Source organism: Thermogemmatispora onikobensis, from assembly GCF_001748285.1.
GTDB lineage: Bacteria > Chloroflexota > Ktedonobacteria > Ktedonobacterales > Ktedonobacteraceae > Thermogemmatispora > Thermogemmatispora onikobensis.
Genome location: NZ_BDGT01000039.1, coordinates 1 through 52,164, shown reverse-complemented (window position 1 = coordinate 52,164; position 52,164 = coordinate 1). Strand labels below are relative to the sequence as shown.

General features: G+C 62.6%; 37 protein-coding genes, 1 CRISPR repeat array and 1 riboswitch. Of the genes, 23 read left to right on the top strand and 14 right to left on the bottom strand.

Features of this window, described 5'->3' with window-relative positions; translation table 11 throughout:
• Nucleotides 1–217 (top strand): hypothetical protein (locus tag BGC09_RS23140; RefSeq protein ID WP_218104075.1); only part of this gene is annotated, 217 nt, incomplete at its 5' end.
• A gap of 101 nt (nucleotides 218–318) precedes the next feature.
• On the opposite strand, the gene BGC09_RS16315 is transcribed toward BGC09_RS23140, so the two are convergent.
• The 3 genes from BGC09_RS16315 to BGC09_RS16305 form a co-directional block, all read right to left on the bottom strand.
• On the bottom strand, nucleotides 319–3,711 hold the full coding sequence (locus BGC09_RS16315; protein WP_069805283.1) for a DUF499 family protein: 3,393 nt from the start codon (nucleotides 3,709–3,711) through the stop codon (nucleotides 319–321).
• 165 nt (nucleotides 3,712–3,876) lie between these two features.
• Nucleotides 3,877–7,011, bottom strand: a complete 3,135-nt coding sequence (locus tag BGC09_RS16310) for a DUF1156 domain-containing protein (RefSeq protein WP_069805281.1) — start codon at nucleotides 7,009–7,011, stop codon at nucleotides 3,877–3,879.
• Between the two features lie 57 nt (nucleotides 7,012–7,068).
• Nucleotides 7,069–10,677 (bottom strand): helicase-related protein, encoded by a 3,609-nt coding sequence (locus BGC09_RS16305; protein ID WP_069805279.1) that lies wholly within the window; start codon nucleotides 10,675–10,677, stop codon nucleotides 7,069–7,071.
• Nucleotides 10,678–11,147: 470 nt separating this feature from the next.
• Here BGC09_RS16305 and BGC09_RS16300 point away from each other — a divergent pair, with 470 nt between their 5' ends.
• From BGC09_RS16300 to BGC09_RS16265, 8 genes are all read left to right on the top strand, one after another.
• A complete protein-coding gene (locus BGC09_RS16300) occupies nucleotides 11,148–12,077 on the top strand; it encodes a GtrA family protein (protein ID WP_069805277.1) in 930 nt (309 codons plus the stop codon).
• Nucleotides 12,078–12,109: 32 nt separating this feature from the next.
• The gene (locus tag BGC09_RS16295) at nucleotides 12,110–14,509 is read left to right on the top strand and encodes a glycosyltransferase family 39 protein (protein WP_218104074.1); all 2,400 of its coding nucleotides are present in this window, start codon (nucleotides 12,110–12,112) and stop codon (nucleotides 14,507–14,509) included.
• Nucleotides 14,510–15,038: 529 nt separating this feature from the next.
• Nucleotides 15,039–16,499, top strand: a complete 1,461-nt coding sequence (locus tag BGC09_RS16290; protein WP_069805275.1) for a pectate lyase family protein — start codon at nucleotides 15,039–15,041, stop codon at nucleotides 16,497–16,499.
• 964 nt (nucleotides 16,500–17,463) lie between these two features.
• A complete protein-coding gene (locus BGC09_RS22955) occupies nucleotides 17,464–17,868 on the top strand; it encodes a hypothetical protein (protein ID WP_176728952.1) in 405 nt (134 codons plus the stop codon).
• On the top strand, nucleotides 17,816–18,901 hold the full coding sequence (locus BGC09_RS16280) for an FAD:protein FMN transferase (RefSeq protein ID WP_069805271.1): 1,086 nt from the start codon (nucleotides 17,816–17,818) through the stop codon (nucleotides 18,899–18,901). The genes BGC09_RS22955 and BGC09_RS16280 overlap by 53 nt, the downstream gene beginning before the upstream one ends.
• Nucleotides 18,902–19,028: 127 nt before the next feature.
• The gene (locus BGC09_RS16275) at nucleotides 19,029–19,790 is read left to right on the top strand and encodes a ferric reductase-like transmembrane domain-containing protein (protein WP_069805270.1); all 762 of its coding nucleotides are present in this window, start codon (nucleotides 19,029–19,031) and stop codon (nucleotides 19,788–19,790) included.
• A gap of 263 nt (nucleotides 19,791–20,053) precedes the next feature.
• Nucleotides 20,054–20,944, top strand: coding sequence for a hypothetical protein (locus BGC09_RS16270; RefSeq protein WP_141727823.1), 891 nt, complete (start codon nucleotides 20,054–20,056; stop codon nucleotides 20,942–20,944).
• Nucleotides 20,945–21,071: 127 nt separating this feature from the next.
• On the top strand, nucleotides 21,072–21,665 hold the full coding sequence (locus BGC09_RS16265; RefSeq protein ID WP_069805266.1) for a hypothetical protein: 594 nt from the start codon (nucleotides 21,072–21,074) through the stop codon (nucleotides 21,663–21,665).
• 21 nt (nucleotides 21,666–21,686) lie between these two features.
• Here BGC09_RS16265 and BGC09_RS16260 read toward each other — a convergent pair whose 3' ends face one another.
• Together BGC09_RS16260 and BGC09_RS16255 are read right to left on the bottom strand one after the other, a co-directional pair.
• Nucleotides 21,687–22,928, bottom strand: a complete 1,242-nt coding sequence (locus BGC09_RS16260; RefSeq protein ID WP_069805264.1) for a potassium/proton antiporter — start codon at nucleotides 22,926–22,928, stop codon at nucleotides 21,687–21,689.
• Between the two features lie 179 nt (nucleotides 22,929–23,107).
• A complete protein-coding gene (locus BGC09_RS16255) occupies nucleotides 23,108–23,995 on the bottom strand; it encodes a class I SAM-dependent methyltransferase (RefSeq protein WP_084659005.1) in 888 nt (295 codons plus the stop codon).
• A gap of 375 nt (nucleotides 23,996–24,370) precedes the next feature.
• Here BGC09_RS16255 and BGC09_RS16250 point away from each other — a divergent pair, with 375 nt between their 5' ends.
• Together BGC09_RS16250 and BGC09_RS16245 are read left to right on the top strand one after the other, a co-directional pair.
• On the top strand, nucleotides 24,371–25,327 hold the full coding sequence (locus BGC09_RS16250) for a hypothetical protein (protein ID WP_141727822.1): 957 nt from the start codon (nucleotides 24,371–24,373) through the stop codon (nucleotides 25,325–25,327).
• A gap of 169 nt (nucleotides 25,328–25,496) precedes the next feature.
• Nucleotides 25,497–25,799 carry a heavy-metal-associated domain-containing protein gene (locus BGC09_RS16245; protein ID WP_176728951.1) on the top strand — a complete coding sequence of 101 codons (303 nt, stop codon included), beginning with the start codon at nucleotides 25,497–25,499 and terminating at the stop codon, nucleotides 25,797–25,799.
• A 140-nt stretch (nucleotides 25,800–25,939) separates the two neighbouring features.
• Here the strand turns inward: BGC09_RS16245 and BGC09_RS16240 are convergent, their stop codons facing one another.
• Nucleotides 25,940–26,518 carry a hypothetical protein gene (locus BGC09_RS16240; protein WP_069805256.1) on the bottom strand — a complete coding sequence of 193 codons (579 nt, stop codon included), beginning with the start codon at nucleotides 26,516–26,518 and terminating at the stop codon, nucleotides 25,940–25,942.
• A 1,064-nt stretch (nucleotides 26,519–27,582) separates the two neighbouring features.
• Here BGC09_RS16240 and BGC09_RS22610 point away from each other — a divergent pair.
• The 10 genes from BGC09_RS22610 (at nucleotide 27,583) to BGC09_RS16190 (ending at nucleotide 39,234) form a co-directional block, all read left to right on the top strand.
• On the top strand, nucleotides 27,583–27,798 hold the full coding sequence (locus tag BGC09_RS22610; RefSeq protein ID WP_141727821.1) for a hypothetical protein: 216 nt from the start codon (nucleotides 27,583–27,585) through the stop codon (nucleotides 27,796–27,798).
• An 82-nt stretch (nucleotides 27,799–27,880) separates the two neighbouring features.
• A complete protein-coding gene (locus BGC09_RS16230; RefSeq protein ID WP_069805253.1) occupies nucleotides 27,881–28,180 on the top strand; it encodes a hypothetical protein in 300 nt (99 codons plus the stop codon).
• A 54-nt stretch (nucleotides 28,181–28,234) separates the two neighbouring features.
• The gene (locus tag BGC09_RS16225) at nucleotides 28,235–29,182 is read left to right on the top strand and encodes a hypothetical protein (RefSeq protein WP_069805251.1); all 948 of its coding nucleotides are present in this window, start codon (nucleotides 28,235–28,237) and stop codon (nucleotides 29,180–29,182) included.
• Nucleotides 29,183–29,567: 385 nt separating this feature from the next.
• On the top strand, nucleotides 29,568–30,374 hold the full coding sequence (locus BGC09_RS16220) for a hypothetical protein (RefSeq protein ID WP_069805249.1): 807 nt from the start codon (nucleotides 29,568–29,570) through the stop codon (nucleotides 30,372–30,374).
• 752 nt (nucleotides 30,375–31,126) lie between these two features.
• On the top strand, nucleotides 31,127–32,446 hold the full coding sequence (locus BGC09_RS16215) for an outer membrane protein assembly factor BamB family protein (RefSeq protein ID WP_069805247.1): 1,320 nt from the start codon (nucleotides 31,127–31,129) through the stop codon (nucleotides 32,444–32,446).
• Nucleotides 32,447–32,606: 160 nt separating this feature from the next.
• Nucleotides 32,607–33,935 carry an outer membrane protein assembly factor BamB family protein gene (locus BGC09_RS16210; protein ID WP_069805245.1) on the top strand — a complete coding sequence of 443 codons (1,329 nt, stop codon included), beginning with the start codon at nucleotides 32,607–32,609 and terminating at the stop codon, nucleotides 33,933–33,935.
• A 177-nt stretch (nucleotides 33,936–34,112) separates the two neighbouring features.
• Nucleotides 34,113–35,435, top strand: a complete 1,323-nt coding sequence (locus BGC09_RS16205) for an outer membrane protein assembly factor BamB family protein (protein WP_069805243.1) — start codon at nucleotides 34,113–34,115, stop codon at nucleotides 35,433–35,435.
• Nucleotides 35,436–35,741: 306 nt separating this feature from the next.
• A complete protein-coding gene (locus BGC09_RS16200; protein WP_069805241.1) occupies nucleotides 35,742–37,985 on the top strand; it encodes a tetratricopeptide repeat protein in 2,244 nt (747 codons plus the stop codon).
• An 80-nt stretch (nucleotides 37,986–38,065) separates the two neighbouring features.
• A complete protein-coding gene (locus BGC09_RS16195) occupies nucleotides 38,066–38,725 on the top strand; it encodes a hypothetical protein (protein ID WP_069805239.1) in 660 nt (219 codons plus the stop codon).
• Between the two features lie 86 nt (nucleotides 38,726–38,811).
• Nucleotides 38,812–39,234: a hypothetical protein gene (locus BGC09_RS16190; protein WP_069805237.1), complete on the top strand. Its 423-nt coding sequence runs from the start codon at nucleotides 38,812–38,814 to the stop codon at nucleotides 39,232–39,234.
• 193 nt (nucleotides 39,235–39,427) lie between these two features.
• Here BGC09_RS16190 and BGC09_RS16185 read toward each other — a convergent pair whose 3' ends face one another.
• The 8 genes from BGC09_RS16185 to BGC09_RS16155 form a co-directional block, all read right to left on the bottom strand.
• On the bottom strand, nucleotides 39,428–40,894 hold the full coding sequence (locus BGC09_RS16185; protein ID WP_069805235.1) for a HEAT repeat domain-containing protein: 1,467 nt from the start codon (nucleotides 40,892–40,894) through the stop codon (nucleotides 39,428–39,430).
• Between the two features lie 173 nt (nucleotides 40,895–41,067).
• Nucleotides 41,068–41,619: an RNA polymerase sigma factor gene (locus tag BGC09_RS16180; protein WP_069805233.1), complete on the bottom strand. Its 552-nt coding sequence runs from the start codon at nucleotides 41,617–41,619 to the stop codon at nucleotides 41,068–41,070.
• Entirely contained in the window at nucleotides 41,577–41,894 is a 318-nt protein-coding gene (locus BGC09_RS22605) for a hypothetical protein (RefSeq protein WP_141727820.1), read from the bottom strand. Before BGC09_RS22605 ends, BGC09_RS16180 begins: the two co-directional genes overlap by 43 nt.
• A gap of 244 nt (nucleotides 41,895–42,138) precedes the next feature.
• The gene (locus BGC09_RS16175) at nucleotides 42,139–43,014 is read right to left on the bottom strand and encodes a hypothetical protein (protein ID WP_069805231.1); all 876 of its coding nucleotides are present in this window, start codon (nucleotides 43,012–43,014) and stop codon (nucleotides 42,139–42,141) included.
• 174 nt (nucleotides 43,015–43,188) lie between these two features.
• Nucleotides 43,189–43,380 (bottom strand): hypothetical protein, encoded by a 192-nt coding sequence (locus BGC09_RS16170; RefSeq protein ID WP_069805229.1) that lies wholly within the window; start codon nucleotides 43,378–43,380, stop codon nucleotides 43,189–43,191.
• 511 nt (nucleotides 43,381–43,891) lie between these two features.
• Nucleotides 43,892–45,790 carry a cellulose binding domain-containing protein gene (locus BGC09_RS16165; protein ID WP_069805227.1) on the bottom strand — a complete coding sequence of 633 codons (1,899 nt, stop codon included), beginning with the start codon at nucleotides 45,788–45,790 and terminating at the stop codon, nucleotides 43,892–43,894.
• 544 nt (nucleotides 45,791–46,334) lie between these two features.
• Nucleotides 46,335–47,036, bottom strand: coding sequence for a 7-carboxy-7-deazaguanine synthase QueE (locus tag BGC09_RS16160; RefSeq protein ID WP_069805225.1), 702 nt, complete (start codon nucleotides 47,034–47,036; stop codon nucleotides 46,335–46,337).
• A 305-nt stretch (nucleotides 47,037–47,341) separates the two neighbouring features.
• Nucleotides 47,342–48,910 carry a purine-cytosine permease family protein gene (locus tag BGC09_RS16155; RefSeq protein ID WP_069805223.1) on the bottom strand — a complete coding sequence of 523 codons (1,569 nt, stop codon included), beginning with the start codon at nucleotides 48,908–48,910 and terminating at the stop codon, nucleotides 47,342–47,344.
• Nucleotides 48,911–49,211: 301 nt separating this feature from the next.
• Nucleotides 49,212–49,369: riboswitch (TPP riboswitch) on the bottom strand.
• Nucleotides 49,370–49,619: 250 nt separating this feature from the next.
• Between BGC09_RS16155 and melA the strand changes: the two genes are divergently transcribed.
• Nucleotides 49,620–50,927 (top strand): alpha-galactosidase, encoded by a 1,308-nt coding sequence (gene melA / locus BGC09_RS16150; protein ID WP_218104073.1) that lies wholly within the window; start codon nucleotides 49,620–49,622, stop codon nucleotides 50,925–50,927.
• A 170-nt stretch (nucleotides 50,928–51,097) separates the two neighbouring features.
• The gene (locus tag BGC09_RS16145) at nucleotides 51,098–51,562 is read left to right on the top strand and encodes an iron chaperone (protein ID WP_069805221.1); all 465 of its coding nucleotides are present in this window, start codon (nucleotides 51,098–51,100) and stop codon (nucleotides 51,560–51,562) included.
• Nucleotides 51,563–51,719: 157 nt separating this feature from the next.
• Nucleotides 51,720–52,130: direct repeats of the CRISPR family, unit length 37 nt; unit sequence CTTTCAGTATCCACAAGCGGATCGAGACCCCTGCCAC.
• Nucleotides 52,131–52,164: the final 34 nt, after the last annotated feature.

The window sequence follows — 52,164 nt, the reverse complement described above, 5'->3', positions numbered from 1 at the left end:
AGAGGATACTGAAAGGGGCATTATTGAGGTCAGGAGTAGGATAGGTTACCCCCGTGGCAGGGGACTCGATCCGCTAGAGGATACTGAAAGGGGCATTATTGAGGTCAGGAGTAGGATAGGTTACCCCCGTGGCAGGGGACTCGATCCGCTTGTGGATACTGAAAGGTGGATACTGAAAGAAGGAGAGGAGGAGGGGAGGAAAAGCGTCCAGCAATAAAACATGAGCGCCGGGCATGCCACCCGGCGCTCACTCTGCTTCTCTGCTCTCCTTACTCAGCAGATGGCAACGAGCAAAAGGAAAAGATCCATCCTCCATACTCAGGCAGAAGAAGAGCGCAACCTCAAGCCAGGTGCCACCTCGCCCAACACAGCATTCAAACGCTGCAAGGCCTCCCCCGTCACACGGCTGGCCGGCTCAACTTCGATCCCAACCTGAAGACGCAGAGTAAGATTGTAGTCCCCACAGATCTTAAACAGCTCGCCAACTACCTCAGCCAAATTCTGAAGCTCGCCGCTCTCAAGCGTCGCCTCCGCGCGCAGCGGCAACACATAAGCCGTGGGCTGCTCACGCGCGGCGCTCACACCTGCCGCCCCCATGAGCGTGCTCTGCAGGCCAGCCACCACTACCGGCTCCTGGCGCGTCACCACAATCTTGACCGCCCGCGCCCCCGCATAGTCACACGGCCAGGGACCTGAGTCGACGCTGCGCTCCAGCAGACGCTGCTGAAAAGCATCCTCAATGACCGCCCGCACCGTCAGCCAGGGCAAGGGCACACCCAGACGCCTGGCCAACGCATCAGCGATCTCCCGCGCCGTCGTCTGCTCACCACGCCAGGCCTCCGGCAGCCGCTCAGGCAGAATCTCACTGGCCGCCAACGGCTCCGGCGGGCGCCTCAGACGTGCCCCCTCGCTCAACAGCACATCCTCAGCCACCTCCTCCCCCAAAAAGCTGCTCTGCCCGCTCAATAACCAGAGCTGTCGCCCCCGCACCGCCTCGCGCACCGCCTGCCTGATCACCCGCGGCTCAGCCTGCGGAATGGCCAACAGCTCACTGTAACCATCGCGCGGCTCATGGACGACTTGACCGCCGCCAAAGTAGATAGAGAGCCGACTGAGAGACAGCTCCTCACCCTCCCACAGCTCTGGCAACACCCCAGGCTGCAACAGCTCAGGCGCCAGCTCTGTCAGACTGGCCGCCTCGGGCAAGACCACCTCTAGCGCCGGATCGCGCAGCACCTCCTCATCGGGACGCTGCCGCCAGAAGGTGCGATAGCTGCGATCGGGCCGCGGCTGACGAAAAACAAAGCGTCCCTGCAGACAGCCATTGATCAGGGTCTGCCTGATGGCCTGGCGGTCGACAATACGCGGCAGGTGCACGAACTGGGCGAAGGCCTCCAGCACATCCTTGTAACGCCGCGCGCTCTCGCCCGGACGCCATAGCTCATAGGGGCCGCCCGGCAGCAGAGCCTCTGCCTCGATCGGCTGCTCCGAGATGCGCACACGCTCATCAGCCTTGAGCGAGGCGTACAGATTGCTCTCGGTGAGCTTGATCTGAAATGCCTCCGCCTCGTTGTTGACCGAGAGCGCCACCACAATGCAGTAGCTCTCGCGCACCAGCTCCTTGAGGCGCGTCTCGCTCTCTTTCTTCTCGCGTTCCAGCAGCGCCTGGCGATTGCTGTCGACCTCCTGCTCTTCGCGCTTGAGTCGCTCCTCAACGTCGAGCCAGCCCAGATAGCTGCGCAGGGCCTCGCGGGCACCATCCAGCCCGCGCGTGTAGGGAGCTACCACGATGACGGCGTTGCGATAGACGCGCGGCGCTTCGGGACCGCTCTTCTCGTTCAGGATGCGCAGGGCCAGCTCCGAGGGATGCCCGGGACGGCAGGCCCCTTCTGGCCCCAGGATGACCAGATGTAGATCACCGTCGTCATCTACATCGCGCGGCTCCCGGGCAAGCTTGTGCACGCGCGGCGGATGCCGCTCGCCACTGGTCGAGAAGAGATAGCGACACTCCTCGATTTCACGGCGCAGATGGTGCTCGACAGCCTCGGGACTGATGTTCTGACAGGCATCGTGGTGCATCTGACGCAGGTTGGGTCGCGCCCCCAGACGCCAGACCTTGGGCAGCTCCTGGCCCTCCTCGTCCAGTTTCTCTCTCTCATGCCAGGTGCTCTCGTCGAGAAACCAGGAGACCTCGGTCCACTGCTTCAGGGCCTGCGTCAGAGCAATGCGATCGGGACTCATCTGGCCGATGAGGCGCAGCAGCTCATGCAGGTTGGCATCTTTGCCCACGGGCTGCGAGTGCAGGAAGGTGGCAAAAACCGCCTGCTCGACCTCGCGAAAGTGCCGCAATGAGGGAAAGGAGCGCTGGATCTGGCGCGCCTTCTCTAGCTCGCTCTCCAGGATCGCACTCCAGGCCTGGCGTCGGCCCTCGTACGATTCGTTTTCGGCGGTGGTGGCCAGCTCGTGGGCGACTTCCGAGAGGCCGCTGCCGTTGGGCGGGCCAATGAAGGCATTGGCGGAGACCAGCGGGCAGGGGTCCCAGCGGGCGGCGTCGCGCAAGGCCAGGGCAAAGTTGCGCAGCGTGCCGCGCGTACCCTGGAAGGTCTGCAGGTCGGTCCATTTGCCGTAGAAGAGGTCGATGAGATCGGGATGAAAGGGATAGCTGTTGACAATGCGCTCCTCAAGTTCGTGACGATGCCTGGCAACCTCTTCGACAAGGGAGGCGATGCCGTTGACGGCAAAGATGGCCTGGGGACGGAAAAGGTCGCGGTTGCGGATGGAGTCGGGAGTGAAGAAGCGCCGGCGCAGCACCTCGGCAAGGTCCTCTTTTTCGACCGGCTGGAAAACCGGCTCGCGCTGGCGTCCGAGGATTTCTTGTAGCTCGTTGCTCAGCTCGCGCCCTAGCTCGTCGCGCTTGCGCGGGTCGCTGGCCAGCAGCGAGACGACGACGGCGCAGGTGGGCACCTTGTTGGCGGCCTGCGTCAAATATTGGAAAAAGTCGCTCATGCGCCAGCGCCAGACAGGATCAAGGCCGACCTTCTCTCGGACATAGATGAGGACCTCGTCCATGAGAACCAGGGTGGCATCTCCCTGGCGGGCCGGCAGCGAAAGGAGGTTGGCAAGCAGCTCCTCCGCCGGCGGCGTCTCGCGCTCCGCGTCCTGGTCCTCGCCGTGGATCAGGCGCAGCCCTTCGCTGCCGGCGAGCTGGTAGGCGAGGATGCTCCAGGGATGGCGCAATCGACGTCGCTCGCCACCAGGTCCCGGGATCTCCAGGCCCTTCTCTGGGTCAAGCTTGTCGAAGGCCAGCACGGCGATGCGCGCCCGCGGCAGGGCGCTCAGACCGATGGCTGCCAGAAATTCTTCGACGGCGGGCAGCTTGGGAAGCCTCTCGGGCCGACGAGCCAGGTGATAGAGGGTGATGAGGGTGTGGGTCTTGCCGCCGCCGTAGTATAGCTCGAGCTGGTAGACAGCACGATCGCTGCGCCCGGCCAGGCGCTGCATGACTTCCCGCGCCAGACGGCGCATGTTGGCCGTGGGATAGGTGAAGGAGAAGAATTCGTCCGGCTCGCGGTAGAGCGAGTTGCCTCGCTGCATGACGACGTCATAGAGGTCGGCGGCAAAGCTGGCCAGGCTGAGGTCGCCACTCAGCAGTTCGTCGCGCAGGCGCACGATCCCATGCCAGGGATGCCACCGGTGTGTACTGGTGCTCATAGATTCCTCTCTCCCTCTTCTTTGCCTGTCTTGCTCGTACATCTCCTCCAATCAGGGTACTTTCTCCTGGGGCTGACTGAGGCCAGCCTGCCCGCTCCGGCCTGGCCCACTGCGGCGATCGGAGCAGGAGCAGGTCGGGCGGCAGGTCAGGAAAGTGCGGCTGCCCTATTCTGGCCTGCTGCGGGATGGAACAGAGGGCCTTGCCTGGACCTGGCTGAATGGCAGGCTCTGGTTCGGCAAGCCTTTGCGCTGGTCGAGATAGTTGCTGATGCTCTCCAGCAGGGAGCGCTCATCGCTGCTCTCGGCGGCCAGCTCGATGAGGGCCTGCAGCAGGGCACGGAAGAGCGGCTTGTGGTCGAGCATCTGGTGGTCGAGGTAGTCGTTGACGGGGCGGACGTCGCCGGCCTTCCACAGGTGCATGAGATGATGGACCTGGTCGATGAGCGGGGGTGGCTCGTCGTCTTTGCCGTTGACGCTCTGGCCGAGGTGCGGCTGACGACGCTGCTGCCAACTTTTGAGGCGCAGGTTGCTGCCGCTGCTCTCACCTGATCTCCCGTTGACCTCCTCGGCGCCCTCGTCCTCCTCCTCGTCGTCCTCGTCGGGGGTGCTGCCGTTGCTGGCGCTGGCTGGGGTGCCGCGGCTGAGCAGGTCGTAGCGCTGCACGAGGTCGCGATCGCTGAGGCCGCAGGACATGGCGTAGAGGATGCAGACGCCGCTGGGTACCGGCTCGAAGCCGAAGCTATAGCGGTGCAACAGGTAGTAGGCGGTGAGGTCGTCCAGCTCGCTGATGCTGTCCCCGCTCTGGCTGAGGACGCGCCCAACCATGAAGTCGACGACGATGCGCCGGACGTGGCGCAGGAATTCGCTGATGTTCATGAGCTGGCCCGGCTGGTCGGCTTTTTTGACAACCGGGTAGCGGCTGTAGATTTCGAGGGCCGCGCCGGTGGCCGACCAGATGAAGTCGGGGCCGCGAATGCCGACGTCCCAGAAGTGGCGCAGGCGCTCAGTGATGTTCTGGCGCATCTCGGCAAGGACGGTCTTGTCCCAGCCGGGGCGCGTGCTCTCGGGCCGCCGCCGGCAGACCAGCCAGATGGAGGAGGCCAGAGCGGCGGAGGAGAGGGCGCGTGTGCGGTTGCTCATCTCGGTCTGAATGGGCCAGCTGGCCTCGACGACGAAACCGGCGCGGATGAGGGCCGCGACCAGGGTCTCCCAGGCGTCAGGCTGCTTGTGGGCGAAGACGATGACCAGGCGCCCATCGGGGCGTAGGGCGCGGTAGCAGGCCTGGAAGGCGCGGTACATGCCATCTTCGTAGGCGGCCCGCGAGTGCTGACGGTCGCCGCCGAAGCGGCTGGCGTCGTCGATCAGCTCGCCGTCGTTGCGCTCATGATCCCACTTAGGGGCTAGCGGCGCGGCAAAGACGGCGTCGATCTCGGGGCTGAGGCCGTGCAGGCTGCGCCGCAGCCAGACGTAGAAGAAGTCCATCAGGTCGGAGTAGGGGATGGCGTCGTAGTAGGGAGGATCTGTTAAAATCAGGTCAACTGGCTCGACTGAGACGGTGAGAGCTGACTGGCACAAGACACGTGGCTGCGGGGAGCCTGTTGCTGCGCGCAAGAGATGCTCTAAGACGTCACTGACCCATGTAAGGCAGGCCCGATAGTTACCTGTAGAATTGGAGATCGGATTAAGCTCTGCGTAGTCCCAACTGATTGGCAGAGAGAAGCGCACAAAGACGTGGCTCATCTTCTCCCCGCTCACATGCCACGTACAGAGTGCCGCCCCATAATCAGCCAGCTTATCAATCGCCAGCGCCAGATAGGCGCTGATGGCCTCCACCCAGTGCGGTGGGTAGCCCAGGGCGCGTAGCTCCTCGCGTGCGGCGCGCGTCTCGCGTACGAAGGTCCCCAGGGCCAGCAACTGGCGCGGAGTAAAGAGCTGATGCCAGCGCGAGAAGCCGTAGCCATCCACCGAAAAAGCACGGCTGGCCCCCGGGCCACCGCGGGGCAAAGGCTCCTCTGGCAGACCGAAAGGGATCGCCGCAAACAGGGCCGGCAGCGCGTCAGCCGCCTCCTCGGCGGCGCGGCGCTCCTCCTCCGTCGGCAAGCGATACTCCTTCCCCTGCTTGCCCTCGACGATCACCGCCGTCAGCACTGTTCCCAGGCGGCCCGCCATCCCCTCGAAGCGGATATCCTCCATCTTGATCACCGTCCCGCAGCAGGGGCAGGTCACCCCTGTGCGCGACATCGTCCCCCCGCCCACGCGGCGCTCAAAAGCCCGGCGCTCCTGGGCCGTCCCCGTCGGCAGCGGCACATCCTCCCAGATCTCGAAGACCACGCCTGTCCGCTCAGCGTTTGGCTCCATCTTGAGCGCCACCCGTTTCTTCCCCGTCCTGGCCAGCCAGCGCGTCTTGAGCAGCGGCACCGTCGCCCGGCAATTCTTGCAGCGCATCGTTCGCGCCCACAGGTAAGCCACCGTCGGCCTGTCATCGACCGTCGGATAGTAGCCTGCCAGCACCGCCCGCGCACGCTGCAGCACCCACTCGCCCCAGGCACGCACATGCCAGGCCGCCTCGGCCTCCAGACTCACAGCGACCTGCAGACCAGTTAACTCATGCTGTCGTGGCGACTCCTCCGCTTCTGCTCCCTCGCCTGCTCCATTCACTCCCAGCTGCCTTAGCGCCGCCTCCAGCCTCGTTCCCTTCAGGCCCTGAGCCTTCAGATAAGCCTCCATAAAAGGGCGCCAGCCCAGCACAAAATCCGGCAGCCGGCGCCGCTCCCCGGCCAGGTGCCAGGGATATTCCAGCGTGCACTTCAACAGAAACCAGGCCACCGGATTCAGATCGATGGCCGTCACCTCGCAGCCCAGGCGCATGGCCTCCAGCGGAATAGCCCCACCGCCAGCGAACGGATCAAGCACCCGCGGCGCCCGCCCGCCGAGAGCCGCCCGAATCTCCTGGCGAAACGGCTCCAGCGCCTCATCCGTCTCCCGTCCCCAGTGCAGGACCCCCCCCTCAGTCTCCTCCTGATGCTCCAGACGACGCGCCCCCTGCCGCTGGCGCTGGCGCGTCGGATCTTTCACTCGTCCGGCAATGCGCTGCAACAACTGGCGCCGCTGCTGCTCCGACTCCGGGGCCGGCAGCAAAGCCGTCAGCAGGGCCGCGCGACAGGCCGCCAGGGGACGGCGCGCCGGCCAGATATGCAACGTTGACAGATGCCCGTGGCGCACATTCTTCTCATGCACCGCATCAAGAGACGTCTGCTTCAAAGGGAAATCGACCTCAATCAGGCGACGCTCCTCATGCATAACCATATTCCTTAACAGCGATATACTGGGGAAAGAAATACCATAGGAGCAAGCAGCTCACTCCTCGGCGGCGCGCTGAATATCCGTCGGCGAAAAGAGCACCCCGCCCTTTGGATAGGCGGTCAGCTTCGCGTGCGGATTCTGAACGCGCCGCAGCACCGGAGCCAGCTTCTCACATTCGAAAACGCAATATAACCAATATTTTGCACCCAGATTCTGCGCGCGCCGATACTCATTTTCCGTCATCTCAATCGGGCCAGTCCCGACACGCCCCTTCACCTCGATCGCCCGCTCCTCGCCCGAAGGGCGCCGCGAGAGCAAATCGAAGCCCGGCCAGGACTCCAGCCCGGCGGCCCGCGCCTTCTCCGGCGTCGACACATCCCACACCAGCGCCCCACGCTCCTCCTCATACGCGCGTGCCACCCGCATCGCCATCTCCTCCACCGCTGCCGCATAGCGCTGCTCATCCTCGGGATCAGTCGAAGGCAGGACCAGCGCCTGCGCCAGCAGACTCACCTCGCTCAGCGCCAACAGCTCCGGCTCACGGCTCAGCGTTGCCAGAGCTGCCGCCCGCCTCTGCTGCAGCGACTGCTGTAGAGCCTTCACGCGCGTCAGCTCCCCCTTCGCCCGCCCATCACCGGCCTGAACCTTCTCATACAAGCGCCGGCGCCGCTCGGCCAGCTCCCCCTCCTGATAGGTAAAAGCCCGCTCCAAAAACGCACGCCGCTCCCTCACTGTTCCCAGCAGCGCTTCCCGCCGCTCGGCCAGCAAGCGGCCACCGATCGTCTCGCGCACAAAGGTCAGCGCCCGCGCCGTCAACTCCGACCAGCGCGGTCCCAGCTGCTGCAGCACCTGTCGCGCCCGCGCTTGCTGCTCGCCTCCACCGGCGCGCAAGAGCAGCAGCTGCTCCGCCGGGCACTGCCTGAGCGTCCCATCCTCCTCCTGACAAAGTCCGACCAGCGTCACCTGCACCAGCTCGGGGTGCTGCAACGCCCGCAGTCCCGGCTCAGCCTCGCGCCGCACCGCCAGGCGCAACAGCGAGAAGACATACGGACGGCGCGCCATCGGATCAACAAAGACCGCCCCGCGCCCGGCCTCCTCACCATAGCGCCCCCAGAGCAGATCACGCAGCCGATCAAAGAGCGGCTCGCCTGGATAGAGAAAGATCGCCTCCTCATTAGCGCGCGGCGGAGTCACCGTCAGACGCGCCCGGCAGCGCGGCGGATAGCGCTCCAGAGCTGGCTCCAACCAGGTCAGCGCCCCCGGAGTCTGCTCATGCAGGGCGAACGTCCCATCGCCATGCTCCTCGATCCTCAACCCGAGGAGGGGCGCCGCCCGCTCCACGAAGGCCCGCACATAGCCCGGCAGCACCCGACGATAGCCCTCGCGCTCCAGCTCCTGACGCAGACGTGGCAGCTCTCGCCTGACCGCATCGGCCCCCGGCTCCGCACTCAGCCCATAGTGGCGACGCTCCTCCTCCTGCGCGGCGCGCACCCGCTGGGCCGTCAGCGACTCCTCCAGACGCCGCCCGATCTCCTCCGTCTCCTCCGCCGGCCCCAGCACCACACGCTCCATATACTCGCGCAGCGACACACCCTCAAGCAGGCGCCCAATCACATCGAAGACCTTATCGCTGCCCAGCTCCTGACGGATCGCCTCCAACTTCTCCAGCAGGCGCTCCATCACATAGCCCTCGCGCGTATTGCCAGCCACCAGATTGATAATGTAAACCGAATCGTGGCGCTGGCCATAGCGATGGATGCGCCCCATGCGCTGCTCCAGACGGGCCGGATTCCAGGGCAGATCGTAGTTCACCAGCAGCCAGGCCACCTGCAGATTGACCCCCTCGCCGGCGGCATCCGTCGCCAGCAAATAGCGCGCCCCGCCCTCGGCCAGCGGCCTGCGGAAAAACGCCACCGCCTGCTCGCGCTCCGTATAGGTCATCCCACCGTGGATCAGCGCCAGCTGGCCCGTAAAGCCCAGCGCCTCCAGACGCCCCTGCAAAAACACCAGCGTATCGCGATGCTCCGTAAAAATAATCAACTTCTCGCCAGCGAAACGCGGATCGCGCAACACCTCGCGCAGCTTCTCAAACTTCGCCTCCGCCCCCTGCTCATAGACCCGACGAGCCTGCTGCAGCAGGCCGGCCACCTGAGCGCGCTCCGCCTCCAACTCCTGCAGCGACGCAGCCAGCACCAGTTGCAGGATCTCCTGCTCCACCCGCTCGTGCTCCTCCTCACCCGCCACACTCTCCTCCTCATCGGCGGTCTTCGTCTCCAGCGGATCGCTCAGGCGAGAGGAAGCCGCCTGAACCTGAAGCTGATGCAGGCGCGAGAGCGGCAGCTCGCCCTGGCGCACCTGGGCGATCAACTCATCGAGGCGCCTCAGCCGTCGCTCCAGCGAGCGCAGCAGAGCATAGGTCGAACTGGCCAGACGACGCTGAAAAACGCTCATCGCCAGACGGGCCGCCTCACGATTCAAAAGGAGCGCGCGGTTATAGGTCGTGCGAATATAGGCGGTCGTGGCCTCATATAACTCCTGCTCGGCGGGACTCAGCTTGTAGCGCAGCGTCGTCGCGATGCGCGGCGGATAAAGCGGGCGCCCATCGAGCGTCACCAGCTCCTCCTTCACGCGGCGCAGGAAATAGCGCCGGCGTGCCTGGGCCGGAAACTGCTCGAAAGCCTGGCGCGTCGAAAGCAGCTCTGGCTCCAACAAGCGCCACAGACAATAATAGGGGTCAGCCTTCCCCATATGGGGCGTCGCCGTCAACAACAACACATGATGGCAGCTCCACGACAGCGACCAGCGCGCGTCATCCGTGGGAATGCCAGCCAGGGCCTCAGCCAGGCGATAGCGCTCCGTCGCGCGCAGGCGCCCATCGCTATCGTAGCTCGCACTCAGCTTATGGGCCTCATCGAAGACCACCAGATCGTATGGCTCGACCTCCGGCTCCTGCAGCCGCCGAAAGAGGCGCTCGCCCGCCAGCGTATCGACGCTCACAATCAGCAGATCGCTCGCCGGCCCCACAAAAGGATTGCCCTCGCGCGCCTCGCTGCCCAACACGATGCGGAACGGCAGATTAAACAGCGAGCGCAGCTCGTGCTGCCAGTTGCCAACCAGGCCCGCCGGCGGCACGATCAAGACACGCCCAATCAGGCGGCGACTGAGCATCTCGCGGATATACAGGCCAGTCATAATCGTTTTCCCCGCCCCGGCGTCGTCCGCCAGCAGAAAGCGCAGGCGCGGCTGCAGCAGCATATGCTCATAGACGGCCATGCGCTGATGGGGCAAAGGATCAATGAGCGAGACCTCAGCAGCAAAGGTCGGATTCAGCAGAAAAGCGTACGAGAGGCGCTCACCCTCCACCACCGCCCGCACCACCTCGGGATCAGCGCCGAAATCGGGCGGCCCTGCTCGCCAGGAAACACCCTGCTCCCAAGCGGCTAGGACTTTTGGGGAAGAGATGGGAGCTGCCAACCCGGTCAGCGACTCAACGCCCTCGGCTGGCGGTTTGGGGTGGCTACCCTCTTGGGGATGTTGCACAAGATCAATATGAGAAGCTGGCCACTGGGCCTGCTCCTCCTCGTGAGGCCGGTGTCGACGGGGCGGCTGCTCGGATGGAGGAAAGGCTACCGGGTCTGAAGGATCACTACCCGAACCACTCAAAGGAAATTGCTCCTTAGCGGACCTGACGCACATCGCAACCGTGATGCCTGTCGCCAATTGTACTATATCGGCATCGCTAGATCAAGTCGACAAAACAGGGCATCTTGGGCGGAGCAGGGCCCGGCGCGCAAGCAGCAGACAGCGGGAGCGAGGGGCTTCCGCCACCGTTCATTGGAAAATTCTCATCTTTCTCCAATCTTTTTTCAAAGAAAGACCCCTATGCTAAAGGCAACGGGCAGGCCCTGAGAACGGGCATCGGTAGAGTAGAGAGGCGACCGGGCGGGAGCAGGCCCATCTAGAGTCATCCATCGTTGGAGCAACTCGCCGAAGGGTTCTGGCAATAGATGATGCAGGAACAGCAACGGAGCGAACATGCGAAGACCGCATCAGACATAGAGCATTCAACAGAAAACAGCAGAGTAAAGCACACGAAGTAGAGAACAACCGAATGAGAAAGAGGAGAGACAGCATTGATTCTGCTAGAACGGCCAGCCGGTGAACCAGCCAGCGGCTCTGCTCGGGGAAAACGCAGTCTGGCGCGACGCACAGAAAGCGCTAGCGACGCACCTGAGCCACAACCCGTTATGACACGGCAAGCGCACCTGAGCCAGGGCCAGTTGCAGTCGCGGCATGCCCAGCAATCGCAGCGCATCCTGCGGCCTACGAAGCTCTATCGGCTCAGCCTGCCGGAGCCGGGGCTGGCCATCTCCCTGGCCCTCGTACCGACCGGCCAGGACGAGGCCCTCATTGCCAGCCTGGTCGAGCAGGGGCAGCCGGGTCTGAATGGACCGAACACCGGGCAGACTGACCCAGATCAGAGCAAGCAGGTTGTGGCAGCTGAGTCCGATGGAAAGCAGCGGCGAGCGAGTTGGAACCCTGGCCAGCTCCTGCGCTTCGCAGTCACTGGAGGACTCAACACCCTGGTTGATATCCTGGTTCTCAACGCCCTGGTCTGGCTCTTAGCCATCAGAAGCACGCCACTGCTGCTGGCCTGCAACATCGTCGCCTACTGCGCTGGAGCCATCAACAGCTTTATTCTCAACAAATACTGGACTTTTGGCCAGCGTGAGCCAATCGCGAGCGGCGAACTCTGGCGCTTTGCCCTCATCACCATCAGCGGCAGCCTCTGGAGCAGTGGCATTCTCTGGCTGGCCGGCCTGGCCCTGCAGCACGTCCTGGTCAACCCGGCCCTCTGGACCAACGCCGCCAAAGTCGTAGCCATCGGTGGCACCGCCCTCATCTCCTATCTTGGCCTGCGGCTCTGGGTCTTTGTCCAGCGTCGGCCTGCACAAAGAGCGGCGGGACAGCATCTTGCATCCGAGCAACAGCCTTCCCCCCAAAGGGGGCCATCGCCTGCCGAAGGGAGCATCCTGACATCAGAAACACCGCACGTCCATTAAACTCTGTCGAGGAGGAAAGGACCCGAAACGCTATGATGGAAACACCGACCCCGGCTCCGACTCCGGCCCTGCCAGAGATCGAGCAGCCGCTGGCCGCTGACACAACGCCACCATCGACCACAACGTGGGACTGGCCACCGCTCTGGCGGCGCCTCGCCTTAGCGGCCATCGCCCTGCTTTCGGTTTTTCTCAACTTCTACCAGCTCGGAGCCAACGGCTTTGGCAACCTCTACTACGCCGCGGGCGTGCGCAGCATGCTCGATAACTGGCACAACTTTTTCTTCGTCTCCTTTGATCCTGGTGGTTTCGTCACCATCGACAAACCGCCCCTGGGCTTCTGGCTGCAGGTTGCCAGCGCCAAAATCTTCGGCTTCACGGCCTTCAGCGTTCTGCTGCCCCAGGCCCTGGCGGGTGTCCTCTCCGTTCTGCTGCTCTACTATCTTGTGCAGCGACATTTTGGCACCACCGCCGGCCTGCTAGCAGCCCTGGCTCTGGCCATCAGCCCCATCAGTGTCGTCACCAACCGGAACAACACCATCGATAGCACACTGGTCTTTGTCATGCTGCTCGGCGCCTGGGCCGTCATGCGGGCTGCCGAGACAGGGAAACTGCGCTGGCTGCTGCTCTGCGCTCTCTTTGTCGGCTTAGGCTTCAACATCAAGATGCTCGAAGCCTACCTCGTTGTGCCAGCCTACGGCCTGCTCTACCTGCTGGCTGCCCCACGGCGCATGTGGGTGCGCATCGGTCATCTGGCCCTGGCCGCCGTGCTCATGCTGGCCGTTTCCTTATCCTGGGCCCTGGCCGTCGACCTGACCCCGGCCTCAGCCCGTCCGTACGTCGGCTCCAGCCAGGACAACTCTGAGATCAGCCTGGCCCTGGGCTACAACGGTATTCAGCGTCTCCTTGGGCAATTTGGCTTTGGGCCGGGCGCGCGCAGCAATATGAGACCTCCAAGCTTTGAGCGGAACGGTGGCAATAGCTCCAGTAGTAGTAGTGGTGGCTCATCGAATCGCAGCGGTACTAATGGCAATGCCGCTACACCGCCTGCGAACGGCTACTTCCAGCCAGGCGGGCAACCACCTGCGGGCACTGAAGAGGGGCCCTCACAGAGCAGCACCCCCTCGTCTCAAGGGGCGACGCCGGGCAATGGTCCAAACAACGGAACAGGCAACACGAATAGCGGTAACGGGAGCAGCAACGGCCCAACCACCACTCCTGCAGGCAACCCCGGCCCTGATAATCAGTACGTAATTAACAATGTGGGGCAGCCGCCAGAGGGCCAGGGAGGCGGCATGTTTGGCACCGGCACGCCCGGCCCTTTCCGCCTCTTCGACGAGCCGCTGGGAGGCCAGATTGTCTGGCTGCTGCCGCTAGCCCTGCTCGCTATCGTGGCTATTGCCTGGCAGCGACGCCCACGCTTCCGAGGGGACCCCGAGCAACAAGGGCTGATCCTCTGGGGCGTCTGGCTGCTGACGACTGCAGTCTTCTTCTCGATGGCGGGCTTCTTCCATCAGTACTACCTGACCACTATGGCCCCGGCGGTCTCTGCCCTCTTCGGCATTGGTGTGGTGGTCATGTGGCACGACTATCGTCGTCGTGGCTGGCGCGGCTGGCTGCTGCCGCTGGCCTTGCTCCTGACAGCTCTAGAGCAGCTCCACATCATCACCAGTAATCCGGCCTGGGGCACCTGGCTGATCCCCCTGATCGCCGTCCCCTGCGCTCTGGCTGCCCTCATCCTCTTCATGGCGCGCTTCGTGCCCTTCCTGCGCGAGCGCGTGCAAGTGCTGGTGCCGGCCCTGGTCGTGGCGCTCGTCGCCTTGCAGCTCACGCCAGCGGTCTGGTCCTTCATCCCTGTCCTGCGCGGCGAAGCCGCCAGCCTTCCAACGGCTGGCCCGGGCAACCAGTTTGGCGGCCTGGGAACCGGCGGCTTCAGGGCCTTCAATGGAGCGGGCAACAGCAGCGCTGGCGATCGCCCCTCCTCTGGAAACTTTGAGCGGGGTGCCGCTGGGCAGAACGGCCAGCGTCCCAATGGGGCCGGCGGTGAAGGTCTCAGCGCCAATACGGCCCTCATTAACTACCTCCAGGCTCATCGCAACGGCGCCAAGTACCTGGTTGCCGTCATGAGTTCCAACGAGGCTGAATCGATCATTCTGGCCACCAACCAGCCGGTAATGGCGATGGGTGGCTTCTCTGGCTCCGATCCAATTCTGACGCCGGCCAAGCTGGCTCAGCTGGTGGAGAGCGGCCAGGTGCGCTTCTTCCTGATCAATGGCGCTGGCGGGGGTGGCCCTGGTGGTGGTCAGAGTGCGCTGATTAGCTGGATCACCCAGCACTGCAAGCAGGTGCCGACCAGCGCCTGGCAATCCGCCAGCACAGGCGGCAATGGTGGCTTCGGCGGCGGCACCCAGCTCTACGAATACACCGGCAGCTAAACGAAGCAGACACCCAGCGAGACGGGGCCACCGGCCCCTCCTGCGTGCGGGCGCCCGCGTCCCGTCTCGCGCTCCCTTTGACCTGTCCTGTCCTACCTTGTTCCTACCAGCGGGCGGGTCGGCTCCCCTGCTCATCCAGAGCAGCAGCCGACCCGCTCTGCGTGCTGCCCTTCGCTCCCCTCTTGCCCCACCCGACGCAATTACTATCGATGGTACTTTCTGGTATGCTCTGATAATAGATGAGTTATGGCCAATGAAGCAAGCTGAGAACCGGTTTCACGCGATAAACGTCTCTGTCCAGCCCGCCCGCTGTAGCAGGAGAAGCGGCCAGAATATTGACGCCAGCCCAATGATCTGGTATTGTGAAACTGCACATTTGATATGATCTATGCTGTAGCACAAGGGCGAGAGCCTCATTGCTGTAAGTAACCGCGGTGCTCGTTTCTTTCGATTGATCGCCCTGATAGCGTCCTGTGCTGCAGCCGCAAGAGGAGGACCCTCAGTCGAAGCATCAAGGAGGAATGTGCGCATGAAGCGAATCGGAAGCAGGAAGCTATTATGGGTCATTGTCCTGACGCTGCTCGTCCTCGTCGGAGGCGGGCTAGCCCTCATACCCGTGTTCTTGGGGACACACACGGCGGCGGCGGCCCCCGTTGATCAGCTTGTTGGCTATGGAGCCGGCACCACTGGTGGCGCCGGCGGTAGCGTGACCACCGTCAGCACGCTTTCTGCTCTGCAAAACGCTGTCAAAGGTTCCTCGCCCAAGATCGTCTACGTTAGCGGCACGATCACGGGCGACACCGATGTCGATGTTGGCTCCAACACCAGCATCATCGGTGTGGGTTCCACGGCCTCGCTGGTCGGCATCAGCCTCTCGCTCAAGGATGTGAGCAACGTGATCATTCGCAACTTGAGCATCTCCTTTGTGCGCGCCGATGGCAACACCAGCGGGGATGCCATCCATATCGAGCACTCGCAGCATGTCTGGGTCGATCACAACAACCTCTTCTCGGACATGGACCACGGCAAAGACTACTACGATGGTCTGGTCGACATCACTCACGCCTCCGACTACATCACAGTCTCCTGGAACCGCCTGCACGACCACTACAAGGTCTCGCTGGTGGGCCACTCTGACTCGAATGCCTCGGAGGACACTGGTCATCTCCATGTGACCTACCATCACAACTGGTTCTATAGTGTTAATTCGCGCCTGCCCAGCCTGCGCTTTGGCACTGGCCACATCTACAACAACTACTACCAGAACGTAGATGGCAGCGCCATCCATTCGCGCATGGGCGCCCAGGTGCTGGTTGAGAACAACGTCTTTCGTAACGTCGATGTTGCCCTGACGACGACCGGCGATAGCCCCCAGGATGGCTTCGCCAATGCTCGCGGCAACGACTACGGCGGGGCGACGGTCGACATTACCCAGGTCGGAACCTTTACAACGGCTCCCTACAATTACACCCTTGATCCGGTCAGCGACCTCATCAATGAGGTGACGACCTACTCCGGGGTGGGTATCGTGAGCGGTAACGGTTCCAGCGGCGGTGCGACGCCGACCCCGACGCCAACCGCCAGCGCGACGCGCACGCCAACACCGACGCCAACGGCAGCAGCGACGCGCACACCGACGCCGACCCCGACGGCATCCGCTGGCACGAGCTGCCGCGTGAGCTATACGGTGACGGCTCAGTGGCCGGGTGGCTTCACCGCCAGTCTGACGATCACCAACACGGGAACGACAGCCTGGAACGGTTGGCGGCTGACCTTCACTTTCCCGTCCGGGCAGGCGGTAACCCAGGGCTGGAATGGGACTTTCAGCCAGTCGGGCAGCACGGTGACGGTGACCAACGCTTCCTATAACGGCAGCGTGGCAGCCGGTGCAAGTGTCAGCCCGGCCCCCGGTTTCAATGGCACCTGGACTACAGCCAATGCGAATCCGACGTCCTTCAGCGTTAACGGCGTGAGCTGCAGCCTGGCCTGACTACCTTCCTGCCAGTCTGTGGCCCATCCTGGAGTTAACGCTCCTTCCTCTGGGCGGCCTGGTCCCGGTCCAGGTTGCCACAGGGGCCACTGCAGCATGGCGTCCGTCCGGCGTAGGCAGGGCGGTGCCGTTGCCGCCTGGCAGGGCCTTCAGTTGCGAGCAACCACATCGGTAGAGCTGCCCCCGAACCGGTGTGGCCTCTCTTTCCTGCTTTTCTTCTGGCTTACGGCGCTGGGCCTGATCCCAGCCGCCTGGCGTTCTCTGGCGCTTGCGCGCGTCAGAGACTTCTCCTGTCTGGACGGCTCTCTCCTGGCAGCGAGCGAGAGAGTTCTCATGTTCTTCCAATGCAATTCTCATCGTGGCGTGGCATAGCTAAGGATGAATCAGTGAGAGCGAGGAGAGGCTGAGCAGAGCAATGGGCCTCTCTCAGAAAAAGTCGCTGAGCCGAGGGCCTGAGTAAGAAGCTTCTCATCTTTCTCCAATGAAAGCCTAAGAAACGCCTGATAAGCTAGAGGTTGTCAAGTCTGATGCTCTACTTTCGCGAGGGGCTCTACACACGAGAGGTGAAACCATGCACGATGAGAGAAGAGAACGAAATACCGCCGCGGGCACTGGCAGCGCCGGCGACTCCTATGGCGGCTATGGAGCTTCTGGCTCCTACCGATCCAATGCAACCTATGGCGGAGCCTATCCCTCTTCGAGCGATGCTCGTGGAGAGAATCCTTATAGATCCTCCGCTCCCTACGCCTATCCTCCCTACGGCTCTTACGGCCCAGGCAACACCCCGGGAACCGGGTGGGAGACCGTGCCCATACCTGCGACCACTCATTCCTGGCATCAACCGTTCTCGCCCCGGAGCGGGCCGGGCTCCGAAAAGCTCCCGTCGCCAGCGACCTGGCCGCCGGGAGCAGCCGCCACGCCGGCAGGTGCGTCATCGCGCCAGAAGCAGAAGAAAGGGGTTAGCATGCCCAAAGAGCAGGCGAGGCGCCTGGCCCAGCGACTGAAGCGCTGGGCTGTGGCCCTGGCCGTAGCGGGCTTCGGCACCTTTAGCGCTCTGGTGGCATTCCACCAGGCCAGTGCCACTGCCTCCTCATCGTCGTCGTCTGGCTCGCAATCTCAGATCAGCACGCCAGCCAGCGGCAATAGCTCGTCGTCGTCATCATCATCGTCATCGTCGACCAATGCCAGCAGCAGCGGCAGCGGGGCCAGCTCATCCTCATCGAGCTCGTCTTCTTCGCCATCTTCCAGCTCCTCGGCGGGCAGCAGCTCATCTCAAGATGGCAACGGCTTCTTCAATCAGCAAGGAGGGGATAACTTTGGCAGCCAGCCAACTTTCGGACAGGGCCACAGCGGCAGCGGCGTCTCCTGAGTCTGCTGAGGCGCCGTATGTGACGCCGCCGGGGATGGTACGTGGCAGCTTCCAGGCGATGGGCACCACTGTCAGCTACCTGCTTCCCGTAGAAGGAAGCGAGCAGGGTGTCGAGCTGATTGCTGACCTTTTTGCCCGCTGGGAAGCGATTTTGAGCCGCTTCCGCCCCCAGGGCGAACTGACGCATCTCAATCGCCATGCTGGCCAGTGGGTAGCGGTGAGCGAACTGCTCTATGTGGTACTCACGCGAGCTCTGGAAGCTGCAGCCGCCAGCGACGGCCTCTATGATCCGACGCTGCTGCCACAGCTCCTGCACCTGGGCTACGATCGCAGCTTTGAGCTTCTGGAGCAGGCGAGGGAGACGGCTCCTGCTGAGCAAGCGGAGAGGAGCAGCAGCCGCAGTCTGGGCGGCGAAGCAGGAGAGAGCTGGTCTGGTGGGGCCTGGCGCCACATTGAGGTCGACCCGGTGACGCGGCGGGTGCGCCTGCCGACTGGGGTGCAGCTGGACTTTGGCGGCATTGCAAAAGGGATGGCCGTCGATACAGCTCTAGGAGCGTTGCGTCGACGGGGTCTGGTACCGGCCCTGGTCAACGCCGGCGGCGACCTGGCCGTTGCTGGTCTGCCTCCCGACGGCGAACACTGGGCCATTGCCATTCCGGGACGACGTGGCGGCTGGACCATTCCCCTGCGCCGTGGAGCTGTGGCCACCTCGGGAATTGCCCGCCGTCGCTGGTGGCGGGACGGTATCCTGCGCCATCACCTGCTGGACCCGCGCACGGGCCTGCCCGTCGCCAACGGACTCTGGTCGGTGACTGTTGCTGCCGATCGCTGTGAGCAGGCCGAGGTGGCCGCCAAAGTGGCGTTCATTCTCGGCCCCGAAGAAGGCCCGGCCTTCCTGCGCCGCCACGGTCTGGCTGGCCTCTTCGTTCACGAAGATGGAGGCTGGCAGAGCGTCGCCTCCTGGCCGACTCATCTTATGGCCGCCTGGCAAGAGGGAGCCGGGCAGCGAGCAGCGGAACAAAGGAAGCCATAGCCAGCCCGGGATATGGGCAGGGCAGCGCATCGATGAAGAGAGCCGTTGCTCATCGGCAGATCTGATGGATGGAGAAGAAGAAAAAAGGCGAGTAGTCGCCGCTCTATGTAAAAGGAAGAGAAGGTCTATGGCAACAATCTGGCAGAGTGTGACCTGGAATGTGGCGCGGGCGGGCGGTCTGACGGCCTACCTCCTGCTGACGCTGGCGGTCTGCGCCGGGCTGGCGCTCTCGGCGCAGCTACAATCGCCGGCGCGCTGGCCGCGATTGCTGAACAATGAGCTGCACAATTTTCTGACCTTGCTGGCGACCATCTTTGTCGGCCTCCATATTCTGGCCGTCTGGGTTGACCCCTTTACGCATTTCGGCTGGAACGAGATCCTGATCCCTCTGGCCAGCCACTATCGGCCCATCTGGATGGCGTTGGGCATCTGCGCCCTCTACCTGGGGATCGCCATCGGCATCAGCACCCTGCTGCGTCCCCATATCGGCTATCGCTGGTGGCGCCGACTGCACCTGCTCACCTTGCTGCTCTTCGGCCTGGCCACCCTGCACGGGCTGGGCAGCGGCAGTGACACCCAAAGCTGGTGGGCGCTGGCCCTCTATGGTGGCAGCCTGTGGGCGGTGGGCTGGCTGCTCTGGCGGCGGGTGCAGGTCGCGCGGCGCACAAAGCAAGAGCGAGTCCAGCTTCAAGCACGGCTACAGGCCCAGCAGGCTCAGACGCGACCGGGACCAGCTCAGGCAATGGCCCCACGCCAGTTTCAGCGGCCAGGAGTATGGGGAACTACCGGTACCGGCGCTGTAAGGCCGCCAACCCAGGGCGGAGCCGCTGCTCCTCCTGCGGAGCTGTGGCGGGCGCCCCAGCCATCGCAGCCCTTGCGTCGCTACTAAATCTACATCGACAGGCATGTGTTGTGCGAGGGCCAGGGCCAGGTCGCCCTCCATTTTGCTCCTGCCCTCCCCGACCGGCTTGCACAGGCAGCATCAGCAGAGACGCTGCCTGCCTGGCCTGGCCCGCGTTCCCATTCCTTATACGTTGACAGAACCGTCGCCCCTTGTTACACTCGCTGGTAGAGGGGAGGGCCAGACCCCTGATCTGGCCCGGCAGAGCAACGAGGAAGCGCGTCAGCGGAGAAAAAGAAGGGCCAGGGCCAGTGATGCAGCCTGATCCAGCGCGAGTGACCAGAAATGACAGTGGCCTGCGCCTGCTGGCCGGCCTCATGCTGATTGTCGTTCCTGTCAGCTGTGGCCTGGTTGTCCTTTCTTCAGCCTACCTCAGCCCGCTAGTTCCCAAACTGGCTCTCGCCAATGCGCAGCAGGTCACTTTCTTCCTCCTCCTCGCCCTCTGCATTCAGCTAGTCGGAGCCAGTGCCTCGCTCGGCTCCTACGTCGTAGCCCTGCTCATCACGGTGGCCTTCTATCTGGCGGCTCTGCAGGCCATCCTCGTCTCCCAGAGCTGGCCCCTTTTTGTCTGCCCGCTGGCCTTCGTCCTGCTCAGCCGCTGGTCCGCAGCGGCGGCCCCGCAGGCTGCCAGAGTCGTGGGGGACAGCTTCAGAGCCGTCTGTCTGGTGGCCGTACTCGTCATGACCATGCTGGCCGACCTGCTGGAGCGCTGGTGGCAGCCTCCACTGGTGAGCCTCCTGCTCGGCATCCCGACCATCCTGCTGGTCTGGCGTCTCCCGCGGCTGGAAGACGACAGGCGCCTGGCCATTACGCGCGTCATCGTGCAGACCACGACCCTCCTGGTGGTCCTCTCGTTGCTGGTGGGCCTGGGGCAGCTCCTTGGCCTGCCACCTGGCCTGGTAGCCCTCTTCTGCTGCTATCTAAGTACCGTTGGAGGTACTCCTATCCTCAGCACCCGTGATCGTCTTGGCCTCTGGCTCACCCTGGTCCTGCTCCTCCTCTGCTGCTCCTACTACCTTGCCAGCGCCACCGTTCCCGACTCGCTCAGCTGGACCCTGACCCTCGGCAGCCTGGCTTGCCTGCTGGGGGCCATACTCGCCCTCTGGCTGCTGCCGCGACAGCGCAGGCCGGCGCGACCATAATCCTCTCTGATTGTGCTGCGCGCCAGCCGACGTTAACGGGAACCTTCGACCTCCGACCAGCGTCCTGCTTGTAGGGCCTCGTTGACAGCGAGCAATCATGCACCGACAGAGAGGGGGAAGAAGGCACATGCCTCTCAATAGAGGAAGCACTCTCGGGCCACGCTGGCGGCATACCCGCCTCCTGCTACTGGTCGGCCTGCTTATTCTCCTCAACGCTTGCGCTGGGAGGAGTAGTGCAGCGGGCGGTGGGCAAGGCACAGGGCGGCTGGCCATTTCATGGGCCGAATTCTACCGTGACCTGGGTAGCCTGAAGCGGGCCTCTGCCCTGGCGGTCGAAGGAACCATCGTCGCCATTGACTCCCAGACCGTCGAAGATGGCGTTCCCTTCACCGACTTCCGTTTGCGTGTCAGCCGCCTCCTCTACAATCCGCGATACCTGCTGCAAGGAGATGGCCAAGGGAGCGAACTGATCATCCATCAGACCGGCGGTCTTCTCAACGGGGAGCAAATTTCTGTCCAGGATGATCCGCTCTTCCAGATCGGTGAAGGGGCTATCCTCTTTCTGCGCCCGTTTCGTCCCGGGCACTACCTGGTTGTCGGTGGCCCCAGCGGTCGTTTTCGCCTCCACGACGGGCTGGTCACTCCCATCACCGACGAAGGCATCAGGCTCAACTGGCCCCTGACCGAAGAAGAGTTCAAAGCGGCCCTTGACCGGGCCTGAAGCGGGCAGGCCGGACACGACCTAGTCCGGGACTGACGGAGAAGCCTCGGACGCGGGAGCGCCTGGAGCTGAAGCCAGAGCCGGTCGGGCCACACCCAACCAGCGTGCCACCAGTGGCACCGTTGTGCCCTGCAACAGTACTGAGGCCAGCACCACGAAAAAGACCAGGTCGAAGAGCAGTTCCGCCCGAGGCAGCCCTGCCAGCAAAGGAAAGGTTGCCAGCACGATCGGCACCGCCCCGCGCAGGCCCACCCAGGCCACAAAGAGCTTCTCTCGCAGCGGCATACGCCGCAGGGGCAGCAGCGCCAGCAAGACCGCCAGCGGACGAGCCACAAGGACGCTCACCAGCGTAATCAGCATACCGGCGAGGGCCACCGCAGGCAAACGCGACGGGAAGACCAGCAGACCCAGAATCAGAAACATGGCAATCTGCATCAGCCAGGCCAGACTATCGTGGAAGCGTCCGATGCGCTCAATGCCTTCCACCCGGCTATTGCCCAGCAGCAGCCCGACCAGATAAACGGCCAGGAAGCCGCTGCCGCCCAACAGCGCCGTAACCGCGTAAGTAAAGAGCGCCAGCGCGATCGTCAGCACCCGATAGAGGCCCTCGACATCGAGATGCAGCCGGACGATCAGCCAAACGGCCAGTCGTCCGATCACCAGTCCCAGCGCCAGGCCGATCCCCATCTGCTGCACAAAGAGCAACAGGACACTGAGAGGCGAGGTCTCCGGCTCGCTCAGGAGACGGATCAGGCCGAGCGTCAAAAAGACCGCCATTGGATCGTTTGTGCCCGACTCCAGCTCTAGGAGCGGGAGCAATTGGCCACTGAGGCGCAGATTGCGCGCCGCCAGCACGCTGAAGACTGCCGCCGCGTCGGTCGCCGAGATCAAGGCGCCTAACAAGAGGCCCTCCAGGGGCGATGCGTGGAGCAGCCAGACGGCGAACAGGGCCACCACAAGAGCGCTCAGCAGCACGCCGAGCGTCGAGAGCAACAGAGCGCCGCCGAGGGCGGGGCGCACCGCCGACCAGCGCGTCTCCAATCCCCCGGCGAAGAGAATCAGCACTAAGGCCACGATGCCCACCGCCTGCGCCAGCTGAGCATCGTCGAAATAGATCCCGCCCGGACCATCCGAGCCGGCGAGCATTCCCAGGCCCAGAAAGAGCAACAGCGCCGGAATTCCCAGCTTCCCGGCAATCTTCCAGGCCAGCACACTCAACAGTAACAGCAGCGATGCAATCAGCAGCGCGCTCTCAAAATGCATCAGCTCCTCCCTCCTGGCACCGCACTTGCCGTCTTGCCAGGGCAGCGATCGTCTCGGCAAGGCGGCCTCTCTGCCTGCTTCTCTCTTTTACGATAGCAGCAGCAGCAACCCTGGCGCAAGACAACAGAGCTGAGCTAGAGCGCTGTCAGTGGGTGAGTGAGTGGGCGACCCGACCGTTCTTACTGGGGGCGCTGGCCGTAGATCACATAGAAATTGCAGTAGGTACGGTACTCTTCGCACTCGTGCAGCCAGGCAGTGGCGAGCTGCTGGTACTCCTCGATGCTGGCGCCTGTTGTGGCTGCCACCAGGGGGGCGATCGTCTGGTTGCCAGCGGCGAAGTCCGTGCGTGCCATATTGCCCAGGCGACCGCCCCAGTCACCGATAGGAATCGAGATGACCTGAGCCGTTACGTGGAGCAGTCCAGCCTCGTGCAGCATTGGCTCCAGGCGGGGGGCCATCTTCAGATCAATACCACGGCTCTGGCAGGCTGCCACGATGAGCTGCAGCATGCGCGTCGTGGCCGGGCCGCTGCGCTGGAAGAGCGGATCAACCTCGACCAGCTCCAGCCAGCCACCGGGACGTGTCACGCGCACCAGGTCCTGGATCACCAGCGGCCAGCGATCCGCTGGCAGGGCGAAGACGAGGAGGCGCTGATGGACAAAATCGAAGCTGCCAGCGGAGAAAGGAAGGCCATCGAGCAGGTTGCCCTGGCGGAAGGTACAGTTCGGCGGGAATGAAGGTGAGGCGGTCGGCAGGTTGAGGTCGAGGCCGATCAGATGGGCTTCGGGAAAGAACTGAGCCATCTCTGCCAGCCAGCGCCCGGTGCCGCAGCCAACATCGAGGATGCGCTTCGGCTCTACGATGGGCGCCAGATAATTGCTGCGCAGGGCGTAGCGCAGCATGTAGTGCTGGAAATCCAGGCGGTTGACCTCACGGTCATCCTTGGGTAGCATGTAAGGGATAGGGACGTTCTCTTCAGTGAGGCTGGTGGGTCGGTTGGCGTAATCGTAGACCTTGGTGGTGGATGGGCGAGATTGCGCAGATTTGCGTCGGAACCACCTCAGCATGTCCTACCTCTGTTTCCTCTTCACAAATGAGTCAGGGTTTCTCAGACGAGCAGGTGATTGGGATGGCTGTCTCACATGAGCCATTCGCGTATCACTCTCCTACGGGTAGAATTATATGGACATATAAGTCAGCTGTCAAAAGAGGCTGGCCAGCGATAGGAGCGCAACATAGGAGGGGCCAGGCAACCAGAAAGAAGAAGACCAGTGAGTCATGTTGACAGTATATGTGCAAGCCTGCTACACTGCACAGACAGAAAGCGAGTCGGAAGCCCAGGAACGCTAAGGCCGGACCGGATGCCGAGCGAGTATAGCGCAGCTGCTGCTCTTCGGCGTGAACCCTTTGTCTGGCGCTCTGTTCAGAAGAAAGGTTTGCCCATGCTCGGTAGACCCCGAGGGCCGTTGCAGTCAGCCCTCGCTCGTACTCGTAATCTGTCGCGGCCACTTATGATCACGCTCTTTCTGACGATGACGATCGTCGTCGTCTTTGCGATCCTGCTGCCTGAGAGCGCTGAGCGTCAGGCTTTCGGCATAGCTATCTTCCTCCTGATAGCTCTGGTGATCAGCCTGAACCTGGAGCGGCCCGGGCTTTCAATCGCGCCGGGCGGCTATCTGGTCTCCATGCTCATCTATCTGGCCTTCACCGGCGTAGCGTTTCTGACAATGCTGGCCGGGTACAGTCTTCTTCTCCTCGTTACTCCCTGGCTCGTGGTGCTGCTCTCGTTCCTCTTCGCTCGGGGGAGGCAGTTGCGTTTCTGGTGGCGTCTGCTGTCAGGAGGCGGATGCGTGCTCTTCCTGATGCTGCTGGCGCTGGCGGAGCTGCGCGGCCTCTGGTGGCAGCCGCTGCTGCTTGCCCTGGTCTGCTGCCTGCCGGTGTTGATCGGCGTGAACTGGCACTACCGCAGTAACTGGCGCCAGGGCGTGGCCATCTCCTGCGTGCTGATCGTGCTGACTGGGCTGCTCTCCTGTGGTCTGATGGCGATCGGCCTGGCCCAAAGTAGCCGGCTGGAGCGTGGAATGATGACGGCCTTTGTGGGTATCTTGAGCACATCCCAGGCCAGTCTTGTCCATACGCTCAGAGGGCGCCTACTCGTCTGGTCCTGCGTCCTCCTCCTCTTGCTGGGCGTTTCCTACCCCTGGGTGGCGCATACCCCTCTCAACAATGGGCTGGCTCTGGCGAGCGCCGCTCTGCTCGTTGGGGCCTTGCTAGGTAGCTGGCGACTGGAGATCTCGCGGCTGCCCTTTGCTGTCCCCATCCCGATCCCCATTGATGCAGATGACGAGCTGCCGGACGGACCCTTTGAGGAAGAGAGCGACGAGTCGGACGATAGTTGAGCTGAGCTGGCCGCGATCTCCTCGGGAAAAGACCTGAGAGAAAAATACGGGAGAGGCCTCATGACAGCCAGAAAGGCCCTCCTGTATAGTCAAGGCGGTGGCCAGACAGGACCAGTCAGGCCCTCGTGTGGCTACCAGTAGTTCTCTTCGTGGTGGGATGGTGACAGAAATGAAGCGTGAGAAGATGGTGGACGCGCCCGGCCAGAAGCTGGCGACGGTGGTGCTGCACATTCCCAGTCTGCGCTGTGGAGGCTGCCTCAAGCGCGTCGCGGATGCCCTCGGGACTCTCCCCGGCCTGGAGATCGTCGCCACTGCCTTGCCGACCAGGACGGTGACCCTGCGCTACGCGCGTGAGGAGCTGGGGCTGGAGCGGATCGCTGAGGCGGTGCGGGCCTGTGGCCATGTACCGGGCGAGCTGAGGGAGGCTGACGGCGCCGCAGGAGAGCAGCGCGCGACCGGGCTGAGTGGCTAGGTGCTGAAGAGGAAGAGGCGACAGTCCAGACAATCCCGACGGCCCAGACGGTCCACGCCGGCTGTCGCCTCTTTCGCTTGCATGTGGGAGGCTGCCCGGCCCAATCCGGCCTGGGCTGGGCTGGGCTGGGCTGGGCTGGCTCAGCGCAGTGGCGACTGCCAGATGAAGGAGCTGCGCGGGGCCAGGGGACCATTGTAAGACCAGGCTGGCGGTGGGTATGCCGGTCCAGGCTCGGCGGCGCGCAGCCGGCGGGCCGTTGTGGGATCGAATTCTACGCGCAGCAGCGGTGTGGTTCCTTCCTGCCGGTAGACCAGCGGCACGGCGTAGACAGCCCGTCGGGTTGGCTGGGAGGCTGCTCCTTCCGCCTCAGCGGGGAGGGCCTCCAGATATTGCTCGACCTCCTCTAGCAGCTTGAGTACGGTGGCCGGGTTGGCGGAGGTCTCGCACAAAATCACCTCCTGCCAGGAGGTCGGCTCGGCCTCGCGCTGGGGCAGCGCCAGACAGAGCAGGAGCAGCTCATGGCCGTGGAAGGAGATTTTCTCAAAGTGGCCCTCGACCAGCTGGTAGAGACTCAGGCGCCAGCCTGGCCAACGGCTGGCTCCGGGACACTCGCAGGGGTTGCAGTCGCAAGGATTGCAGGAACAGCTACAAGCGCGGGCGCCGGCCAGGTTGCCCTTGAGCAGATACGAGGCAGATAGGCGGGTTTGCACGGTCTGCATATGGCTCTCGAACTCCTCTCCAGAGAAAGGCAACAGACAAGACAAGGGCTACGGCGATCGATGATTGTCTGACTGTTCAGAAAGAGCGAGCGCCGGCGAAGAGAGGAGACTCACCTCGTCGCTGTCAGCTGGAGCTGAGGGCCAGGGTGGGGTGCGTATGCCCTCATCAAGCTGACGCCGGATCGCTCTGCGCATGGGTGGACTCTTCGCCCTTCTCACCTCCTTACGCATCACCAAAACAACCAAGCGATAATAAGTTCCTCTATAAAGAGTATACGCTATAGATGCGCAGGAAATCCACCCGTATCTTTCCTAAGCTCCTACCTGGCGAGCACCCTAGGGAGAAGAGCGGAAGGGAGTTTGAGCGTTACGTCGTCCCGGCTTACATTGCCTGCTTTCCTCTTCTATCCCTCTCAATTAACAGGAAAGTCGATTACACTTGACAGGCAGAGCTATTCCTGTTATACTCTCAGCCAGCAGGAGCCTTTCAAGGGAGAGCGATCATAACAGGAGGCATGGACGCAGCGCTGCACCTGTAGTAGCTTTCTCCATGCGAACTGCGTTGAGGCTGTCGGTGCCAGGCTGGACGACGTTGTTTGCAAAGGTCTTTTTATTTTCCCTGCACTTGTATAGGAATCATTCCTGAAGCCTGACCCCTCGCCCCGGTCACTCCCCCCTCTCGGATGCTCCTTCTTTCCGCGTCTCCTGCTGTGGAGAGAAGCCAACAGGAAGGAGTAATTACGGACGGCCTGTCTGCCTCTTTCAAGGAGAGAACGGTCCTGGTTGCCAGCCCGGCCCAGGTGCAGGCAGATCCTTTTCCACGCGCTGCTTTTCCCCCCCTCCTTCCCGGGACGTCGGCTTGTTTCGGCCTGCCCATGTGCTTGAGTCTGGAGCAAGGGACCAGGGGGAGACCGCCAATCCAGAGGAAGCGCCTGCTGCCTGGCAGGCGCGACAGAACGGCTACGACGGTCTCAATCGGCTGCTGTGGTGTAACAGCAGCAACACCCCCCACCGGCGCCTGGGTTGCCGACACCTACGACAGCACCGCCAATGAGAACGTAGGCGTGGGCCGCGTGACTGGCGAGCGCTTCAGCGGTCCGGCCAATCTCAGCGGCTCCTACTGCTATACCTATGATGCACGTGGGCGGCAGATTGCCGAGACCATCACTGTCACTGGCGCCAGCGAGACGGTGCAGACCAGCTACAACGGTGCCGGCTGCTCACCAGCCAGACCTACTTGTTGGACTCATACCTGGGCTTGGGGGGTCCAGTTGGCATAGAACCCGGTTCCCAGCAAGCAAGATTGGGAAGCGACTCCGGCTCGGGAGGGCTGGAGGATAGGAAAGGAGGAAACTGGTTGCGATGAACACTGAGGCTGAACGCCCCCCTGCTGAGGGGCGATTTCTGCACTATAGGGGCTGGCTGAGCCTATGCAGCGGCTTACTGGTGATGGCTGAGGCGGTGGCTGGTCTCTACCACGTCTTGTGGGGAGTGTTGGTGGGGTGGGCGCTGCAAGTGCTGCTGCTGCGGCATTGCGAGCGACTCAGCCAGGTGGAAGCGCACGAGGAGGCGGTGCAGGAGGTGTGGCGGAAGCAGCTGGATCAGCTGTTCTGGATCATGTGTACAGGGATCATCGTAGCAGTCATGTTCGCTACGAAGTAGCGGCTGCTGGCCTGGGCCAGTATAAGGAAGTCCTTGAGAGGGGGAACATCCATCATGCGGGTCTTGTCAGTGCGCGGCACTGTGTTGCTGTGGGCAGCAAGCATAGCGCTCATGGGGGTGGTCGTCTGGCAGCAGCTGTTGGCGCTCTGCTTTCTGGCGGAAGGGGTGGTGGCCCTGGGGGCATGGGGACTGGTGAGCGTGCTCTTGTGGTGGCTCCAGGAGGAGGAGCTGAGTGGGGAAGGGCTGGTGGGGCAGAGTGAGGGGGGGACAGAGGCAGAGACAGAGCGGCTCTCGGTGGTGGTCGGTCCATGCTTTGTGTGGTTACTGGGAGCGTTGCTGTGGGGCAGCTGGCTGAGGCTGATTCCTGCCGGGCCACAGCAGCCCCGTTGGCTATGGGTGGGAGAGCAGGCGCTGGCGGGAGCGTTTATGACAGGGGCGCTGGTGCTGGAGCTGCGCATGAGCTGGCTGGTGGGGCCGGAGCTGATCCGCCTGAGCCGGTGGGTGCTGCCGCGCTGGTGGCGCGGGTGGCGAGCCACAAGAAGGGGAGCCAGGGGTGTTGCCTCGCTGGTGCTCTGGCTGCTGGCGGTCGTCGTGGGGGTGGGCGGCTCGCTGTGGCTGGAGCAGGGGCTGCTCTGGCGGCTGAGCCTGAGTGTGCTGCTGGTGGGGCTGGGAGCACTGGGGTTCCGTTTGCTGGTCTGGCTTACACGTTTCGGCCTGGCACGTCGGACGCGTTTCTGGGAAGCCATGTCGCGAGTGTGGATCTGGGTGCTGGTGCTAGGAATGGGAGTACTCTTCATGCTGGCGCTGGGGATGACGGTGGGGCAGATCTGGTTCGGACTCTGGCCTGCCGGCGTGGGGCTGGCGCTGCCTGGGGGTGGCTGGTGGGTGGTGATGGAGGTGCTGCTGCTGCGGCTGGCCTTCTGGTGTCTTCTAGGCGCAAGTGGCAGATCTGGGAGCTGGTCCGGTGCAGGCGGCAGGAAGGAGAGCCCAGCTCGATGGTGAGAGAGAATAGCGCTGGGTTAAAGCATGAGGAAGCGGGCAAAGGCTATTTTCATCTGTGTGCTGCATTATCTTGTCGCCGTAGGGATGGCTGCCGTGCCGTCTGAGTGAGAGGAGAGCAGGGCGACCGAGAGAGGGATGGGCGCAGCTGGCGGGGGGAGCCAGTCCGGCGCGGGTTCTCGGTTAGGACTGACCGGGAGCGGTTGGCCGCCGGCAACAGAGCCGTGTTCTTCATCAGCCCCTTGTTGGTGGAGCTAGAGCGGCGCCCCCTGCTCCGCTGGTCGATTAGACGATGGGGCGTGAGGGGTGTGGAGAGAGCTGCTAGCTAAAGGGTCCTTGCCAGACAGTTGATGAGTACCTGTGTTTGCAAAGGAAGGAATGGTAAGAGATGCGTAAAACTATGGGCATCGCTGTGAAGGATCAGCAGTTGCTAGAGCGTCTGGAGCTGGGCAGGCCGCTGGCTGCCTTTCGGACGAGGCGGTGGTTGCGCGTGAGCTGGTGGGGACTGCTAGGAGAGGGGATTGGAGTGGTCGTCCTGGTCCTGTGGCGGAAGGGGCCAGGGGACCTCGCCTTCCTGTCAGCGCTCCTGCTCGGGTTCGGGGTGGGTTCCGCCGGGGAGCTGCTGGGCTTGCGGCGGAGGCTGGTGGTCGGTGAGGAGGGATGGGTAGAGCTGCAGGAGCTGGTGCGGAGAACCTGGGTGGTTCGCTGGGAGCAGGTGCGGGAAATCAGGCGGGAGCCGTGGGGCTGGCGAGTGGTCAAGAAAGGGAGGGGAGAGCCGGAGTGGCTGCTGCCGAGGCTCTATGAGGGGAAGGAGGAGCTAGAGCAGCTGCTGGAGGAGCGAGCGGCAGCCGTGGGGAGAACGCTGAAGGGGTGGGAGAAGGCGAGGGCAGAGAGGAGATGGAGGCAGGGGGTGCAGGCGGTGGGATGTGGGGCGGTGGTGGTCTGGGGAGGACTGGTCGTTGGGCTGGTGGCAGTCAGCCCGGAGGTGCGCCATGAGCTGCTCAGAGGGGTGCAGGAGGAGGGTCTGCGGGGGCTGGCGGGGAACCTGGTGGAATTGGGGGGGGCAGCGCTGTGGCTGATGCTGCCCATAGCGGCATTGGTATACACCATAGGCCTGCTGGTCTGGAGGGTAAGCCAGGGGCTGAGGGAGCTTGCTGAAGAAGAGGCAGCAGAGCAAGAGCAGAGAGGGGAATGAGAGCGGGCATCGATCGGGTGAGGGGGAGGGACGAAGGGTCTGAGGAAGGGCAGTTCCTGACGGCGGACACGGTACAGGGGAACGAGCAGGGGCAGGACCCGTCTGCGTCCGTGGGAGGCACATGCGGAGACGCGGACCGAGGCGACGGGACATGATGAGACGACGCTGGGAGGCATAGGAAGAGAGAGCTGGCAGAGCTGGCAATCCAGTAGATGAGCTATTTCGAGAAGAGTTGGAGGTGCCTCCTGCCCAGTTGCGCAAAGATTAGCAGAAGGGAGGGAGGCGTGAGATGGACGATGGTCTCCAGCAGAGGGCAGAAGGCAACAGATCGCTGGCGAGTTTTCTCGCTGGTAGTATTGACTATCGTAAATATATCTGCTATAGAGTAAATGGCAGAAGGAATAGAATGTTACAGATGAAAGCTGCTAATGAGGAATGTGTAGCTCCTGATGAGTCTGGTGGGCCTGCAGCGGAGGCTGCCGACTGCCTCATTGGGGGCGACCCTCTGTGCTACGGCCTGGCTGCAGACTCAGTATCAGCCCTGGTGAGCACTCGCTGGGGGGAGAGAAACTGGCTCTCTGCGGAAGCAAAGTGCTAACGCTCTCCTCTACAGCGAAGGAGCCATTCAGCCCGATGGCCGGCTGGCCACCTATCATAATGAGCAGGCTCAGAGCTTGGCAAAGCAGTCCTATCAAGAGGTCGGATGCGCTCTTCCCGGCTTTTAGGTTCGCCGGTTGTAAGGAGGGAAGGAAGTGTTTCGTCAGCTGCTCAACGGAACAAAGTGGGCAAGTCTGCGGGTGCTCAGCCTGGTCTTCCTCATAGGAACCATCTCCGCCTGTCAGCCATCGTTCCCCCAGTCGAGTGCTGTACCTCTGAGTACTGTTCCCTGTGGGGCTACAGGGGACCGAGTACTATTCAGAGGGCAGGCTCGCGCTGATGGTCAAGGGCAAGCATTGCTCTACGTAGGTGATCACGATCGCCTCTACGCGATTGATGGGCAGCGGGGGAGAGTGCTGTGGTGCCGGCGGCTGGTGTCTACGGATAGCGAGGAAGAGAGTATCACCCCCGACTTTGCGGCACTGAGGCGTAGTGGTCACAGCCTCTATAGCGGAACAGACGAGGGAAGACTGGTGGCCCTCGATGCAGACAGCGGACAGGTGCGGTGGGTGGCAGAGAATTATGACTTCTTCGGTGATGAGGATTGGGAGGCGCCAACGGTAGATGAGCAGAGACAGCTCATCTATGGAGTAGATAGTAGCATTGGCTTCTATGCCGTCGGGAGCACGGACGGGAAGATGCGCTGGCAGCAGAATCTCAGCCAGGGGCTGCCAGCGAAGTCGCAGGTACTGCCAAGGCTGCTACCGAAGGTCAGTGGAAATGTGGCAGTGGCAGCAGTATCGGTCTACACGAGAGCAGGCTCCAATACCGAGAACCTCCTCTTACTGGGGGTGGAGGCGCAAACAGGGAAGCGCTTGTGGGAGCACCTCTGGCCGTTGGGAAAAAATTTACGCCTGCAAGAGCCATTGAAGGCGGAGCAAGGAGTGATCGGCCTGCTGATCAACGGGAAGGGACTCCTGGGGATACGCGTGACCGATGGCAAGCTGCTCTGGGAGATACAGCTGCAGGGAACGTCTTACTCCAGGCTGGTTGGTGCAGCGGAAGGGGTCTTCTACCTGCAGATTGAGGCGGGAAAGAATCCGCAGCTCTGGGCGGTGAAGGCAGCGAGCGGGCGGGTACTCTGGAAGGTGACCGCTGAGGAAGGAGGGGACCTCTGGACGGTGGTGGACAGACAGACGCTCTATCTGACAGGCGAGGATGGAGGGCTGGAAGCGCTAGAGATAGGCAGCGGGCATAAGCTCTGGAGGCAGCAAATCGCCGCTAACGTCGGCCATGACTGGATGCCAATGAGTCAGCCAGTAGTCGAAGGAAATACGGTCTATGTTCTCACGAGTGGATTGGAGGCCAACGGACCCTATGTGCTGCACGCGGTGGACCGTGTGAGCGGAAAGGTAGAGTGGGAGATGACCTTTGGGGAGAGAGGCTATTGGATCGTGCCAGTGCTGGGAGCCTGAGCCAGGGAAAAGAAGGAAGCATGAATGAGCGATCTGGAGAAAAACAGCGCAGCGAACTGCACTCTGTCAAAGAGGCCCAGGTCCTCATCAACAAACTGTTGGCTCTTTCGTCGTCAGCGTCGGCGGAGGATAGTGCTGAGAAAGGAGGAGCATTGAGATCATGAAAGGGCAGTCGCCCGGGTTTGCGCGTCCCTCCTGGAAGCTGTTCTTAGGGTGTGTCTGGCTGCTGGTGGGTCTGCTGGGTTGCCAGCAGACGCCGCCAAGCGTGTCGCTGGAGACGGTGCCCTGCCCTGCGGCTCAGTCGCAGGTACAAGTCAGCAGGCTAGCTGAGCCTGCTGGTGGCGATGAGCCCGTAATGACCACTCTCTATGTAGGGCTGAGTACATGGCTCTATGCGCTGGATACCGGCAGTGGGCGCCCGCGCTGGTGCCGACTGCTGCGCTGGAAAAGCACTCCTCTCTATGCCCTCTCAGGTTTCGAGCCGATCGCGCGTGGTGGGCAGGCGCTCTACGCTAATACCGCCGATGGCTATCTGCTGGCACTGAAGGCGCAGAATGGGGAAATCCGCTGGCAAGCAGAGATGAAATTGATGGCTTTCAGCGGGGAATCCTGGATGGTGCCAGCCGTGGATGAGACGGTCGGACAGGTCTATCGGGTCGCTCTGAAGAGGGTAGAGGCGCTAGATATGAACAATGGGCGAGGGCGATGGAGCTATGCATTCCCAGGGAATGCCAGCGTTTATCTCATGCCGGTGGCGGCTGAGGGAATGGTCTATGTCGTGGGTGGTAGAGTGTCGACACCGCAGGGGGGAGGGCCGGAAGTGATAGGGCTGGATGCGCGCACAGGGCGATTGCGCTGGCAATTGGGCATCCCTGACAGGTTTCTCCCTGATCAGCAGCCACGGGCGATGCTACTGGGGAATGGAGTGCTTTGTTTGGACTACGAAGGCCAGATCCTTGGGATAAGGGCCAGCGATGGGCGACGACTGTGGCAGGTGAGCCGTGCGCAATGGCGAGATTGGGATCTGGATTACCAGCCGCTGGCAATAGGCCAGGGCTGGCTCTATGTGGTGGAGAAGGCCAGGCAGACAGGGCAGATACGGGTGAGCGCGCTGCGGCTGCTGGATGGACGGGAGGGCTGGTCGGCTGAGCTGACAGGAGGATTTGACCGTGTGGCTGCGCCGTTGCAAGGGGGAGTAGACGGGAAGATGCTCTATCTGGTTGATGGACAGGGATGGGTGACGGCGCTGGATGGGCAGAACGGGCGAATACTCTGGCAGAAGCAACTAGCAAGCCGCCGTAATGGGGGAAGCATCCCGAGCCGCCTGGTAGTGGGGGGGAGCAACGTCTATGTGTTTGTGGCACTCCCTGGCGAAGAGGAACATTTTGTCCTGCATGCCCTGGCAAAGGAGAATGGGCAGGAGGAATGGAATGTGGCGCTACCTTTGCCCGTAGGCCAGGGCTGGCCGATACCGGTCCTGGCGGGCTGAGAGCAGGAGAACGCGGGGGAGGAGAGCGTGCCTCTGGCCCCTCCCTCTTTCTGGGAACAAAAGAACATTATCGTACTCGATAGGTGCAGCGTGTAGATCTCATGACTGGAAGCTAGAGGCAAAGTTGCGTCTTCGTCTTTAGAGGGGTCAAGGTCAGAACAGACGGAGTGTGCGCTCGTGAGCAAGCGATGGCAGAAGTTTGCACGCGCCTCGTGGAAGCTGTTCTTAGGGTGTGTCTGGCTGCTGGTGAGTCTACTGGGTTGCCAGATGCCGCCGCCCGTGCAGATGGAGACGGTGCCCTGCCCGGCGGCTCAGTCGCAGGTACAAGTCAGCAGGCTCGGCCAGCCTGCTGGTGGCAACGAGCCAGCAGAGACCACTCTCTATGTAGGGCTGAATACATGGCTCTATGCGCTGGATACCGGCAGTGGGCGCCCGCGCTGGTGCCGACTGCTGCGCTCGAAAGACACTTCTTACAGCGACCTGTTAGGGTTTATGACAATAACTCGTGCCGGGCAGAATCTGTACGCCAATACCGCGGATGGCTATCTGCTGGTCCTGAACGCTCAGAATGGAACGGTTCGCTGGGGAGCGGAGGATTCAGAGTCTCTTGATGACGGCTGGGGAGTGCCAGCGGTGGACAAGGTAGCCGGGCTGGTCTATCGGAGGGATGTGAAGGCGGTAGAGGCACTGGCAGTGAACGATGGGCAGAGCCGCTGGAGCTATCAGCTCCCTCAGAAGGAGGCCAATCGGACAACGACGGGGGTCGAACTGATGCCTCTGGTGGGAGAGGGGATGGTTTATGTCGTAGGAGATGATTTACTGACAGTGCCAGAGAGATCTGCTCTGGTGGTGGCTCTGGACGCACGCACGGGGCAGCCGCGCTGGCAAAGGAGCTTTCCAGAAGGGCGCGATCAACAACCGATGGCTATGGCGCTGGGAAATGGGGTGCTTTGCCTGGATCTGTCACAGGGGGTTATCGCAATAGACGCTAACGACGGGCGACAGCTGTGGCAGGCGAGCGGATCACGATGGCGTGCTTTCGAATATCGGCTGCTTGCCGCGGGGCAGGGCTGGCTCTATGTCGCAAAGGATGTGGAGCAGGAGCAAAAGCTGCAGGTGAGCGCGCTGCGGCTGGCGGATGGAGAGGAGGGCTGGTCGATTGAACTGCCGGGCGTCTTCGGGTTCGATGTGGTGCCGGTGCAAGGGGTGGTAGACGGAAAGGTGCTCTATCTGCTGGACGGGCAAGGACAGTTGACGGCACTGGATGGGCAAAGCGGACGAGTGCTCTGGCAGAAACTGCCAGCCACCAGTGAAGAGCCAGGACCGAGCCGTCTGATAGTGGGAAAGAGCGAGATCTATCTGTTTACAACAGCATCGGGTGGAGTAGAACGATTTGTCCTGCATGCCCTGGCAAAGGAGAACGGGCAGGAGGAATGGAAGATAGTGCTACCGTTGCCCCTGAACGTGGGAGAAGACTGGGTGCCGGCGCTGACCGACTGAACAAGGCAAGGAGTCATCCAGGGGAAAGCAGAGCGCTGCCCACGACCTCCTCTCCCCTATAGATGAGCGCCAGCGACGGGAAAGGCCCACAGGCAAGTTCAGCTCCCTCCAGCTCTCTGGCTTAGCTGGATAGCTTTCAAATGACTGGGGAAGCCTGACGGACGGTCAGCAGATGCAGACACAGGCTCGCCTGACGCTAGTGACACACCGAGGACAGATCACGCCCAGACGTGGCAGCTTTTGATTATTGCATTGGTTGACTTAAATCTCAAGATCTCTTCTCTTGAGAAGAAAGGAAAAGGACGAATGAAGAATATGAAGAGTGCTGAGACGGAGGGACAGGAGGAAGAGCCGCCGAGCTGGCAGCGCTATCTGGAGCAGGGAGAACGTTGGATGAGGAAGGGCCACGACAAGGAAGCTCTGGAGGCGGCAGAGCAGGCTCTGAAGCTGAGCAACCAGAGTGAGGAAGCGGCCTGGGATCTCTGGTTGTTGAAAGGAAGAGCACTGAACGCGCTGGAGCGCTATGAAGAGGCGCTGACAATCTTTGAGAGATTGAGCCGGATGCTACCGGAGAGGATGGAGCGTCAGGCCAAATGCTCCTATTACCTTGGAGTGACTCTCAGCGGGCTGGACAACAGTGACAAGGCTGTAGCCGCCTATGATCAGGCCCTAACTCTTTATGAAGAGCTATTGCAGAGGAATCCCCGCGAGGCGGAGAGCTGGTTGAGGAAAGGGTTCGTCCTGGAGGCACTCGAACGAAGAGCTGAAGCGCTGGCAGCCTATGAGGTGGCCCTGCGGCTTGATCCCATGAATGTTGCTGCCTGGGCGGCAAAGGGCGACTGCTTGCTGCAACTGGAGCAATATAGCGAGGCGCTGGAGGCCTGCGATCAAGGCTTGCGCATCGATAAGGAAGATCTCTGGTTGTGGAAGAACCGCGGAGAGGCGCTGCTAGCTTTGAAGCGCTATGAGGAGGCGCTGGCGGCTTATGACCAGGCCCTGGATCTCTGTCCAACAGATCTCTTCTCCTGGGAAGGCAGAGGGAGGGCGCTGCATGCTTTGGAGCGCTATGAAGAGGCGCTGGCGGTCTTTGAGCACGCCCTTCAGCTGAAGTCAGGGCCATCGCTCTTCTGGAGAAAGGCCATAGCGCTGTTGGCTCTGCGGAGAGCTGAGGAAGCCCTGCAGGCGGCTGATCAAGGATTGCTCCTTGATGGTGCTGATTCCGACCTGCACCGGGCGCGCGGCTGGGCCTTGCAAGAGCTGGAACGCTACGAGGAAGCCCTGGCCGCCTATGAGCGGGCCTGCGAGCTTGAGCCGGAAAGCGCTCCCTGGCTCGAAAAAGCTCAGGTGCTCCTGAAATTGCAGCGCGCCGAGGAGGCGCTGCAGGCGGTGGACCAGGGGCTGCAGCGCGATCGTGAGGATGCTGAGTTATGGTACGTACGGGTAGCGGCTTTATGGCGCCTGGCACGTGACGAAGAGGCCCTGGCTGCCTGCGAAGAGGCCCTGGCTGTGTGCGGCGAGGCCGGGCGCCTCGATAGTGAGAAAGAGGCCAGCTTTTCTTTCTTCAAGTGTGAGTTGTTGCTCACGCTGGGGCATCCCGAGGAGGGCTTGCAGCTTGCTGCGCACGTCCGGCACCGCTGGCCGGACCTGGCTGGCTCCCACTACTATTACGGCCTGCCTCTGGAGCGGCTGCAACACTATCAGGAAGCCCTGGCGGCCTATGAGGAGGCCCTGCGTCTGAACCCGAGCTATGACCGTGTCTGGGTGCACAAGGGCTATGTCCTGCACCAACTGAAGCGCTATAGGGAAGCGCTGGTAGCCTATGAGGAGGCCCTGCGACTCAGACCAGACTATGTGGCCGCCCTCAACGGCAAAGGGACCGCTTTAGCGTCGCTGGGCCGCTATAGGGAGGCCCTGGCGGTCTTTGAGGAGGCCCTGCGACTTGACCCAGGCCATCGTTGGGCAGCTTCCAACAAGGCCGGTGTTCTGGCCAGGCTCTTGCGCTATCGCGAGGCGCTGGTCGCCTATGAGTACGCTCGCCAGCTCCAGCCCGAGAACACGAGGGTAGTCCTGCAGGAGAGCTGTGTGCTGGCAGAGCTGGGGCGCTATAGTGAGGCCCTGGGAACCCTGCTGCAGGCGCTGCGCCTCCACTGGCGGACTGCCTCCTCTCCCTCATCGCTGCTCCCACAGGAGACGGAGCAGCAGTCGATCATCCGCCAGCGGGCCGAAAAGGAGCTGGCTGCTTGCGAGCAACGGCTGCGGCGGCGCCCTGACGATCGCCAGGCCCTCTATCAGCAGGCGCTCCTCTTGAGCGGTCTGGGCCGAGGGGAGGAAGCTCTCGCCGTCTACGAGCGCCTTGCTCTGGTGATGCCCGGCGATCCCGTACCTCGCTGTTGTCAGATTCTCCTGCTGGCCCTTCTAGGCCGCCTCGACGAAGCGAGCGAGCGCTATGAAGAGCTGCAGACCTTGCGGCAGCAGCCAGCCTCTTCGGACAAGCACCTGCGTGCGCTCTTCAGACCTATGTTCTCGCGTCTGTTAGCACTGATTCGCTAGCGCGCTCCCGCTTCAAGAGCGTCAGCTTCTCACTACAGGGGAGCAAGCGAACAAACACCGTTTACATATGGGGGAACCAGATGCAAGTATCCGACGATCGCAGTGAACGGCCACTGCTCTGGGTACAGCCTGAGCGTAGCCGGAGCTACCTGGTTCTGCGCCGAGGGAGCGTCGAGCTGGCCACCTTTGAGCGGGATCGGCAGAGGCCGACGCAGATCCTGGCGACCTGCGGAAGTGAGAGCTGGCTCTTTGTGGGCCAGCGGCTCTTTGATCCTGCAGTCAAGATCTATCCTGACTCTGCCCATGGCAGGACTGCAGAAGCTCGGCCGCTGGCCTGTCTCGATGGCGCGAGCCGCTGGCCGGAGCTGCGCCTGCTGCTGGCCACTGGCCGCTGCTACTCCTGGTTCTGGCAGCGCGAGGTCCCGCTCGCCAGCTGTACCTGTCAGCCGGCTCCCTCGGCCCAGCAAGAAGCAAGACCGGCCCTCTTGCGCATACATATGGCGGCCTGGCAGCGTCCTGCTGCCCACCTGAAACACTGCCAGCTTCAGCTCTTTCCTGCCGCCGATGGCCTGCCCGAGCTGCCACTGCTGATAACGCTCAGTCCCTACATCCTCCTGCTCGGACAAGAGCAGAGTGGTCCGCCTCCCCAGCGGCGCAGCCTTCTGGTCGAAGAGGTGGCTGGCGGCATACTCGAAACGCTGGCTACCTTCCTCGGGGAGCTGCTGGCCCACTGGCACTAAAGCCGCCTCTCAGTGCGGGCCTTCGTCGGAGGATACCGGCGCCTCTCTTGCCTGCTGATCAGGTGAATGAGTGAAAGAAGATAGCAATGCTGGCCTTGTTTAAAGGGATAATGCTCTTACTGGTTCTGCTCCTGGTGGCCATCGTGATCATGTTGCCGCTGGCTTTGATTCTCTCGGCACGTTGGAACAAATGGAGAGATACACTGCAGCACGCGCGTGGGCGGCTCAAGCGTATGCTGACTGTTGGCCTCCTGGTGGCTCGGCGTCGTCATCGGCGCTCCTTTCTGCTGGCCACCAGTGGCGCCATCCTGGTGGCGCTGCTCATCATAGCCCTGGGCTGGCTAAGCTGGCAATGGAGAGCGCTTGTGGCCCCAGCGCTCTGGCTGCCGCCCTTGCTGATCCTCCTCTGGGCCGAAGCGCTCTGTCTGGGAGAAAGCTATGTTCACGACCGCCTCTGGCGCCTGAGCGACCTCTGGCTCTTCGAGAGGGAGCATACGGCGCAAGTGTAGCCGTCCCACCCAGCGCTGTGTTCGGGGACCTGGTCGTCGACGTCGCTCTGCTGACCCCGAGCAGCCGCCGGAGCCATCTCAACCTCATCCCTGATCAGCAGCCGGCTCGCTGAAGAATGAAGCTGAGGCAGCGGCCAAAGTGGCAGGAGGCGCAACCAGGGGAGCTGCCTGAGCTGGTCCTGGTCACCTCGGCCTAGCCCTGGCTGGCCCAACCGCGGCAAGGCTGGTACCAGAGATGCAGATCGCACGGGTCCTGCTCGCAGAGCGGCGCCTCCTGGGTCGTTGCCTGCCAGGCCAGGGCCAGCTCGCGCAACACGGGCGGCTTGTTGCGATCCACCTCGGACTCGCTCACGCCGATAATGATGACGCGCAAGCAGGTACGGCTCTGCTCCAGCAGCAGCGACGACTCAGTCTGAGCCTGAGCCTGAGCCTGACGACAGATGGTCGTTGAAAGCATCAGGACCTCCTGACAGGAAGACTGCTGGCAGTGTTGGGCCAGACGCTGGCCGAGGAGGCGCAGCACCCGATCGCCCGAGCGCTGGGTTGCCGCGAGAGGGGCGATCGAAGCCTGCGTCCACAGGTCCTGGGGCAGAGCTTCGAGTACCTCCTGCAGTCGTCGCTCCTTCGCCTGATAGGTGCACCATAGTACCAGGACCGGCCCTTGTTCTGTTAGCAGGAGGCGTGGCTCTAGCAAAGTGCCACGGCGATCCTCCAGGAAATCGCGCAGAGCCAGCAGCGTCTGACGCAGCGGCGAGCTTGACCGGCGGGCTTGCTGTGCCTGGGCTGCTGTGCGAGCCAGGGCCTCGTCGAGTTCCGCCAATGCCTCACGGATCGTCTCCTGCAAGAAAGGTAACTCGACCCTCTCCAGGGCCTCCAGCAGATAGGCCCGCGCCATGCGCTTGCCCGACAAGGCCAGGGCCTGGGCTGCTGCCGCGCAGACCTCCTCATCGCCGTCGCTCAGCAGTACCTGGCGCAGCGCTTCCAGGGGGGCGGCCCAGCCTAAGCATCCCAAGGCCCAGGCGGCGGCCTCACGCACCAGCCAGCAATCGTCGGCCTGCACCAGCGCGATCAAGGTTGTTCGCAGGCGGGCCAACCAGGCACTGCGTAGCTGCTCGTCGGCCAGGAAGGCGGGGATCAAGCGCCCCAGTGACCAGACGATGGCCTCGCGCACTGCTTCGTGGGCTTCCTGGCCCAGGGCCTTGAGCAGCAACTCGATCTGTGGCTCGCCGCTCAGGCCGAGCAGGCGCACCGCCTCAGCGCGTACGCGCCAGGAAGAGTGTGTCAGAGCCAACAGGAGCGGGTCACGTGGTAAGCTGGTCCGCTGCTCCAGGGCTTGCGCCAGCTGGCTCACGATGGCCTCGCCGTCATCAGGCAGGGGGCGCAGCCGGGGGACTTCTCCGAGGGTCATCGCCGCTTCCTGGCTGCCTTGATCATCTTCCTCGCCCGCCGCTGCTCCGCCTGTAGGGGGAGCCTGAACAAGATGGGCCTCAGTGTCAGCGCTCGTGAGCTGATCCTCTCCGCTGGTGGGCACCAGATGGAGCGGGCGGAGCGCCGACTGACGTACCGGGGAGAGCAAGCGTTGCCAGCTCTCGTGAGGCTGAGGGGGCTGCTCCCTGGCACGCAGCGGCCCCGTGCAAGGTTCAGCGCTGTTCTGATACATGAAGCAAATCCTCCCCTGCTGTCTTTCTCAAAGATGCTTCTCTCTCTCCGAGCTCGTTTCCGCCGCGGCTGGCGCTACCTTGGCGTTAGCGCTGGCCGCCCAGTGAGGCGAGCGATTGTGAGCGCTGTTCGCTCTCGGCTCATCATCAAGACAAGAGCAACTCATTCGGAGCCTCAGTCGAGGTTGTGAACCAGACGGCGCAAGCGGCTGATCCCTCGACGAATATCGTCGTTGACCGTCCTCCGAGGACGGCCTGTCTGGGCAGAGATCTCGCGCGCTGACTGGCCCGAGAAATGTAACATCACTGCCGTCTGCTCATAGCGGGGCAAAGCCTCAAGACTGAGAGCGAGCAGACGCGCCTGATCACGCCGCTCTACCAGTGCCTCCGGCTGCTGTTCAGCGTCATCGGCCAGATCATCGATCTCGGAGCGCAACTCACCGTCGGTTGTTGCGTAATATTGGATCTGACCCGTACGCCGGCGCTTCTGCTCCTCTGCCCGATATTGAGCCAGGACGCGCCGTGCGATCTTAAAGAGCCAGGCGCGAGGATGGTAAAGGGGCAGGGCACGCTGACGTAAACTCTGGTAGGCGCGGGCGTAGGTCTCGTCCACGCAATCGTCGATCGCTGAGGAGTCGTGCAGCTGCCGCCGGAAAAAGCGCTCCAGGGCGGGGCGCAGGCTGACTAGCTCCGTTTCAATCCCTTGAGAAAGATCGTCCTGCTCCATTGGGTACCGAACTCCTCATCTACGACTTGACAGACCTCAAAGAATGGAGGAACGTAAGAAAACAGTAGAACGCCCCCTACAACCACTTCAGGAAGAAGCTCCCGTCCGCGCTCGTTACCACGCATCCCTGTCATGGCGGTCTCGCTGGCTCCTCCACACTCTGGCGCAGATAGCAAGCGAGCAGAGCCAGTCAGCGGCGCCCGCAGGCCAGTCCTCTGCCGATCCGGGACCCGCTGAGTGATCTGTTCAGGAGCGTTATCAACAATCTTGTACATTATTCGCTCCTTGTTTGAAAAGTTATGATCCCTCTATTAAGCCCTTGCCACCCCTGAGCGGCGTGATACAGACATCAGCCAAGATGTCTGATACGCCTCTACTCTCTCGTGTGCTTCGCTGATGCCGAACTGGCGAGGAGCGCCGCCGGCATAGCCCAGATGGGTGGGGAGATAGGGAGGGGTCTCTGTGGGAAGGGCAATAGCGCTGGCTGGTACGTGAGCAAGCCAGGCTGGCGTGGGGGCCTCAGCCTTGCGCTCGCGCTGAGCTGGGCTGGCGGCGACGGGCGTCCTCCAGCACCTCGTGTAGGCGCTGAGCGAAGCTCAGCGAAGTATTCACCAGATAGATGCGCTCGGCGGTGAAGTAAAAGCCACCTGAACCGTGCGGAGGGGCAGACCCTAGCCGCTGCAGGGCGTGCGCGTACTGACTGAGACGCTGTTTGGGAAGCGGGTTTTCAATATCGACGAGGAAGATGGCCGCGAAGGGGCGGAGCAGGCGTGCTCGTGCCACAAAGCGCACGAAGTGGTCCTCCTCGATCGCTTTGCTCCGCGACTTGCATTCGATCAGCACGGGACCCTCATCGGGAAAGGCCAGGACATCCAGATCGCCCGGGATGGCTGGGGAGGCCAGGCTCACGCCGTGACGCACCGGCACGAGGCGCTCGTAGTGTCCCACACAGTAGAGTCGCAGCCACTCGGCGACCAGCCACTCTAGTGTATGGCCCAGATCGTAAAGGCGCTCCAAGGCAGGACCCGCTTTGACAGCGGCCCCCTCTCGGAGCAGCAGCTCCTGGTCGATGAGCATCTGCAGAAGGCGATCATTGGGCAGCTCACCAGGACTGGCTGCGAGGAGATCGCCATAGAGACAAGGAAGCCGCTCCAGCAGCCGGCGCAAGGCGTGACGAGCAGAGGTAGCCAGCAAGCAGCGGTACAGGGCGCGCTCACTGTACTGGCTGCCATTGGGACAACGCAGCCAGGGCTGCCGAAGCACCAGGGGATCAGTATAGGGCCGGCGTACCTGCTGCAATTGCCAGCCGCGCCTGACCAGCTCCTGGTCAAAGCTGTCTCCCAGGATGAAGGCTTCCCGGTCTTCGTAGGGTACCGGAACCGGAGTGCTGGCCATTGGACTGCTCCCTCCATCTATCACGTGCCACCAGGTGACACTTCCTTCAGTAAGGAGATGCCTACCCAGATCCCACCCCATGCGGGTAGTTTCGCAAGCGCTCCTTCATGAGGATAGTCTCCTGACTGGCGTACCAGTCAGGCAGCGGGCTGGTCTGATCCTCTCTGATGCGGTTCAGCTCCTGGCGCGTGGCGGGAAGATGCCGACGAGCAGAAAGATGCCGAAGATCAATGCAAGCAGGCTACCAGTGAGGCCGACAACAACGGCTCGTCCCCCGGCGGCGAACCAGAGCACGAGCGGGAGCACAATGGCGACGAGGATCAGGACGAGGCCAGCAGCCAGGCGTCCGGTGAATGCCTGTTTCACGAAAGCCTCCCTTCAAGAACATGCGCGAGACATCCTGCTGCGCGTCAGGCGTATCAGCGAGTGATCGCGCGAGCACAGCCCGTCGAACGTGAGAAGATCAGCAAACACAACTGTTTCTATGATAGCAGAAAGCGTGAGAGCAGAGCAATGTGAGCGACAGCTCACCACCTGCCCCTCGCCAGAGGAAGAAAGATCGACCAGGAGCCTGGTGCGCTGCGCTGGGCGTCCCAGGGAGCAAGCCAGCGCTGTCCTGGCTACCGCTGCAAGGCCCTGGCCCTGAACGGAGTGGGGGCCAGAGCGATCGCGGCGGCCAGTGCGCAGGACAGCGCTATCGGGCGAGCCAGATGAGGAGAGGGGCCTTGAGCGGATCGGTTCGGTGCCCTTTCTCTCTTCCTCTCTACTTACCATCGCAGGGAGGGAGAGAGGAAGGCTTGCCTGACCTCAAGACGCTGTGGAAGAGAGGCCAGGCCGCCGACGGCCTGCTGCCAGCCTCGGGCAAAGGCAGCCTGAGCTAGGTAGTGGTGCAATTGACGCCATTCAGTCTGAACCCTGTGGGCGGGGTATTGCTGCCGTTCCAGGTCCCGTTAAAGCCGGGCGAGGCGCCGAGCGTGGTGCCTGCCGGGATTGTGGCATTGTATGAGAGATTGGTCACCGTGACTGTACTGCCGCTCTGACTGAAGGAGCCGTTCCAGCCCTGAGTGATCGTCTGCCCGTTGGGGAAGGTGAATTGAAGCTGCCAGCCGTTGATCGGGGTCGGCCCCGTATTGGTAATCTGGATCAGGGCACTGAAGCCCCCAGGCCACTGCGAGTTGACCACATAATGGATCGCGCAGCTGGTGCCCGCTCCCGGAGTTGGGGAAGGCGTTGGCGTTGGAGTGGGGGCCGCGGTCGCTGTTGGTGTTGCGGTAGGTGAAGGAGTAGGCGAGGGTCCCGCCGTTGGAGAAGGTGCGGGCGTAGGCGTCGCTGAGGAGCTGCCAGCGATCACGTAGGTCACCAGCTGGCGGGCGGCAATCGTGGCACTGAAACTATTATTCTGCACGGTCAACGGCGCCTGAGCCTCTGTATTATGGCTGGCGTCGGTCACATAGGGCACGGCGCTTGCGTTGGTGGGCAGGGTGAGGCCCTGCAGCGAAAGCGTCACCGGTACCGCGCTATAGGAGGTATTGAGGGCCACGATGGCCAGCGTCCCATTGGCGTTGAGGAAAGCCGTCACCTCCAGTGTAGTATCGCTGCTGGTGGCGCCGATGCGCGTCGCTCCGGGGCGCACAAAGCGACTATAGTTGGCGAAGCTCCAGAGGCGCTTGGCTGGCGTCACGGTACCATTGACCACATTGATCAGATAGCCATTGTCGCTGGCATTGAAGTTGACGCCCCACCAATAGAAGAAGGCGTTCAGGTTGGCGGCGGTCAGACCGGTGTAGATCTGCTGGGCCCAGTAGAAGCCGGAGCCATCGCCGCCGTCGTCCCAGCTATAGTCTGCCGCATCGAACTTGGCCCATTCCGTTTGCCAGACATGGCGGCTGCCCAATCCTGTGATCGGCGTTGTGGGAGGCGCGGTATAGCCGTGGCTGGAGAAGAGGTCGAGGTAGCTATTGGCCGTTGGATTGGCGAGGATGCCGTTGGCGTAGCTTTGGGCGCTGTCCCAGCCCTCGCCGTCGCAGCAGACGACCTGTGGCGTTACTCCCGCCGCGCGCAGCGTTGGCCCCAGGATGGCCACAAAGTCGGCGGTCTGGGTCGGATTCATGACCATGCTCGAATAGTAGGTCGAGAGATTTGGCTCGTTGAAGGCGCCGATCTGGGTGAGGCGGATGCCATCGCTGAGGTAGTCGCGGTAGTACTGCAGCAAGTAGTTGGCGTAAGCCTGGCGCCAGTCGCCGCTACTGCAGCTCGCGCCCGGTGAGCCGCAGAGGGCGCCGCCGTTGGTCTCATTGCCGTTGGTCTTCATGAAGCCGGGGGCGCTCCAGGCGTCGCCGTAGAACTGCGTGACGCCGTAGCTCTGGGCCTGCTTAGAGAGCCAGACCTGGCCCCAGCTATCGTGGTCCCAGACGTAGGTCGGCGTGGCGTTTGGACTCCCGGGGCTATTGGGTTCGATAGTGTGGGCCTGGTCCGAGGGCAGCAAGTTGCGCAGGATCGAGAAGCCGGCTCCGCTGCTGGTGCTGAAGAGCAGATCCAGAATTTGACGTTGGGTGCTGCTGGGTGACTGCTCCAGCTCCTGAGCGGGGCCAAAGGCCCCGGAGAAGCCGAAGCCATCGATCGTCTGATAGCGCGTCGCCCCATTCACGGTAATGGCACTGGCGGCGTAGGCTGTGTGTGTCGAGAGAGAGCGCGCGGCGCTGACGGCGAGGCTCGTCAGCAGTAGGACGCTTACGAGGAGCCTGCCGGCTCTCCTTGCCGGCTGGTTGCTAGACATCGCTTTTCCTCCTTGAACAGCCAAAGCAACGACTGCCTGTGTGGTCCGCTCTCTCGCGGGCCACGTTGAGTGAGGTGGCCTCGTTTCTCCTGGAGGGAGGAACGGGCACCACACTCACTTTCCTGTGTTCCCTGCTTGAAAATTTTCAGTCTCATTTCCCCTGCTGAAAATTTTCAGCAAACTATGGGCTATCTTGGATGTGAGTGACTACTTAAGATGAAAGACACTCAATGAGAGATATAGCTTTCCGTGCTCAACGCTGTCAAGGGAGCAGCTAGACAGGAAGAGAGCACTTAGCCGACAGGGCATAGGCAGTGAGGTAGGGTACGCCAGGCGGGCAGCGGGTGCATGCTAGGAGAGTTGGGCCATTTGTTCCGCGAAATCCGATGAAAGTTGACTTTTCACGTAGATCGGCTACACTTCTAGCTGTAGCAGGGAAGCCGCAAGCAGGGCAGGGAAAGCCCATTGCTCCCTGAGCCGCCTGCCAGTGGCCTTCTCTTCTTCCTGCCTGGCTTCCTTCCTCTCTCTCTCTCTCTTCCTGAGGCTAGACCAGGCGGCGGCGTCCCCAGATCAGGACATGCAGCTGCGGCAGGACGCGCACATTGTATTGATCCCAGAAGGGGTCGCGCACGCGCTCGGCCAGCCAGGCCAATGCGGTGGGGTAATCGGGCAAGGCGGCATTGCCCTCCGGTTGCAGAATAATGGGCAGATGACGCTCCTTGAAGAGCGGATGAGCTTCCAGCAAGGCGCGCAGGGCCTGCTCGTCGTAGTCGTCGCGCACCACAAATTTCCACTGCTGCTGTTCTGGGAGCAGGCTATGTAAAAACTGCTCGATGACAGGATGGCGCAGGTAGTTGGCCCCGCTGCCGGCGCTGGGCAGCTTGGGCGAGAGGCTCCACAGGTCGATCAGCGGCACGGCCAGAGCAGGGAAAATGGTGGCGTTCGTCTCGACGGTCAGGTGGTGGCCCTGGGTTTTCAGCAGGGTAACGAGCTGGAGCAGCTCCTTCTGGAGCGTTGGCTCGCCGCCGGTGAGGACCACATGGCGGGCGCCGAGGGCGTTCACCCGCTCGGCGACGGTCTCGGGAGGGAGCGTTTCCCAGCTCCCGCCTTCGCGCACGCTCCACGAGTACTTAGTATCGCACCACGAGCAGCGCAGGTTGCAGGCGAAGAAGCGCACAAACGTTGTCGGCACGCCCATCAGGCTGCCCTCGCCCTGGATCGAGCGATAAATCTCCATCACCAACATCGTCAGAAACCCGTCTCTTCTCTTGATTGACCTCGTCTCTATCTTGCTAGCTCTCGGCTTGTCTTGCTGGCCGGCTCCCTGAGTGCTTCCCATTCCCGGCGCTCGACGTTCTCGGGAGAGGGAGGAGAGAGGAGCCGCCCGCGGTGGCTGAGGGTCCTTCTGGCTAGATTTTCTCTGGTCTGTCAAGCGTGCCTGGAACGGGGGGACGGGACCTTCGATTCCCGAAAGCCCGTCCCAGCGGCCTCCATCTCTCCCCAACGCTAACCCTTGTAGCTCTGGCTGGATAGATTGCGGAATAGGAGCCGTTAGCTGGCGGCTGCCATCTCTGCAGCGCTGGCGGCGGGCCGCTGGCGCAGGCGGGGCAGGTTCAGCAGGAGGTAGAGGAGGCCGCTGACGACGGCCCCGATGATGCCGCTCAGGTCCATGCCGCCTAACAGGTGGGCTAATGGCCCCTGCCACGGCTGACTCAGCCAGGGTAAGGTCGCCGAGCCGATGAAGGGGATGGTAATGGCGAAGCCCACTAGCCAGGAGAGAACGGCTCGCCAGGCCACGCCGCCGCGATACCAGTAGCGTCCGGCCCGCCCGCGCGTCAGCTCTGCAGCGGCATAGCGTCCCCGGCGCAGCACGAAGAAGTCGATGAGGAGCACGGCGGCCCAGGCCGGCACCCACAGGTAGGTCAGGAGCAGGAAGTCGATGTAGACGTTGAGGAAGCGGTTGACCAGCTCGCTGTAGGTCTGGGCCTCGCTGAAGCTGAAGCGGGAGAAAAAGCCGATCCAGCCGACGCCCACCGCTCCGACGAGGCCGCAGAGGAAGGCCGACCACCAGCGCCGGAGCGGGATGTCCATCGCCAGGGCCACCAGGCCGGCGGTGTAGACGTCGAAGTAGTTGGCCCAGATTTCGCCCAGAACCACGAAGAGCAGGAAGGGGACCAGCAGCCAGGGAGGCGCGGCGCCGGTGATGACGCTCAGCAGATCAGGATTGGCCGGGTTGATGGTGGCCAGGGCGACGCCAAGGATGCCCAACAGGGCCGTTGGCAGGCCGATCCCCAGCCCTGCCCACCAGGCGATGCTGCCGGCGCGCGTGCGCGTGGGCAGGTAGCGCGAGTAGTCGGAGGCGAAGGGAATCCAGGAAGCAATGAGGGCGTAGATGAAGCCGCCACCGGTGACAATGGCGGCCAGCCGCGCCGGCCCGTGAACTGTGGTCGGCAGGCTCCAGTTGATGCGCGGGAAGAGGACAATGAAGAGCAGGAGGCAGAAGGCCATGAAGACGATGGCGCCGTACTTTTCGAAGACGTGGACGGTCTGATGTCCGTAGACGGCGACGATGACGGAGGCGATGAGGACGAGGGCGATGGCGATGAGGGCGGTCTGCGGCGTTCTGGGGAGGCCGACCAGACTGGCGAGCTGCACCAGGGCCCAGCCGCCGATGACGCAGTCGACGGCGAACCAGCCGACGGCCATCAGCCAGGTCAGGAAGGCACCAAGATAGGCGCCGCGGTGCCCAAAGACGGCGCGCGCGAAGACCATTTGCGGAGTACCGGTGCGGGCGCCGGTGGCGCTGGTCAGACCGTGCAGGGCGGCGGCCAGGGCGCAGCCGATGACGATGGCAATGGCGCTGTCAAGCAGGCCAAGCTGTCCCTGGCTCAGACCCAGCACGAGCGGGGCCCCGATGGCCAGGGCCCCGGTCAGGAGCGATAGGTAATTGGCCATTGCTCCAGTCCAGACAAGTGCCAGCTCGCGCGCGCTGCCATGCCGATCAGCTTCGGGAATCGGCTCCATGCCGTGGCGCTCGACTTTGAGGAAATCATCTGCTTCTACTCCCCGTACTTGCAGGATGCCGCTGCCTGATTCCTGTGGCTCCATTGCTGGCTCCATAATTGGCTTGCTCCTTTCTTTGACAGCTTGCGCTCTGTGGGGTGCGTCAAGCCGCTGGCTGGACTAACTACAGCCTGGATGGTTCACCAAGGGGCAGGCACTGGAGTGGCAGAGGTACCGGTCTGTCCCAAGGGCGACAGAGGGGCTGCGGCTGCTCTGTTTGCGTTGGTGGGGGAGCTGGCTGATCGATCGGGCGTTGATGCCAAGGAACGAGGGTGCTGGCTCGTGCCTGTCTCTCCGCCAGCACCTCGGGATCGTTAGGCTGCTCGCTTTGGGGGCTGCCCCAGCCTGCGGGGCAGGCAATAGGATCAAGCACGCTCCCTGCGCTGGCATTACCCAGATCAGGTTCTGGCGGTCGGTGACGGTACGGCCTGCTCGCAACGCGGCGCAGTGCAACCCACGGCGACAGGTCTGGTCACCCTCTCAGCCCGGCTCTCCCGAGCTCCCGTGACTGCCTGTTTCTCCTTTATCTGCAACGGTGTTGCCTGCTACCTGTATAGCAGATCGTGGCAGCCATGTCAAGCAAGCAAGAGTCGCGTCTCTTGGCACTCTCTGGCAAAGCGGGACCCGGCTGGCTGGCTCGCCCGCGGCCTGTGGCAGATGCTATACTGACTGCAGATGATGGACAATCTGGCATGGCAGTACGCCGGTGGCTGCGGTCGGTCGGCTCAGGCTACCGCGCCTGCGAGCGCCAAGGAGGCATGAGGTCGTGACCCACGTGAAGATCACCATGATGGGCGCCGGGAGCGCCGTCTTTGCCCGTCAACTGATGACCGATGTGCTGTTCTGCGAGGGGCTGGATGAGGGGACCTTTGCCCTGGTTGATGTGGATGCGCGGCGGCTGGAGCTGGCCCACCGTATCGCCGAGAAGCTGATCGAGCGCAGCGGCAAGCGCTGGCGTGTCGAAGCCTCGACGGAGCGGCGCAAGGTGATGGCAGGCAGCGATTTCTTGATCAATACGATCGAGGTGGCCGGGCTAGACTATGTGCGCCAGGACTACGAGATTCCTTTGAAATATGGGATCGATCAGTGTATCGGCGATACGATTGGTCCTGGAGGGATCTTCAAGGCGCTGCGTACGGGACCGGCCTGGCTGGCGATCCTGCGCGATGCCGAGGAGCTGTGTCCGCGAGCCTGGGTGCTGAACTATACGAATCCGATGTCGGCACTGACGCTGGCGGCTCTGCGGGGGACGCGCCTGCGCACGGTGGGGCTGTGCCATAGTGTGCAGTGGACCTCGCGCCAGTTGGCGCATTATCTGGAGGTGCCTTACGAAGAGCTGGAATGGCGCTGCGCTGGGATCAACCATCTGGCCTGGTTTACTGAGCTGCGCTGGCGGGGCGAGGATCTGTATCCGCGTCTGCGCGAGCGCGCGCGGCGCCCCGAGGTCTACGAGCTGGACCCGGTGCGCTTTGAGACGATGCTCCATTTTGGGGCCTTTGTGACGGAGAGCAGCGGGCATTTTTCGGAGTATGTGCCGTACTTCCGTAAGCGCCCGGAGCTGATCGCGCGCTATTGTCGGGCCGGCTATCTGGGCGAGTCGGGCTTTTATGCCCGTAACTGGCCGACCTGGCGCCGCGAGGGCGAGCATGCCATTGAGGAGATGCTGACGGGCGAGCGTGATATTCCCTGGGAGCGCAGCCTTGAGTATGGTTCCCAGATCATCGAGGCCATCGTGACGGGCAGGCCAACGGTGATTTATGGCAATGTGCGCAACGTGGGACTGATTGAGAATCTGCCGGATGGCTGTGTCGAGGTGGCCTGTCTGGTGGATCGCAATGGGGTGCAGCCTATTCATTTCGGACGGCTGCCGGAGCAGTTGGCGGCCCTGGATCGGGCCCATATGGCGGTACACGAGTTGCTCTGTGAGGCGCTGCTGACGGGGCGGCGGGAGCCGGCGCGCTATGCTTTGTTCCTTGATCCGTTGAGTGCGGCGGTCTGTTCGCTGGAGGAGCTGAGCCAGCTCTTTGATGAGTTGTGGGAGGCTGAGCGGGCCGCTTTGACGGCCTTTACCTAGGTGAATGAGGGTGGAGCCTTGCCGTCTGGCTGCTGGTCAGAGAGAATAAAGCTCGTATATGCGAGTGTCGGCTGTTGTGGCTGCCTGCTGGGTTGGACCGGTTGGGCCTGTTGATGGCCTGTGTGTGGATAGCTGCAACGCGCTGGATATGAGAGGAGGTTTTGTTTGGTATGAGTCAGGCTGATAAGCCGGGGAGGTCCCACGGGGCCAGAGCCAGAGGTCAGGGATCTGAGGGCTTTTCGGAGGCCGAGCGCGCGGCGATGAGGGAGCGGGTGCGCGAGCTGAAGGCCAGTCAGGATCGGGAGCAGGGCGAGCAGGAGGTACTGGCGAAGATTGCCGAGCTGAGCGAGCCGGATCGCAGTCTGGCACTGCGCTTGCACGAGCTGGTGAAGGAGTGTGTACCAGAGCTGGCGCCGCGTACGTGGTATGGGATGCCGGCTTATGCGCGGGATGGCAAGATCGTCTGCTTTTTCCAGCCGGCGCAGAAGTTCAAGACGCGCTATGCGACGCTGGGTTTCAACGATGTGGCTCATCTGGATGAGGGACAGATGTGGCCGACGGCCTATGCGCTGACGGCGCTGGGGCCGTCTGAGGAGGAGCGGATCAGGGAGCTACTCAGGCGGGCGGTGGGCTGAGGTTGCTGGGCTGTGGTTGGGGTGTGGTGTCGCGACTGACCAGGTCCTGGCTCGGCTGCCTGGGCGGCAGGCTCCTTGTTGTGATTGCTTGACTGCAGGCGCGGGGGAGGGAAAACCTCCTTCGCGTTTTTATTGCTTGTTTTGCGGTATCGACGACCTTTCAGAATCCCCAAACGGATCGAGGCCCTTGCCACCTGTAGCGTAACAAGACCGGTACCATTCCGTTTACCGCCTTTCAGTATCCGCAAGCGGATCGAGACCCCTGCCACTCGTGAAGCGGCTCGTGGAAAAATACGCAGAGCAGCTTTCAGTATCCACAAGCGGATCGAGACCCCTGCCACTTGCTGCCGGCGACGCAGTGGCGGCGCGTGTTACGCATCTCCTTTCAGTATCCACAAGCGGATCGAGACCCCTGCCACTTCCCCACCGCTGCTATGGAAAGAATGCTTTTCGGCCACTTTCAGTATCCACAAGCGGATCGAGACCCCTGCCACCGATTTCGACATTGCAGCCAAAGCAAATCTTGAGTTTCTTTCAGTATCCACAAGCGGATCGAGACCCCTGCCACCGTGAGGTGATGTTTGTGGTGTTTGGAGCTGGTT

Coding starts and splice junctions, on each gene's coding strand:
- BGC09_RS16245 (WP_176728951.1), top strand. CDS start 25,497: ATGAAGCGTGAGAAGATGGTGGACGCGCCCGGCCAGAAGCTGGCGACG.
- BGC09_RS16295 (WP_218104074.1), top strand. CDS start 12,110: ATGATGGAAACACCGACCCCGGCTCCGACTCCGGCCCTGCCAGAGATC.
- BGC09_RS16265 (WP_069805266.1), top strand. CDS start 21,072: ATGCCTCTCAATAGAGGAAGCACTCTCGGGCCACGCTGGCGGCATACC.
- BGC09_RS16250 (WP_141727822.1), top strand. CDS start 24,371: ATGCTCGGTAGACCCCGAGGGCCGTTGCAGTCAGCCCTCGCTCGTACT.
- BGC09_RS16290 (WP_069805275.1), top strand. CDS start 15,039: ATGAAGCGAATCGGAAGCAGGAAGCTATTATGGGTCATTGTCCTGACG.
- BGC09_RS22955 (WP_176728952.1), top strand. CDS start 17,464: ATGCCCAAAGAGCAGGCGAGGCGCCTGGCCCAGCGACTGAAGCGCTGG.
- BGC09_RS16195 (WP_069805239.1), top strand. CDS start 38,066: ATGCAAGTATCCGACGATCGCAGTGAACGGCCACTGCTCTGGGTACAG.
- BGC09_RS16230 (WP_069805253.1), top strand. CDS start 27,881: ATGAACACTGAGGCTGAACGCCCCCCTGCTGAGGGGCGATTTCTGCAC.
- BGC09_RS16225 (WP_069805251.1), top strand. CDS start 28,235: ATGCGGGTCTTGTCAGTGCGCGGCACTGTGTTGCTGTGGGCAGCAAGC.
- BGC09_RS16160 (WP_069805225.1), bottom strand. CDS start 47,036: ATGTTGGTGATGGAGATTTATCGCTCGATCCAGGGCGAGGGCAGCCTG.
- BGC09_RS16175 (WP_069805231.1), bottom strand. CDS start 43,014: ATGGCCAGCACTCCGGTTCCGGTACCCTACGAAGACCGGGAAGCCTTC.
- BGC09_RS16200 (WP_069805241.1), top strand. CDS start 35,742: ATGAAGAATATGAAGAGTGCTGAGACGGAGGGACAGGAGGAAGAGCCG.
- BGC09_RS22605 (WP_141727820.1), bottom strand. CDS start 41,894: ATGTACAAGATTGTTGATAACGCTCCTGAACAGATCACTCAGCGGGTC.
- BGC09_RS16315 (WP_069805283.1), bottom strand. CDS start 3,711: ATGAGCACCAGTACACACCGGTGGCATCCCTGGCATGGGATCGTGCGC.
- BGC09_RS16155 (WP_069805223.1), bottom strand. CDS start 48,910: ATGGAGCCAGCAATGGAGCCACAGGAATCAGGCAGCGGCATCCTGCAA.
- BGC09_RS16165 (WP_069805227.1), bottom strand. CDS start 45,790: ATGTCTAGCAACCAGCCGGCAAGGAGAGCCGGCAGGCTCCTCGTAAGC.
- BGC09_RS16210 (WP_069805245.1), top strand. CDS start 32,607: ATGAAAGGGCAGTCGCCCGGGTTTGCGCGTCCCTCCTGGAAGCTGTTC.
- BGC09_RS16180 (WP_069805233.1), bottom strand. CDS start 41,619: ATGGAGCAGGACGATCTTTCTCAAGGGATTGAAACGGAGCTAGTCAGC.
- BGC09_RS16145 (WP_069805221.1), top strand. CDS start 51,098: ATGAGTCAGGCTGATAAGCCGGGGAGGTCCCACGGGGCCAGAGCCAGA.
- BGC09_RS16255 (WP_084659005.1), bottom strand. CDS start 23,995: ATGCTGAGGTGGTTCCGACGCAAATCTGCGCAATCTCGCCCATCCACC.
- BGC09_RS16310 (WP_069805281.1), bottom strand. CDS start 7,011: ATGCATGAGGAGCGTCGCCTGATTGAGGTCGATTTCCCTTTGAAGCAG.
- BGC09_RS16185 (WP_069805235.1), bottom strand. CDS start 40,894: ATGTATCAGAACAGCGCTGAACCTTGCACGGGGCCGCTGCGTGCCAGG.
- BGC09_RS16260 (WP_069805264.1), bottom strand. CDS start 22,928: ATGCATTTTGAGAGCGCGCTGCTGATTGCATCGCTGCTGTTACTGTTG.
- BGC09_RS16190 (WP_069805237.1), top strand. CDS start 38,812: ATGCTGGCCTTGTTTAAAGGGATAATGCTCTTACTGGTTCTGCTCCTG.
- BGC09_RS16275 (WP_069805270.1), top strand. CDS start 19,029: ATGGCAACAATCTGGCAGAGTGTGACCTGGAATGTGGCGCGGGCGGGC.
- BGC09_RS16220 (WP_069805249.1), top strand. CDS start 29,568: ATGCGTAAAACTATGGGCATCGCTGTGAAGGATCAGCAGTTGCTAGAG.
- BGC09_RS16240 (WP_069805256.1), bottom strand. CDS start 26,518: ATGCAGACCGTGCAAACCCGCCTATCTGCCTCGTATCTGCTCAAGGGC.